This is a genomic window from Burkholderiales bacterium, assembly GCA_035518095.1.
GTDB lineage: Bacteria > Pseudomonadota > Gammaproteobacteria > Burkholderiales > JAHFRG01 > JAHFRG01.
Window position 1 is genome coordinate 1 of sequence record DATIXX010000056.1, and the last position, 57,671, is coordinate 57,671.

The 57,671-nt window shown below is 54.6% G+C and carries 55 protein-coding genes, 1 tRNA gene and 1 pseudogene (1 of these 57 running past the window's edge); 23 read left to right on the forward strand and 34 right to left on the reverse strand.

Features of this window, described 5'->3' with window-relative positions:
• From VLV32_09325 to VLV32_09375, 11 genes are all read left to right on the forward strand, one after another.
• Positions 1 to 271: pentapeptide repeat-containing protein (locus tag VLV32_09325; protein ID HUL42085.1), on the forward strand; the 271-nt coding region annotated here is incomplete at its 5' end.
• Between the two features lie 66 nt (positions 272 to 337).
• The gene (gene dsbG / locus VLV32_09330; protein HUL42086.1) at positions 338 to 955 is read left to right on the forward strand and encodes a thiol:disulfide interchange protein DsbG; all 618 of its coding nucleotides are present in this window, start codon (positions 338 to 340) and stop codon (positions 953 to 955) included.
• 467 nt (positions 956 to 1,422) lie between these two features.
• A complete protein-coding gene (locus tag VLV32_09335) occupies positions 1,423 to 2,307 on the forward strand; it encodes a ferritin-like domain-containing protein (protein HUL42087.1) in 885 nt (294 codons plus the stop codon).
• Positions 2,308 to 2,383: 76 nt separating this feature from the next.
• Positions 2,384 to 3,211, forward strand: a complete 828-nt coding sequence (locus tag VLV32_09340; GenBank protein HUL42088.1) for a ferritin-like domain-containing protein — start codon at positions 2,384 to 2,386, stop codon at positions 3,209 to 3,211.
• Positions 3,212 to 3,266: 55 nt separating this feature from the next.
• Complete coding sequence (locus VLV32_09345; protein HUL42089.1) at positions 3,267 to 4,229, forward strand: lysylphosphatidylglycerol synthase domain-containing protein; 963 nt, start codon at positions 3,267 to 3,269, stop codon at positions 4,227 to 4,229.
• A gap of 196 nt (positions 4,230 to 4,425) precedes the next feature.
• Complete coding sequence (locus VLV32_09350) at positions 4,426 to 5,448, forward strand: MoxR family ATPase (protein HUL42090.1); 1,023 nt, start codon at positions 4,426 to 4,428, stop codon at positions 5,446 to 5,448.
• Between the two features lie 111 nt (positions 5,449 to 5,559).
• Complete coding sequence (locus VLV32_09355) at positions 5,560 to 6,336, forward strand: MxaS protein (protein ID HUL42091.1); 777 nt, start codon at positions 5,560 to 5,562, stop codon at positions 6,334 to 6,336.
• 85 nt (positions 6,337 to 6,421) lie between these two features.
• Positions 6,422 to 7,231, forward strand: coding sequence for a hypothetical protein (locus tag VLV32_09360; GenBank protein HUL42092.1), 810 nt, complete (start codon positions 6,422 to 6,424; stop codon positions 7,229 to 7,231).
• Positions 7,228 to 8,211 carry a vWA domain-containing protein gene (locus tag VLV32_09365; GenBank protein ID HUL42093.1) on the forward strand — a complete coding sequence of 328 codons (984 nt, stop codon included), beginning with the start codon at positions 7,228 to 7,230 and terminating at the stop codon, positions 8,209 to 8,211. The genes VLV32_09360 and VLV32_09365 overlap by 4 nt, the downstream gene beginning before the upstream one ends.
• Positions 8,212 to 8,219: 8 nt before the next feature.
• Positions 8,220 to 8,741 carry an MxaK protein gene (locus VLV32_09370; GenBank protein HUL42094.1) on the forward strand — a complete coding sequence of 174 codons (522 nt, stop codon included), beginning with the start codon at positions 8,220 to 8,222 and terminating at the stop codon, positions 8,739 to 8,741.
• A gap of 71 nt (positions 8,742 to 8,812) precedes the next feature.
• Positions 8,813 to 9,736 carry a VWA domain-containing protein gene (locus tag VLV32_09375; protein HUL42095.1) on the forward strand — a complete coding sequence of 308 codons (924 nt, stop codon included), beginning with the start codon at positions 8,813 to 8,815 and terminating at the stop codon, positions 9,734 to 9,736.
• 109 nt (positions 9,737 to 9,845) lie between these two features.
• Here the strand turns inward: VLV32_09375 and VLV32_09380 are convergent, their stop codons facing one another.
• From VLV32_09380 to VLV32_09400, 5 genes and pseudogenes are all read right to left on the reverse strand, one after another.
• Complete coding sequence (locus VLV32_09380; protein HUL42096.1) at positions 9,846 to 10,340, reverse strand: DUF4124 domain-containing protein; 495 nt, start codon at positions 10,338 to 10,340, stop codon at positions 9,846 to 9,848.
• A 184-nt stretch (positions 10,341 to 10,524) separates the two neighbouring features.
• Positions 10,525 to 12,597 (reverse strand): annotated as a pseudogene (locus VLV32_09385) (bifunctional (p)ppGpp synthetase/guanosine-3',5'-bis(diphosphate) 3'-pyrophosphohydrolase).
• Between the two features lie 134 nt (positions 12,598 to 12,731).
• Positions 12,732 to 12,938 carry a DNA-directed RNA polymerase subunit omega gene (gene rpoZ / locus VLV32_09390; GenBank protein ID HUL42097.1) on the reverse strand — a complete coding sequence of 69 codons (207 nt, stop codon included), beginning with the start codon at positions 12,936 to 12,938 and terminating at the stop codon, positions 12,732 to 12,734.
• Between the two features lie 15 nt (positions 12,939 to 12,953).
• Positions 12,954 to 13,562 carry a guanylate kinase gene (gene gmk / locus VLV32_09395; GenBank protein ID HUL42098.1) on the reverse strand — a complete coding sequence of 203 codons (609 nt, stop codon included), beginning with the start codon at positions 13,560 to 13,562 and terminating at the stop codon, positions 12,954 to 12,956.
• 114 nt (positions 13,563 to 13,676) lie between these two features.
• Positions 13,677 to 14,543 carry a YicC/YloC family endoribonuclease gene (locus VLV32_09400; protein HUL42099.1) on the reverse strand — a complete coding sequence of 289 codons (867 nt, stop codon included), beginning with the start codon at positions 14,541 to 14,543 and terminating at the stop codon, positions 13,677 to 13,679.
• Positions 14,544 to 14,629: 86 nt separating this feature from the next.
• Between VLV32_09400 and VLV32_09405 the strand changes: the two genes are divergently transcribed.
• The 5 genes from VLV32_09405 to hemW all read left to right on the forward strand — a co-directional run bounded on the left by VLV32_09405 (position 14,630) and on the right by hemW (position 19,396).
• Entirely contained in the window at positions 14,630 to 15,586 is a 957-nt protein-coding gene (locus VLV32_09405) for a serine/threonine-protein kinase (protein HUL42100.1), read from the forward strand.
• 259 nt (positions 15,587 to 15,845) lie between these two features.
• A complete protein-coding gene (locus tag VLV32_09410) occupies positions 15,846 to 16,754 on the forward strand; it encodes a protein phosphatase 2C domain-containing protein (GenBank protein ID HUL42101.1) in 909 nt (302 codons plus the stop codon).
• Positions 16,751 to 17,476: a ribonuclease PH gene (rph, locus tag VLV32_09415; GenBank protein HUL42102.1), complete on the forward strand. Its 726-nt coding sequence runs from the start codon at positions 16,751 to 16,753 to the stop codon at positions 17,474 to 17,476. The genes VLV32_09410 and rph overlap by 4 nt, the downstream gene beginning before the upstream one ends.
• A 99-nt stretch (positions 17,477 to 17,575) precedes the next feature.
• Positions 17,576 to 18,172, forward strand: a complete 597-nt coding sequence (gene rdgB, locus VLV32_09420) for an RdgB/HAM1 family non-canonical purine NTP pyrophosphatase (GenBank protein ID HUL42103.1) — start codon at positions 17,576 to 17,578, stop codon at positions 18,170 to 18,172.
• Positions 18,173 to 18,178: 6 nt separating this feature from the next.
• Positions 18,179 to 19,396, forward strand: a complete 1,218-nt coding sequence (gene hemW / locus VLV32_09425; protein ID HUL42104.1) for a radical SAM family heme chaperone HemW — start codon at positions 18,179 to 18,181, stop codon at positions 19,394 to 19,396.
• 9 nt (positions 19,397 to 19,405) lie between these two features.
• Here the strand turns inward: hemW and trmB are convergent, their stop codons facing one another.
• The 3 genes from trmB to thiS form a co-directional block, all read right to left on the reverse strand.
• Positions 19,406 to 20,107, reverse strand: a complete 702-nt coding sequence (trmB, locus tag VLV32_09430) for a tRNA (guanosine(46)-N7)-methyltransferase TrmB (GenBank protein ID HUL42105.1) — start codon at positions 20,105 to 20,107, stop codon at positions 19,406 to 19,408.
• 3 nt (positions 20,108 to 20,110) lie between these two features.
• On the reverse strand, positions 20,111 to 20,914 hold the full coding sequence (locus VLV32_09435) for a thiazole synthase (GenBank protein HUL42106.1): 804 nt from the start codon (positions 20,912 to 20,914) through the stop codon (positions 20,111 to 20,113).
• A gap of 91 nt (positions 20,915 to 21,005) precedes the next feature.
• Positions 21,006 to 21,365 carry a sulfur carrier protein ThiS gene (thiS, locus tag VLV32_09440; GenBank protein HUL42107.1) on the reverse strand — a complete coding sequence of 120 codons (360 nt, stop codon included), beginning with the start codon at positions 21,363 to 21,365 and terminating at the stop codon, positions 21,006 to 21,008.
• A 175-nt stretch (positions 21,366 to 21,540) separates the two neighbouring features.
• On the opposite strand from thiS, the gene VLV32_09445 reads away from it, so the two are divergent.
• From VLV32_09445 to VLV32_09455, 3 genes are all read left to right on the forward strand, one after another.
• The gene (locus tag VLV32_09445) at positions 21,541 to 23,001 is read left to right on the forward strand and encodes a DegQ family serine endoprotease (GenBank protein HUL42108.1); all 1,461 of its coding nucleotides are present in this window, start codon (positions 21,541 to 21,543) and stop codon (positions 22,999 to 23,001) included.
• Between the two features lie 124 nt (positions 23,002 to 23,125).
• The gene (locus tag VLV32_09450; protein HUL42109.1) at positions 23,126 to 23,872 is read left to right on the forward strand and encodes an SDR family oxidoreductase; all 747 of its coding nucleotides are present in this window, start codon (positions 23,126 to 23,128) and stop codon (positions 23,870 to 23,872) included.
• Between the two features lie 399 nt (positions 23,873 to 24,271).
• Positions 24,272 to 24,345, forward strand: a tRNA-Gly gene (locus VLV32_09455).
• Between the two features lie 288 nt (positions 24,346 to 24,633).
• On the opposite strand, the gene VLV32_09460 is transcribed toward VLV32_09455, so the two are convergent.
• Positions 24,634 to 24,936 carry a hypothetical protein gene (locus VLV32_09460; GenBank protein ID HUL42110.1) on the reverse strand — a complete coding sequence of 101 codons (303 nt, stop codon included), beginning with the start codon at positions 24,934 to 24,936 and terminating at the stop codon, positions 24,634 to 24,636.
• 220 nt (positions 24,937 to 25,156) lie between these two features.
• Here VLV32_09460 and VLV32_09465 point away from each other — a divergent pair, with 220 nt between their 5' ends.
• Together VLV32_09465 and mutY are read left to right on the forward strand one after the other, a co-directional pair.
• Positions 25,157 to 27,406 carry an AsmA family protein gene (locus tag VLV32_09465; GenBank protein HUL42111.1) on the forward strand — a complete coding sequence of 750 codons (2,250 nt, stop codon included), beginning with the start codon at positions 25,157 to 25,159 and terminating at the stop codon, positions 27,404 to 27,406.
• 159 nt (positions 27,407 to 27,565) lie between these two features.
• Positions 27,566 to 28,609, forward strand: coding sequence for an A/G-specific adenine glycosylase (mutY, locus tag VLV32_09470; GenBank protein ID HUL42112.1), 1,044 nt, complete (start codon positions 27,566 to 27,568; stop codon positions 28,607 to 28,609).
• A gap of 42 nt (positions 28,610 to 28,651) precedes the next feature.
• On the opposite strand, the gene VLV32_09475 is transcribed toward mutY, so the two are convergent.
• The 11 genes from VLV32_09475 to VLV32_09525 all read right to left on the reverse strand — a co-directional run bounded on the left by VLV32_09475 (position 28,652) and on the right by VLV32_09525 (position 37,632).
• Entirely contained in the window at positions 28,652 to 29,245 is a 594-nt protein-coding gene (locus VLV32_09475; protein HUL42113.1) for an LON peptidase substrate-binding domain-containing protein, read from the reverse strand.
• Positions 29,246 to 29,258: 13 nt separating this feature from the next.
• Entirely contained in the window at positions 29,259 to 29,873 is a 615-nt protein-coding gene (locus VLV32_09480; protein HUL42114.1) for a flavin prenyltransferase UbiX, read from the reverse strand.
• 96 nt (positions 29,874 to 29,969) lie between these two features.
• Entirely contained in the window at positions 29,970 to 30,803 is an 834-nt protein-coding gene (gene rapZ, locus VLV32_09485; GenBank protein HUL42115.1) for an RNase adapter RapZ, read from the reverse strand.
• Positions 30,804 to 30,840: 37 nt separating this feature from the next.
• Positions 30,841 to 31,788 carry an HPr(Ser) kinase/phosphatase gene (hprK, locus tag VLV32_09490; GenBank protein HUL42116.1) on the reverse strand — a complete coding sequence of 316 codons (948 nt, stop codon included), beginning with the start codon at positions 31,786 to 31,788 and terminating at the stop codon, positions 30,841 to 30,843.
• The gene (locus tag VLV32_09495; protein ID HUL42117.1) at positions 31,751 to 32,242 is read right to left on the reverse strand and encodes a PTS sugar transporter subunit IIA; all 492 of its coding nucleotides are present in this window, start codon (positions 32,240 to 32,242) and stop codon (positions 31,751 to 31,753) included. Before VLV32_09495 ends, hprK begins: the two co-directional genes overlap by 38 nt.
• A 407-nt stretch (positions 32,243 to 32,649) precedes the next feature.
• Positions 32,650 to 34,095, reverse strand: a complete 1,446-nt coding sequence (locus VLV32_09500; GenBank protein HUL42118.1) for an RNA polymerase factor sigma-54 — start codon at positions 34,093 to 34,095, stop codon at positions 32,650 to 32,652.
• 72 nt (positions 34,096 to 34,167) lie between these two features.
• Positions 34,168 to 34,896, reverse strand: a complete 729-nt coding sequence (gene lptB, locus VLV32_09505; protein HUL42119.1) for an LPS export ABC transporter ATP-binding protein — start codon at positions 34,894 to 34,896, stop codon at positions 34,168 to 34,170.
• Positions 34,897 to 34,944: 48 nt separating this feature from the next.
• Complete coding sequence (lptA, locus tag VLV32_09510) at positions 34,945 to 35,535, reverse strand: lipopolysaccharide transport periplasmic protein LptA (protein ID HUL42120.1); 591 nt, start codon at positions 35,533 to 35,535, stop codon at positions 34,945 to 34,947.
• A complete protein-coding gene (gene lptC / locus VLV32_09515; protein ID HUL42121.1) occupies positions 35,519 to 36,091 on the reverse strand; it encodes an LPS export ABC transporter periplasmic protein LptC in 573 nt (190 codons plus the stop codon). Before lptC ends, lptA begins: the two co-directional genes overlap by 17 nt.
• Positions 36,088 to 36,612 (reverse strand): HAD-IIIA family hydrolase, encoded by a 525-nt coding sequence (locus tag VLV32_09520; protein HUL42122.1) that lies wholly within the window; start codon positions 36,610 to 36,612, stop codon positions 36,088 to 36,090. Before VLV32_09520 ends, lptC begins: the two co-directional genes overlap by 4 nt.
• 30 nt (positions 36,613 to 36,642) lie before the next feature.
• On the reverse strand, positions 36,643 to 37,632 hold the full coding sequence (locus VLV32_09525; GenBank protein ID HUL42123.1) for a KpsF/GutQ family sugar-phosphate isomerase: 990 nt from the start codon (positions 37,630 to 37,632) through the stop codon (positions 36,643 to 36,645).
• Positions 37,633 to 37,884: 252 nt separating this feature from the next.
• Between VLV32_09525 and VLV32_09530 the strand changes: the two genes are divergently transcribed.
• On the forward strand, positions 37,885 to 39,846 hold the full coding sequence (locus VLV32_09530; GenBank protein ID HUL42124.1) for a monovalent cation:proton antiporter-2 (CPA2) family protein: 1,962 nt from the start codon (positions 37,885 to 37,887) through the stop codon (positions 39,844 to 39,846).
• A 58-nt stretch (positions 39,847 to 39,904) separates the two neighbouring features.
• On the opposite strand, the gene VLV32_09535 is transcribed toward VLV32_09530, so the two are convergent.
• From VLV32_09535 to VLV32_09545, 3 genes are all read right to left on the reverse strand, one after another.
• The gene (locus VLV32_09535) at positions 39,905 to 40,600 is read right to left on the reverse strand and encodes a prepilin-type N-terminal cleavage/methylation domain-containing protein (protein ID HUL42125.1); all 696 of its coding nucleotides are present in this window, start codon (positions 40,598 to 40,600) and stop codon (positions 39,905 to 39,907) included.
• 200 nt (positions 40,601 to 40,800) lie between these two features.
• Positions 40,801 to 41,532: a hypothetical protein gene (locus tag VLV32_09540; GenBank protein HUL42126.1), complete on the reverse strand. Its 732-nt coding sequence runs from the start codon at positions 41,530 to 41,532 to the stop codon at positions 40,801 to 40,803.
• Entirely contained in the window at positions 41,529 to 42,281 is a 753-nt protein-coding gene (locus tag VLV32_09545; GenBank protein ID HUL42127.1) for an ABC transporter permease, read from the reverse strand. The genes VLV32_09540 and VLV32_09545 overlap by 4 nt, the downstream gene beginning before the upstream one ends.
• A 157-nt stretch (positions 42,282 to 42,438) precedes the next feature.
• On the opposite strand from VLV32_09545, the gene VLV32_09550 reads away from it, so the two are divergent.
• Positions 42,439 to 44,118 (forward strand): hypothetical protein, encoded by a 1,680-nt coding sequence (locus VLV32_09550; GenBank protein HUL42128.1) that lies wholly within the window; start codon positions 42,439 to 42,441, stop codon positions 44,116 to 44,118.
• Between the two features lie 9 nt (positions 44,119 to 44,127).
• On the opposite strand, the gene VLV32_09555 is transcribed toward VLV32_09550, so the two are convergent.
• From VLV32_09555 to VLV32_09605, 11 genes are all read right to left on the reverse strand, one after another.
• Positions 44,128 to 44,853, reverse strand: a complete 726-nt coding sequence (locus VLV32_09555) for a prepilin-type cleavage/methylation domain-containing protein (protein HUL42129.1) — start codon at positions 44,851 to 44,853, stop codon at positions 44,128 to 44,130.
• 37 nt (positions 44,854 to 44,890) lie between these two features.
• Entirely contained in the window at positions 44,891 to 46,003 is a 1,113-nt protein-coding gene (locus tag VLV32_09560) for a hypothetical protein (GenBank protein ID HUL42130.1), read from the reverse strand.
• The gene (locus tag VLV32_09565) at positions 45,951 to 46,553 is read right to left on the reverse strand and encodes a hypothetical protein (protein ID HUL42131.1); all 603 of its coding nucleotides are present in this window, start codon (positions 46,551 to 46,553) and stop codon (positions 45,951 to 45,953) included. Before VLV32_09565 ends, VLV32_09560 begins: the two co-directional genes overlap by 53 nt.
• Complete coding sequence (locus VLV32_09570) at positions 46,550 to 47,164, reverse strand: hypothetical protein (protein HUL42132.1); 615 nt, start codon at positions 47,162 to 47,164, stop codon at positions 46,550 to 46,552. The genes VLV32_09565 and VLV32_09570 overlap by 4 nt, the downstream gene beginning before the upstream one ends.
• A complete protein-coding gene (locus VLV32_09575) occupies positions 47,161 to 48,693 on the reverse strand; it encodes a hypothetical protein (GenBank protein ID HUL42133.1) in 1,533 nt (510 codons plus the stop codon). Before VLV32_09575 ends, VLV32_09570 begins: the two co-directional genes overlap by 4 nt.
• Before the next feature lie 9 nt (positions 48,694 to 48,702).
• On the reverse strand, positions 48,703 to 49,908 hold the full coding sequence (locus tag VLV32_09580) for a type II secretion system F family protein (protein ID HUL42134.1): 1,206 nt from the start codon (positions 49,906 to 49,908) through the stop codon (positions 48,703 to 48,705).
• Positions 49,909 to 49,940: 32 nt separating this feature from the next.
• Positions 49,941 to 51,644: a GspE/PulE family protein gene (locus tag VLV32_09585; GenBank protein HUL42135.1), complete on the reverse strand. Its 1,704-nt coding sequence runs from the start codon at positions 51,642 to 51,644 to the stop codon at positions 49,941 to 49,943.
• Positions 51,645 to 51,646: 2 nt separating this feature from the next.
• Positions 51,647 to 52,861 (reverse strand): tetratricopeptide repeat protein, encoded by a 1,215-nt coding sequence (locus VLV32_09590; GenBank protein ID HUL42136.1) that lies wholly within the window; start codon positions 52,859 to 52,861, stop codon positions 51,647 to 51,649.
• Positions 52,858 to 54,702, reverse strand: a complete 1,845-nt coding sequence (locus VLV32_09595) for a secretin N-terminal domain-containing protein (protein HUL42137.1) — start codon at positions 54,700 to 54,702, stop codon at positions 52,858 to 52,860. The genes VLV32_09590 and VLV32_09595 overlap by 4 nt, the downstream gene beginning before the upstream one ends.
• 151 nt (positions 54,703 to 54,853) lie before the next feature.
• On the reverse strand, positions 54,854 to 56,455 hold the full coding sequence (locus VLV32_09600; protein HUL42138.1) for an AAA family ATPase: 1,602 nt from the start codon (positions 56,453 to 56,455) through the stop codon (positions 54,854 to 54,856).
• 5 nt (positions 56,456 to 56,460) lie between these two features.
• A protein-coding gene (locus VLV32_09605) for a sigma-54 dependent transcriptional regulator (protein HUL42139.1) crosses the window boundary here: on the reverse strand, positions 56,461 to 57,671 show its 3' portion. The gene runs 226 nt beyond the window's last position; 1,211 of the gene's 1,437 nt are visible here — the last part of the coding sequence; the start codon falls outside the window, past its right edge — the gene reads right to left on this strand; the stop codon is at positions 56,461 to 56,463.

Genomic DNA, 57,671 nt, shown 5'->3' on the forward strand with positions numbered 1-57,671 from the left:
CTCCGGGGCGAATTTTTCAAAGGCCGATTTCAGCTTTTCGTCGCTCACCGGCGTCAACTTGTCGGGAGCAAACCTTTTCGATGCGAATCTCAGTGGTGCCGATTTCTCATCTGCCAACCTGAGCAATGCCAGTTTGCGCGAGGCAAAAATTTTCGACACTGACTTTACCGGCGCGAATTTAACCGGCGCGGATTTTACTGGCGCCGAATTTCGCAACGTCAGGGGACTGGATAAAGCCCAGACCGAAAACGCTAAAGGACTTCCGCACTAGTTCGAGCGTTCCTGAAACATGGATTGCTTAGCCTGACGAGCAATGTTCAAGAAAGCACTGGCTTAAATGAAGGCGCTTATTCAGGCGGTGCTCCTCACAACCATGCTTGCGCCGCTTGCGGCATATAGCGAGGGCCAGCCCGGGCCGCAATCGCGCCCGATGCCGGATAAGCGCGCGCTGTTTCTCCAGCTGGAAAAAGTGGACGTCGTTTCCGAGGGCGCTAAAGATGCTAGGAGCGAGTTGTATGTATTTTTTGATCCCAATTGCTACTACTGCCATCTAACGTGGAAAGCGCTGCAGCCGTATGAAAATGTCGGGCTGCAAGTACGTTGGGTGCCGGTCGCTTACCAGAAACCGAGCTCTGTAGGACGCGCGGCAGCCATCATGGAGGCGCGCGACAGAAAAGCCGCGATGCGCGAAAACGAAAGCAACTATGACAGTGCACACTACGACGGCGGCATCAAGCCAATGGATACGCCACCGGTTCGGCTGACCGCGCAACTACAGGCAAATATCCGGCTCATGCAAGAGTTCGGCGCTCCCGGGACTCCCTTGCTCGTCTGGAAAGATAAGAATGGAAAGGTGCAGACGAAGATTGGTGTCCCGCGCTTGTCGCAACTTCCGCAAATTACCGCGCTCCCGGAACAGAAAGTCACCGACCCGGAACTTGCGAATTTCCATTGACCGCGAATCGCGGCGCAAAAGAACACATCATCTCGTTCCCTTGCGCCAGGCTTGAGGCGGTCCTGTAGTATTAACATCGAATGTTTCGCCTAGCGTTTTACACGACAATGCGTTGGGAGAGCGAATACTGAGATTTATCCGCGGCATCCGGATTGTTCCGGGCGAGCAGCGCATGTGTGGTTGCAGCGGCAAGACGCATTTAGCCCGGTTACCCCGGCACTAGAAGGTGCTGCAATGCCAGATCACCGCGCAACGGGCCGCGCATTGGAGTGAGCTTCGGGCCTTGTTATGCGTGATGAATTATTTCGTTCGCGCCGGTTCGGTGGGTTAAAATTGCCTTCCCGCATCAGTCCCGCATAAAATTGCGCACACACCACCTGTGGCCGATTCAGGCTAAAGCGGAAAAATCGGGTTTCATGAATTTCGTCCAGATATAATTACATCTAACATTCATTCAAAACACGGCGATGAGCAGTGATATAACGGCACAGGCCGAACCGGGCGCGCAAACTGGACAGGAGAAGACTGACGGTCCAGTGACCCCCGGCAGCGAAGCGCACAAGCGGCTTTTCTGCCGCATGCTTCTCGATACTCATAACCCATACAAGCCGGCAATCATCGATTGGCCGAAATTGAACGAAGAGGCGCGCCTGCGCTTGGTTACCTTGCCGATTTGGGACATCGCAGTGCAAACAGAAGGCAAGGCCGAGATCCGCGTGCTCAGCTACGCCAAATTGATCAGCGACCCCCTGCTTAAGCAGGCGGTTGAACTTAACGGATTTGAGGAAGGCCGTCACAGAGTCGTGCTTTCAAATATGGTGGCCGCCTATGGCATTAAACTCGCCGATGAACCGCCATACAACCCGCCGGCCGATTCAGAGTGGGCCTTCATGGTTACGGGTTACAGCGAGTGCGTGGACAGCTTTTTCGCTTTCGGACTTTTCGAACTGGCCAAACGCTCGGGCTTTTTCCCGCCCGAACTGGTCGATACGTTCGAACCCGTCATGCAGGAGGAATGTCGTCACATTCTTTTTTACATCAACTGGGTCGCATGGCACCGGAAGAATTTACCGTGGTGGAAGAGGCCGATCTTCGACGCGCGCCGGGCGGCGGTATTCTTGTTTCTGATATGGGAGCGTCTTGATATGGGGCGCGCGGTGGGCGGCGACAACAACTTTACAATGACAGGACATGAATCGATGGGGATCGATGTGAATATTTCGGGCCTGATGGGCACCTGCCTGGATGAAAACGACCGCCGCATGAGTGGCTATGACGAACGACTGCTTCGCCCCACATTCGTGCCGCGCCTGGTGCGCTTTGCCCGCCGTTTCATGCGCAAGCCGCGCTAAGCCGTACGTAGTGCTAATATTTCATCGCGGCTCGCGAACGTCAGTTGTTAACGAAAATATTCGGGGAGGTGTTGAAGTGAAGGTTGGCTCTCAAGTTCACAAGGAATTGTTCTGTCGCGACTTCATAGATACTCACCAGCGTTTCGAACCAAACGAGCTGCCGTGGCCCAAACTTGACGATAAAGATATCGGACGGCTGCGCGCGGTGCCGTTTTGGCAGGAAGTTTTCCACACTGAGCGCCGTGCCGGAGCAATCGTCGCGGCATTCGCGGAAACGGTTCATGACCCGCTCTTGCGTGAAACAATTGATCTGCAGGGTTTCGAGGAAGCGCGCCACGCGCGCCTCATCCGTTTCATGATAGACCAGTACGGTCTCGATGCGACTGAGCGGCCTCTGGAGCCGCTGCCCGACGACATCGAAACCGCTTTCATCGACTTCGGTTATGGCGAATGCCTCGATGCGTTCCTCGGCTTCGGCGTATTCAAGATTGCGCGTGATTCCGGTTTTCTGCCGGATGCCATGTTTTCGGTTTTCGACATTTTAATGCTCGAAGAGACAAGGCATATCGTATTCTTCGTAAACTGGATGGCCTACCGGGAGGCGCTCCACGGCCGGGGATTTGCGCCTCTTAGGGCGGTCACGGCTGCCAAGTATTACGGCAGGGCCGTTCAGCGGCTTGTCGGGACCATACGTACCGGCGCCGAAGGTGACGGACAGGAATTTTCCGCGACCCAAGCGAATATTTTTTTGGAAGGTTTCAGTATCAAAAAGCTGCTTGCAAACTGCCTCACGGAGAACAAGAGGCGAATGAGCCAATTTGACCAAAGACTGCTCAGGCCGCAGTTGCTTCCGACGTTAGGGCGGCTTGTGTTTTCCGGAATGAAGCTGTGGCCAAGCCGCTGAGCACGGCCCGGTGAATAATGACCTGCCCGAGACCTAAAGAACAGGACCCGGGATCGTGAAAATTGGCAGCAGCCTAATCGCGCTGGCAGGTTTTGCCCTTGCTATATATCTGGTCGGCGCAGAGGGTTTTAATGCGGTATTCCAGTCTCTGAACGCCGCGGGCTGGACCGGACTTGCGAGCATCACCCTGTTTCACGCGCTACCCACCGTACTATGCGGAACCGCTTGGTGGCTTCTGCTGCGTCACCATTCCTCGGAGAGCTGGACGCTGCTCTCTTGGGTTCGCTGGCTGCGTGATGGCATCGACGGCGTTCTTCCCATCGTGCCCGTGAGCGGGGACATGGTCGGCGTGCGCGTCCTTGCGTTACGTGGTTTGCGGCTTGCCGGGGCGAGCGTCATCGTCGATATGACCGCGGAGTTGTTGAGCCAGACCCTATTTGCAGTAATCGGCTTTGGCGTGCTTATCGCAATCCACCCGGACTCGCCTTATCTGCTATGGATTGGCATCGGCATATTGGCGATGGCCGGGCAGTTTATCGGTTTTCTTGTTGCACAGAAGAAAGGATTATTTCGTTTTATCGAGCGTCTGTGGCGCAAGCGCAAAAAAGAGCCTCCGGAAATCGACGACCGCACGCTTCATGACCAGATCATTACTCTCTACAGCGATCGGTGGGATTTTATCGGATGCATATTCATTCATCTCATTGCCTGGATCGTCGGGGCGTTTGAGGCTTGGCTGGGACTCTGGTTCATGGGACAGCGATTGGATATCGGCAGGGTGCTTGCGATTGAAAGCCTGATCTATGCGCTGCGGAGCGTGACGTTTTTCGTTCCGCTCGGGGCGGGGGTGCAAGAGGGTGGGTACGTCCTGATCGGCGGTTTGCTGGGGTTAGGGCCGGAACTCGCGTTGGCGGTTTCGCTCCTCAAGCGCGCCCGGGATCTGATAATTGGAATACCTGCGTTGCTCGTCTGGCATCACATCGAACGGCGCAAGATGGCGCGGGATTCCATATCCTGACGTATATCGCGAGCAAATCCGGCCGAAGGTTGTCTAATCGGGTTTTATCCTTTGTAAACCGCCGTTGCGCGAGGTTGCGCCGTACGCGAGTATAGGGCATTTAAAACGCATTTTCTTTGAAACCAACGGCATAAATTTGCGTGCCTGAAGGGATTGTAATAATCTTGCAAAACCAGCTTTCCGAAATTTATTCCCCGTGAAGTTAGACGATACATTGTTGGAGGATTGGCGCGCCCGCGCGCTCGCCGCAGAGCAGGAAGTCGGCCGCGCCGTGATCGGGCTGGAGCGTGCGGTTCGTCTCATCACCATCGCAGTGTTTGCGCGCGGCCATGTGCTCCTTGAAGGCGACGTCGGCGTCGGCAAAACCACCTTGTTACGCGCTTTTACGCGCGTCATTGGCGGCGCCTACCAGCGCGTCGAAGGTACCATGGATCTTATGCCGAATGACCTGGTGTATTACACTTACATCGGCGAAGACGGAAAACCGCGCGTGGATCCCGGGCCGCTTTTGAAAAGCGGCGAGCAACTGTCAGTGTTCTTCTTTAATGAAATCAACCGTGCCCGCCCACAGGTGCACTCGCTGCTGCTCAGGGTGATGGCGGAACGCAGTGTCTACGCTTTCAACCGCGAGTACCGGTTTCCGTATCTTACGGTTTTTGCTGATCGCAACCGCGTGGAGCGGGAGGAAACTTTTGAGATTTCGGCCGCAGCGCGCGACCGCTTTATGATGGAAATTCTGATCGAGGTTCCCGCGGAAGCTGATAATCAGCGCCAGCTGGTTTTTGATCAGCGCTTTCACGACGTAGACGCGCTTATCGAAGGCGTACGGGCCGATATCCTCGACTACAGGCAGCTGGATGCAATAGCCACGCATATTCAGCGCCAAATTCAGGCCAGGGAGGCACTGCAGCAATACGCGCTGGATCTGTGGCGCGCCACGCGCAACCCGGCCGAATTTGGCATAAGCATCGAAGGCGCGGACATGCAGCAGCTGATATTGGCCGGGGCAAGCCCACGTGGCATGAGCATGTTGCTGCGCGCCGCGCGGGTAGCGGCATGGTTGAGCGGTCGCGGATACGTTGCGCCGGAAGACCTGCAGGCGGCTTATTTCGAAACTGTTGGCCATCGCGTGTTTTTCAAACCGGTCTACGAATTGCGCCGCTCGGAATTAGCGCACGAGCTGATGCGGCGGATTATCGAGAAGATCGCTGCGCCATAACTCGGTTCGGCGCTTACCACCAATCCCGTGGTGCAGGAATTTTATTATCGTATTTGGTGGCGCCCCCGCGGGCCGCGTCCCGGTCACCATCGCGGCACGCAACGTGGCGGAGTGTCCGATTTTCTAGGATATTTGCCGCTGCTGTCTTTTCCGGATCCGCGAAGGCTCGATATTCTTACGAGTTTGCGCGATCCGTTCGAAGAATGGAGGGTGCGCGTGTACAGCCAGAATACCGCGATCTCTGTTTACCTGATTGCCGATTTGTCCGCTTCGATGGGATTCAGCGGTGCGCTGAGGAAACTCGATGTGCTTTCCGATTTGACCGCTTCTCTGGGTTATACCGCTTTTCGCACCGGTGATTCGTTCAGTTTTATCGGGTGCGATGAAACGGTTCGCAAGGAATTTATATTGCCTCCCACGCATGCCAGGGATGCGGGGGTGGAATGGGGCGGAAGACTACGCACATTTCGGGCCACGGGCAAGAATGCTGCGGGACTGCTGCAAGCGCAAAATTTTCTTCGCAGCCAGCGTGGGTTGGTGTTTCTGGTTTCCGATTTCCATTTTCCGCTTAATTTTCTCCAGGAGGTGCTGGGAAGCCTCTCGCGCCACCAAATAGTACCTATCGTGCTTTGGGACAAGGCGGAATTTGAAACATTACCCGCGTCGGGCATCGCTTGGGTTCGGGACAGTGAAACCGGCAGACGCCGGGTGCTGTGGTTGCGGCCGGATTTTTGGGAAAAGACGGCAAAGCGGTTCGCGCAGCGCCGCCGGGATCTTGAGCATGTATTTGCGGCCAATCAAATCCAACCGTTTTTCCTCTCCGGCGCGTTCAAAGCGGAGCGACTTACCGAGTATTTTTTGAGTCGAGGCGCCAGTGCGGCCCGATAATAGAGTCTGGACGGCGGCATTGTGCGCGATTTTGTTTTTGTCAATGCGCCCTGCGTCCGCGAACTCGCCAATACTTAACTTTCAGGTGGCAAACCCGCGACCGTTTGGCTATGTCATCGGCGACACAATAAAGCAGACAATCGAGCTTGAAGCAGCCAAGCCGTTTCAACTCGATACCGGTAAACTTCCGAAGACGGGCCGCTTGGGTACCTGGATCGCCCTGCAAGAGATCAAACTTGCCACCATGCCTGGCCTGAACTCGAATCGTTACCGCCTGAATCTGACCTACCAGCTGATCAACTCGCCCGAGGCGGTAAAGACTCTGTCTCTGCCGAAATTGAGCCTGCAACTGGTGAGCGGGGAAAAGGTAGTAGCGCAGGAGGTTCCGGAGTTTACTTTCAGCGCAGGTCCGCTCACGCCGCCACACACGCCGGCTGCCGAGGGCGTGTATCTGATGCGCCCTGACCATCTTCCACCGCTCATCTCTCCGACAATGCATCGCGTTTGGTTTTTCTTCTTTTTATCAATATTGCTTTTGGCGCTGCTCTATATGGGATATTTGCGCTTTGGGCTGCCTTGGGGAGGACCGCGGCCATTCGCTTGGGCTTACCTGGATTTGAGGCGCTTGGCGAAGCGGGCTGATAGCGACGAAGCATTTCGCCAGGCGCTGCGCAGGATGCACCGGGCTTTCGACCAGACAGCTGGGCGGCCGCTATTTCGCGGAGAGCTCGATGCTTTCTTTGCGCAACGCCCGCGCTTTGCGCAAATGCGGGCCAACACTGAAAAGTTTTTCAAACTATCGCAAAACGAATTTTTCGGTATCGGCGCAGGTGAACGGCCGATGCAGTGGCTGCTTAGATTCTGTCGCGACTGGCGTGGCGCGGAGGCCGAATGAGCTTTGACGTAATTCATTCCTGGGTACTGATGTTGCTTCCGCTCGCGCTTTTGCCATTGCTGCGAACAGGCAGGAAAAGTCTGGCCTATTCCTGGCTGCCGCAGCTTCCGCCCGATCCCATGTCCGATGTGCTGGAATGGCTGCTGCGCTCCTTAGGCGTTCTTGCCTTGGCCGCTTTGATCCTTGGTCTGGCCGGCTTATACCGCTCGGAAGAGTCGATACAACGCATTGGGCGCGGGGCGCAAATTGTTTTGCTGCTGGACCGCAGCTCCAGCATGGACCAGCCTTTCAACTTGCAGCAAATTTTCGATACTAGTCATCCATCCAAGGAGAATGTGGCGCGCGGCCTGCTTGCCAAATTCGTAGCAGGCCATCCCGAAGACATGTTCGGGCTGGTGGAATTCAGCACCAATCCAATACGCGTCCTGGATTTTACCCAGAAACAGGACGTGATTCAGGCCGCGATTGCCGCCGCCGGTATTGGGCGCGGACTCTGGGAAACCGATATGGGACGCGGCCTCGAAGCCGCGCTGGATTACTTCGCCGGCCTTCCCTATACGGGCTCGCGCGTCATCGTTTTGGTTTCCGATGGGGGCGCAAACCTCGACCCGGAAACTGGCGAACGCATTGCAAATCTGATGAGGCGCTACCGTGTTGGACTGTATTGGCTTTACATCCGCTCCTTCAGAAGTCCGGGCCTGTTCGTTCCCGTTCCACCGCGGGAACTCGACACGATGCCTGAGCTGGCTCTGAACGCGTTTTTCAAGAACTTGGGTACGCCTTACCACCCATTCGAGGCCGATAATCCGCATGCCCTGCAGCAGGCAATTGCTGACATAGGCCAACTTGAAAATCATCCGCTGCGCTACGAGGACATATTGCCTAGGCGCAACTTATCCGAATATTGTTTCGGCGCATCGCTTCTCTGCTGTGTGATCCTGCTGCTTGCCAAAAGCATGGAGGTGATGGCTTGGCGTTAAAACACAAAATGCGTTTTGCAATCTACGTCGTGCTCGCGTCGCTCCTTGCCGCGGCCGTGGAAGGATATCAGCTTCATCGCGTTGACGTTTTTAATCGGGCGATACGCGATGGCTCTGCCGCCACATTAAACGGGGGTCTGCCCTACGAAGTTTTGTTCGCCAAGGCTTATTATCTCGATCGCGCGGGCAAGCACCAGCAAGCACTTTCGCTTTATCAAGAAGTGATAAACCAAGGCAATGCGCGGCTTGCGGCCGCCGCGAAATACAACAGCGGCAATATCAATTTGCGCGAAGCGCTGGCAAAGCGCGGCCCGGCGGCCAATGCTGAAGCTCTGCCGCTTATTGAACTTGCCAAGCAAAGCTACCGCGAAGTGCTGCGCGTAGACAGTGACGACTGGGATGCCCGCTACAATCTGGAGCGCGCGTTGCGCCTCGTGCCGGAAAAGGAGGAGAAAGCGGCTACCGCGCAATCGTCCCAAGGAGAAAGGCAGTTTACCACCATGAAATCGTATACCCTTGGGCTGCCGTGATGAATTTTCGCGCTCATAAAAGTCTACTGCGCCGGGATTTGCACTTTGCCTTATTGCTCATAGTTTGCATCATGCTGATTTTCGCGCTGCTCAATCCTCACGCCCGGCTACAACACGACATTTTCGATTACTTGGTGGTAGTGGATATCACGCAGAGCATGAATACCCTTGATTACCATGAGCGGAACAAACCCGTGAGCCGGTTAGCGTTTGCCAAGCAGGCGCTGCGTGAGGCGCTGCTGCGTTTACCCTGCGGCTCCAAAATCGGGCTGGGAATATTTACCGCGGACCGTTCCTATGTTTTGTTTGAACCGGTGGAAATTTGTGCCAATTACCAGGCGATTTCCAGCACGCTTGCGAACATCGACAACCGCATGGATTGGCTGAACAGAAGTGAAATCGCCAAGGGATTGTATTCCGGGCTGAGAACGGTTGTCGGCCTTCCCGGACGCCCCGCGCTGGTGTTCATTACCGACGGCCAGGAAGCCCCGCCGATTAATCCGCGCCTCCCGCCGGTGTTCAATGGGAAACCCGGCGAGGCCAAAGGCGTGATCATCGGCGCGGGCGGTTTGACTCCCATGCCTATTCCCAAAACGGATCCGGACGGCAGACCGCTGGGTTATTGGCGTGCCGATGAAGTGCTTCAAAACTACAACGTTGATCGACCGGGGACGGTCAAAGGCGAGCAAATGCTCGAACCGACGGGACCGGTACCCAACGTTGGCGCCACGCCTGGGAGAGAACAACTGTCGGAACTGCGTGAGCCTTACCTCATTTCGCTTGCCGAGAAAACCGGTCTGTACTACCGCAGGCTTAAAAATTCTGCCGATATGAGTGCCGCCCTCGAGAATCATGACCTGGCGCAGCAAACGGAATCGCGGGTCTCGATCGCCTGGATTCCCGCGCTGCTGGCGTTTATCTGCCTTGCGGTTATTTACGCCATTCCAGCCGATTATCGCCGTGCCTCAACGCCCGGTTCGAAGGTTCCAAACTGACGCCCACTGAAATCATGGCATTCACCACGACGAAGATTTTTGCGACGGTTATAAACGGGCCCGGCAAATATCGCTAGCTGCCGTTGAACCGAATAAATTGCTCATCAGCCTACATCAGCTGATTTCTTGCCTGATAAGCGTTATCGAGACGGGTTTTGGCTTCCTTCACGGCATTCTCCATCGCATCAAGTCGCTGGAAATAGCTTTGAGTGAGACGAGCAAAGCCGCTTGCCGTGCCTTTGGTTTCGCCGGGTCTGGGAGTGCGGCCGTTTTCCAGGTCTTCTTCCGCCTTCTTGAGTGCGGCTTGTGCGCGAAGAATCTCCTGGTCGGCCTGGCGCCACTCCTCTTGTTTGGCGCGTATTCTCTCGAGGGCAGCCTGATCTATTTCTTTTTGCTTGGCTTCCATCATCAGGACTGCTCGCCTTTGTTCGGGCGAGAGAGTTGCGACTTCAATCGTCTCAAACTTAACTGAACCTGGCGGTTTCATGTTTGAATACGTGACAACACCGTCTTTTCCGGCGTACTTATAAATTACGTCCGCGAATGCAACGCCGGATTGGCCTACTAAGGCCAGAAATAAGCAGACTGCAAAAACTTTAGACATTTAAGCCCTCCTTTGAGCGTTGGGCTCGATGAGTTAGTAAAATATAAAAGTTGGACTGCAAACGCCTGGAAAGCGTTCGATTCGCCGTCAGTTTTGTTGGCGGGCACGGGTGGAACCAATTACTTCGGCCGCTAAGATATTAGGAGGGTTATTTGGTGCCGCGTTTGAATTGCAGCTGTCAGCCCTTGACTCGAACAATTCTCACAACTTCTGGAATTCTGCGCAGGTTTCTCATTAATTGCGCGAGATGAAGGCGGTTGGTAACCTGCAACGTAAAGTGAATGCTGGTGTAAGCGCTGCCCTCGCCTTCTTCCATGCCGACGTTATCAATGTTTGAGCCGGCCTCTGCGATTTCAGCGGCGACCTTGGCCAGAACCCCGCGCTGGTTCGCTACCGTTAATTCTATGCTGACATCAAACGACTTGCTGGTTCCCGGACCCCATTCGACATCCAAGATTTTTTCCGGTGGCGCATGAATTTTGGCCATCACCGGGCAATCATGAGTATGTATCACCATACCCTGGCCCTTCTTGATATAGCCGATTATAGGGTCGCCTGGAATCGGCCGACAGCATTTGGCGAATTGGATCGCCATACCCTCGGTGCCAAGTACGGTCACGGTGCCCGGGATCTTCTTGCCTTCCCTGGTCAACGGCCCGCTTAGCGAAAGCAGGCGCCTCGCGACTACAACTGCGAGACGTTTTCCCAAGCCGATATCGGCGAGTATTTCTTCGCGGGACTTGGTGCCGCTGTCACGCAGGAGCTTGTTCCATTGGTTATCGTCGATCTTGATTCGGCCCGGTTTAAGTGCCCTGAGCGCCTGGTTCAAAAAGCGCTCACCCAGCCGCACCGATTCTTCGTAGTGCATCGTTTTTAGAAAATGCCGGATATGTGAGCGCGCCTTCCCGGTGGCCACAAAGCTCAGCCAGGATGGATTGGGTTTGGCATGTGAGGCAGTGATGATTTCAACGCTGTCGCCGCTTTTAAGCTCGGTCCTTAGCGCCATTAACTCGTGGTTGATTTTCACGGCAACGCAGCGGTTGCCGATGTCGGTATGCACGGCGTAGGCGAAATCGACTGCAGTGGCGCCGCGCGGCAATGCCATGATTTGGCCTTTGGGCGTGAACACGTAAACCTCATCAGGAAAAAGGTCGACTTTGAGGTGTTCCAGGAATTCGACCGAATCGCCGCTCTCCGATTGGATTTCCAGGAGGTCTTGCAGCCATTGATGCGTGTTTTGCTGCAGCTCGTTGAGCGATGCTTCAGAACTTTTATAAAGCCAGTGGGAAGCCACTCCGGCTTCAGCGATGCGGTGCATGTCGAGCGTTCTGATCTGGACTTCGATGGGCGTGCCAAACGGCCCGAATAATGTGGTGTGCAGAGATTGATAGCCGTTGGCCTTTGGTATTGCAACGTAATCCTTGAATTTTCCCGGAATCGGCTTGTATAACGCGTGTAAATGGCCCAACGCCAGATAGCAGGCTGCCATGTCTTTCACTATGATGCGGAACCCATAGACATCCAGCACTTCCGAGAAGGATAGCGATTTTTCAATCATTTTCTTGTAAATGCTGTACAGGTGCTTTTCGCGCCCGGTGACCTGAGCTTCTATTCCCGCGTCCTGCAGACATTGCTTGATGGAGTCCAGAATCTTGCCGACCACTTCGCGGCGGTTTCCGCGCGCCGCCTTGATCGCCTTGCTCAGCACCTGGTAGCGGGCGGGATAGAGATTGCGGAAGGCGAGTTCCTGCAATTCCTGATAAATGGTGTTCAAGCCCAGACGATTTGCAATCGGCGCATAGATTTCCATGGTTTCGCGCGCGATGCGGCGCCGCTTTTCGGCCTGCATTACATCAAGCGTGCGCATATTGTGCAAGCGATCGGCAAGCTTGATCAAAATCACGCGCACGTCACGCGCCATCGCCAGCAGCATTTTACGGAAATTCTCGGCCTGCGCCTGTTGCTGGCTGCGAAACTCAATTTTGTCGAGTTTGCTTAAGCCATCCACCAGCTCCGCCACCGGCTTGCCGAACCGTTTGCTTATCTCATCCTTGCTGACATGCGTATCCTCAATCACGTCGTGCAGCAGCGCCGCCGTCAGAGCCTGCGGATCAAGATGCCATTGGGCGAGAATATTGGCTACGGCGATTGGATGCGAGATGAACGGATCGCCGGTCTTTCGATACTGTCCTTGGTGAGCGGTTTCACTGAAATGGTAGGCTGATTCAAGCTGTGCGATATCCTCCGACTTCATATAGCCGGATAATTCCTTAAACAGGAGCTCCGCATCGGACATTTCTGCTGTCAACCATCAGTGATCGGCGCAGCCTTCAGCAATCAGCGGTACGTTGCCGCCATGCCTGACCTGCTTTTATGATTGCTGGCTACTGGCTATGTTTGGGACTTGTGCAGGATATCGACCCCGACCAAACCTTGCGCAATCTCGCGCAGGGCAATAACCGTGGATTTGTCTTTATTGGCCTCCAGCATCGGGCTCGCCCCGGTGGCGAGTTGCCTGGCTCGGTAGGTTGCGGCCAACGTCAGCTCAAATCGGTTGGGAATCTTTTTCAAACAATCATCAACAGTAATGCGCGCCATTGCCCCTCTCGCAAATCATTTCAGGCGGCTAATCAAGTCCCGGTAACGCTCGAGTTGTGGCTTCAGCTTCAGCCGACAGCTGCGAACGATGCATTGGAGATCCTGCACAGCCTGCTCGAACTTATCGTTAATGATAACATATTCAAACTCATTTACATGGCCCATTTCGGCGCGCGCAGCCTTAACACGGTTCGCGATGACCTCGGCATTATCCTGGCCGCGTACGGTGAGGCGCTCTTCCAGTGAGGCAAGCGACGGCGGCAGGATGAAGATGCCGACCGCCTCTGGAAAGATACGGCGCACCTGTTGCGCCCCTTGCCAGTCGATCTCCAGGAGCATGTCATATCCACCCAGGATGGCGTGCTCAATCCAGCTTTTCGAAGTACCATAGCTATGGTCATGTACTTCGGCATGCTCAATGAACTCACCCCGATGGATCATATCTGCGAATTTTGCCTGAGTCACAAAATTGTAATGTTTTCCGTCTTCCTCGCCGGGACGCGCTGGCCGCGTGGTGTAGGAAACGGATTTAATCAGCTGGTGGTCGTTTTTTAAAAGTGCGCGCACTAGGCTTGTCTTGCCTGCGCCGGATGCTGCAGTAACGACAAAAAGGATGCCGGTCATGATACGGTAAAGTGCGCAGGGTAAGGTGTAAGCGGTAAAACAGTGAAGGCAAAATTTTTATTGACATTAATTAAACCTACACTGGAACACTCCTCCATCCTCATGCCGCAAGCCTCACTCGATATTTTGGATTTGCTCGCGCATTTGTTCGATCAGCACCTTAAGTTCTATCGCCACGCGCGAAACCTCGGTGTCCACCGACTTTGAACCTAACGTATTGGCTTCGCGGTTCAGTTCCTGCATTAAGAAATCCATGCGCTTGCCCACTGCGCCGCCGCGGTCCAAGATTCTTTTGCTTTCGACAAGATGAGAGCACAGGCGCGTCAATTCCTCGTCCACGTCGACCTTTGTGGCAAACACCGCAAATTCCTGCCGAATTCGTTCATCCTCGAGATTAATCAGCGCTTCCTGCAGGCGGCCGCCGAGCTTTTCCCGGTAAGCGGCCATGATTTCAGGAAGGCGCTGAGTTATCCCGAACACCAGTTGCTCCATTTTTTCGATTCGACCAAGCAGCAAAGCCTTGAGTTTTTCGCCTTCGCGGCGGCGAGTCTGGTTGAGCTCACTAAGCGCGTTTTTGAGTAGCGCGACGCAAGTGTCGCGCAAAGTTTCCGGCGATAGAACGTCGCCGCTCAGCATGCCGGGCCACTGCAAGATGTCAGCTGCACTTAAACTCCCGGCATCGGGCAGAGCGGCCTTTACCTCGAGATTTAATTCGGAAAGTTGTTTTAGGAGATTCGCGTTGAGTCGCGGCGCGTGCGGCGTGGTGGTCAATGGCTCGAAACCTAACCGGCAATCTACCTTGCCGCGGCCCACTTCGCTGACGATGAGGTCGCGCAGTACAGGCTCGAGCAATCTTAGCTCCTCCGGTAGCCGCATTTGGATGTCGAGGTAACGGTGATTAACCGAGCGTAATTCCAAATTCAGGGTCCCTTGTTCAAGGTCTTTAGTTGTTACGGCAAAACCGGTCATGCTGTGGATCATATGTTTTCTTTAACAGCGCTTTACTTTAACCGCGCAAATACCGACAATAATGGGCATTTCAAAACATTAGCATATCCTTATTCGGCATGAATTCACAGGCCAATGTGGCGCTTCCAGACGGTTTCCAGTTGCTGAATTACCGCATCGACAAGCAACTTAGCCGCGGAGGTTTCAGCTTGGTTTACCGCGCCTTCGATGAACACGATAAACTTGTAGCGATCAAAGAATATCTGCCAAGCGCTTTGGCTTTGCGCAGAGATGGTTTTGCGGTACATGCTATTTCCGATGAGAACCAAGCAGTCTTTCGTTTCGGCATGCGCTGTTTCTTCGAGGAAGGCAGGGCGTTGGCGCGGATCGTCCATCCCAACGTGGTGCGAGTACTGAACTTTTTCCGCGCGAATGAAACTGTTTACATGGTGATGCGGTACGAGCGCGGCAGAACCATGCAGAAGCAAATCCAGTCGCACAAGCACACCATCGGCGAGAGCTTTATCCGCCGCATATTCGGACACTTGCTAAACGGCCTGCGGGAAGTGCATACGCACAAGCTACTGCACCTGGATATCAAGCCCGCGAACATCTATTTGCGCGCGGTAGACGGATCCCCGGTGCTCCTGGACTTCGGCGCGGCGCGCCAGACTTTGACTCGCGACAGCCCTAAATTGAACCCCATGTATACGCCGGGTTTCGCCCCTCCCGAGCAGTACCAGGGCCTGGAACTGCTGGGGCCATGGAGCGACATCTATAGTGTGGGGGCCAGCATTTACTCATGCCTTGCGGGCGTCGCTCCGCAACCCGCTGATGCCCGGTTGTTTGAGGACAAGCAGCAACCTGCCAAGGAAAAATGGCATGGCGAATACTCTGACGAGTTGTTGGAGATTATAGATTGGTGCTTGCGCCTCGATCCACAGCAGCGACCGCCGAGCGTGTACGCTCTGCAAAAGATCTTGATAGAAGAACCCAAGAAAGCCCCAAAGAAAAATTTTCTGATGAACTTGCGCAGCAAGTTCGGCCTTGGCAGCAATAATGAGCCTCTAACATAATGAAACGGATTTGCGTTGCTGGCCAAAAAGCGATGAATGCGCGACGCGAGGCGCAACTCGATGCCGGGACATCGAGTAAGGCGAGCAACAAAGCAAGCGCGCTTTTTGGCCGCAACCCGCAGGGACGGCGCGGATTTCGGCGCATGCCTTTGTCACTCGCCGCTTATTGGAGAATAACCCAACTGCGCGGCTTGCTTCGCGGCCTGCATCCGAAATCGCGGCCGTCGCAGTGTTCGATTCATTATGTTAGAGGCTCTGAGTGAAATTCACCATCTATCAGAGCAGCCGGATCGGTGGCAGGCGATACAACCAAGACCGCATCGCCTATTCCTACAGTCGCGACGCGTTGCTGATGGTGCTCGCCGACGGCATGGGCGGGCACCTGAACGGAGAAGTGGCGGCGCAATTTGCGGTGCAGCTCATCTCCGAGAGCTTCGAAAGACACGCTAAACCGAAGCTTAAAAAACCGCAATTGTTCCTTGAATATGCATTTGAAAATGCGCACCGTGCGATTTTGAGCTATGCCAGCAATCATCGTTTACAGGACACGCCGCGTACAACGTGTGTCGCATGCATCGTGCAGGACGACGTCGCTTACTGGGCGCACGCCGGGGATTCGCGCTTGTATCTGTTCCGCGGCGCAAAACTGGTGACGCGAACTCGCGACCACTCCAAGTTACAGGATATGCTGGACAATGGCAGCATTAGCCAAAAACAGGCGGCGGTGCACCCTGAGCGCAACAAGGTTTATAACTGCCTTGGAGGGTCCGCACCGCCGGAGGTGGAGCTCTCCGGCAAAACACGCATGCGGCACGGTGATACTTTTTTATTATGCAGCGACGGCTTATGGAGCCCGCTTAGCGACAATGAAATCCTTGCCGTCGTTTCCGGTTATCCGGTCATCCAGGCCGTACAGCGCCTGATTGAAAAAGCTGAATCGCGTGCGGGGGACAAGAGCGACAATATCAGTGCTATCGGCATGATGTGGAGCGTGGATTCCACTGCAGCGCCCGATTTTGAGGTTTCTACTCAAACCATGCCCGCCACTGCGTTCACGACACGAATTAGCGGTTTCGATAGCACGCATGAGACTCCCGCGGTCACCGACGAGGAAATCGAGCAGGCGATTGCCGAAATCCGGGATACCATTGGGAAATATTCTAAATGACCACGCGTTCTGGCGGACGCAAACCCAACGAGTTGCGCGAAGTCCGGATTTTACGCAATTACACCAAGCACGCGGAAGGTTCCGTTTTGATTGAATGCGGCGATACCCGGGTGATATGTACGGCGAGCGTGGACGAAAAGGTGCCGCCATTCCTTAAAGGAAAAAACCAGGGCTGGGTGACCGCCGAATATGGCATGCTGCCCCGTTCCACAGGCATCCGCATCCAACGCGAAGCTGCGAGCGGCAAGCAATCCGGCCGCACGCAGGAGATACAGCGGCTCATCGGGCGGGCGTTGCGCGCAGTGGTCGATTTGCAAAAACTGGGCGACCGTACCATCCAGATAGATTGCGACGTGATCCAGGCGGACGGCGGCACCCGCACCGCGAGCATCACAGGCGCTTTTGTGGCATTGCACGATGCGGTAAGCAAACTGCGAAAACAGAAATTAATTAACTCGTCGCCGCTGACCGATTTTGTCGCTGCCATTTCAGTCGGCATGTACGAAGGAAGGCCGGTACTGGATCTCGATTACCGGGAAGACTCGGCGTGCGATACCGATATGAACGTGGTGATGACCGGGAACGGAGGCGTGGTCGAAATCCAGGGCACCGCTGAAGGCGACCCGTTCAACCGCGAACAGATGGATGCCATGCTCGATCTAGCGCGATACGGTATCCGGCAGCTCATTGCCAGGCAAAAAGCGGCGTTGAAAGTTAAGTAAGGCATTTGCTGCGGAGGATGCAAAGACAAATCATTTTAATGTCATGTTGCCCGGTTTTTGGTTTCCTTTGCGTCCACTGCGGTTAACAGGTTTTAATCCGTGCAAAAACTGGTCATAGCCAGCAACAACCCCGGAAAGCTGCGCGAGATTAAGGTGCTGCTTGCGGGGCTCAATATTGAGGCGGTGCCACAGTCGGCTTTTAATGTTCCCGAAGCGGAGGAGCCGCATGAAAATTTCATGGACAATGCGCTCAGCAAGGCGCGCCAGGCCAGCAGGTGCAGTGGCCTGCCGGCGATCGCCGACGATTCCGGGATTTGCGTGGAAGTGCTGAACGGCGGTCCGGGCGCGCTTTCCGCGCGCTATGCAGGCGAACCGAAGTCTGACGAGCGCAATAATCTAAAGCTACTTCAAGTGCTGCACGCCGCAACTAACCGGCGCGCGTATTACCACTGCGTAATGGCCTTGGTGCGTCATCCCGACGACCCGCAGCCGCTGGTTGCCGAAGGCTCATGGCACGGCGAGATCCTGCATGAACCGCGCGGGGAAAACGGCTTCGGCTACGATCCACTTTTTTACGTGCCGGAGCTTGGCAAGACCGCTGCCGAGCTGCCATTGGAAGTGAAAAACGAAATCAGTCACCGTGGCACGGCACTCAAGAAACTTGTGGCCATGCTGCAGACTGCGCATAACGAGTAATGAGTGATGCGTAACGCGCAAAAAGAAAGGAATTCCGAAACCGGAGCCTATGCTGCAACGGTTACGAGTCACCCGTCACGATTTTTGGAAGCGTTGCCGCCGCTGGCCCTGTATATTCATATTCCCTGGTGCGTAAAGAAATGCCCTTATTGTGACTTCAATTCACATGAAGCACGCATGACGGTTCCTGAGACGGAGTATGTCGAGGCGCTGGTCTCCGATCTGGAAACCGCACTGCCGCAGGTCCAGGGGCGCAGGATTCAAAGCGTGTTTTTCGGAGGGGGCACGCCCAGTATCTTTCAGGCGCAGACAATTGAAGCAATTCTTACAGCGGTGCGCGCGCTGTTGCCCGTCGAGCCGTGCGCCGAGATTACCCTTGAAGCCAATCCGGGCACGTTTGAAGTGCAGAAATTTGCCGCGCTGCGTTGTGCCGGCATAAATCGCCTGTCTATCGGGGTGCAAAGCTTCAACCCACGACATCTAAAGGCGTTGGGACGAATTCACAATGAACAAGACGCATTCCGAGCTGTTGAAACCGCACAAAAACTTTTCGACAATTTAAATCTCGATTTGATATATGCGCTGCCCGGTCAAACGGCGGACGAAGCTCGACAGGACATCAAAAATGCGATTTCTTTTTCACCCCAGCATATATCCGCCTACCATTTGACCATCGAGCCGAATACGCTTTTTCACCGCAATCCGCCGCAGCTGCCTGACGATGAATCAAGCGCTGAAATGCAAGAGATGATAGAAGAAGAGCTCGGGGCGCACGGCTACCAGCATTATGAGACTTCTGCGTTCGCGAAAACCGATTTCCAGTCCCGGCACAATATGAACTATTGGCTATTTGGCGACTATCTCGGCATCGGCGCAGGCGCTTACAGCAAGATTAGCTTCAAGCGGAGCATCGTTCGCCAGGCTCGCTACAAGCAGCCGAAGGACTACATGAGCCACGCACTCCAGGGAAAGCCGGTGCAGGACGCGCACGACGTTACAAATCGCGATCTGGAATTTGAGTTCATGTTGAATGCACTGCGTCTAATTGGCGGTTTTCCCATTGCCTTATTTGAAGAGCGTACCGGCCTTCCAATTACTCAGCTGCAAAAGCAACTCGCCACTGCCGAACAACTTGGCCTGATCGAAAGGAATTTTCAGCGCATAGCGCCGACCCCGCTCGGACAGCGCTTTTTGAACGATACCCTGCAATTATTTTTACCCTAACGTTCCGGGTTACAGCTTTGTGAATACGATATCCCAGACCGGGTGTCCGAGCCTCAATCCCCGCTGCTCAAATTTGGTGAGTGGACGGTATTTCGGGAGTTGCGCGTAATCCCGTGCGGTGTTGGCTAACTGTGGTTCACTGCCCAACACCGATAAAATGTGCTCAGCGTAATCTTTCCAGTCGGTCGCGAGGTGCAGATAACCGCCGGTTTTGAGCCGCTCGCACAGCAACGCTACTAAATCAGGCTGGATTAGACGCCGCTTGTGATGGCGTCTTTTGGGCCAGGGGTCGGGAAAAAAAATGTGAATGCCGTACAGCGAGGCCGGAGGAATCATGTTTCGTACGACCTCCGTTGCATCGTGCTGGATCACGCGGAAATTGGTTATGCGTGCGGCTTCGATCTTGTTTAGCAGACTTCCCACACCCGGCGTATGCACTTCGATACCCAAATAATCATGTTGCGGATTAGCCTGTGCGATAACCGCGCTTGATTCGCCCATGCCGAAGCCAATTTCCAAAATTTTAGGCGCATTGCGACCAAACAGCCGGTCCAGATTCAAAGCGCCTTCGGAATAGGGAACACCGTATTTTGGAAGAAGTTCGCGGTAAGCGCGACTCTGGGCTTTGGAAATTCTTCCCTGACGAAGGACAAAGCTGCGAATAGTGCGCATAGCAGTGTATTCGCTTGAGGCAGCGGGTTCGCAAAGCATGATTTACGCAGCTTGATTCTTGCCGCTGGCGGCGATTATGCCCTTGGTTGGGGAGCTGGGCACTGCGCTATAAAGTCGCTTCGGCATGCGCCCCGCGAGATACGCTTCGCGTCCAGCTTCGACGGCTTTTTTCATTGCACACGCCATCAGAACGGGATCCCGCGCAGCGGCGATTGCGGTATTCATCAGCACGCCGTCGCAGCCCAGCTCCATGGCAACCGTGGCATCCGAAGCGGTGCCGACCCCCGCGTCCACAAGCACGGGCACCTTGGCGTTTTCAATGATAATTTGCAGATTATACGGATTGAGGATTCCCATTCCCGAGCCGATCAACGAGGCCAATGGCATAATTCCGATGCAACCCGTCTCCTCGAGCTGCTTGGCAACAATTGGATCATCCGAAGTGTAAACCATTACCTTGAAGCCTTCTTTCACCAGCTTTTCCGCGGCACTCAGCGTTTCAACCACGTTCGGGTAGAGCGTGTGCGGGTCGCCCAGCACTTCGAGCTTCACGAGACTGTGGCCGTCAAGCAACTCGCGCGCAAGGCGCAGCGTGCGCACCGCGTCTTCCGCGCTGTAGCAGCCCGCGGTGTTCGGAAGAAGCGTGTAGCGGGAAGGCGGAATGAAATCAAGTAGGCTGGGCTCCTTGGCGTTCTGGCCGATGTTGGTACGGCGTATTGCCACCGTCACAATTTGCGTACCGCTTGCCTCAATTGCGGCGCGCGTCTCAGCAAAATTTTTATACTTCCCGGTGCCGACGAGCAGGCGGGACGTATAGGACTTGCCAGCGATTATTAAATTGTCCATATCGAATTCGTAGGAAGTAAAACCTAAAGGGTGAGGTGTTAAATCACGGGCATTTACTGCTTACTCCCAACACCTGACTCGTCACCGCAGTTTAGCCCCCACCGACTGCAATAACAATTTCGAGCTTGTCGCCATCACAAAGCATTTCCTGCTTGAAACGGCTGCGCGGTACGATTTCGCCGTTTCTTTCCAGCGCGAGGCGTTTTCCTTTGAGCTCCAGCCGCTCCAGCACTTGAGCAATGCTTATGCGGTCGTCAAACTGCTGCCGCTTGCCGTTGATGGAAAGTGCAATCACCTTGTGACTATGCAAAATGGAATACCAAAAACTCATTTTATCACGCGGCAATACCCCATAGGTAAACAGAAAACAGGCGAGCTCGCGCACGCCGGGGTCATTTTGCAAGGATTTTAGGTCTTGAAAATGGGGCGTTTGAGGGAACAATTCTGGCATTTCAAGCTCTAGAGTATAGATTGACGGCGATGAGTGTCTGTTGCGCCAATGGGCCTTGAGTTGAAACCGGACTAAAAAATTTGACTGCGGGTCGTGGCGCGGCGGAGGAGCTTGATGGCATTGCCGCACATCAAGAGACGGTCATGTTTAAATTCAATAATTTGAGGAGAAAGGCATGCTTGGGCGCGTAAACAAAACCAAGTTTCTTGTAATTTTTCTATTATCGCTTGCAGCGTGCACACAGCCGAATCAGGGGCAGACGCGGCAGGTGCCGCCGCAGGTTTCATCGTCTAGCGCGCCGGCCAGCGCCGCATCGCTCCCGGATTTCACTTCATTGGTGCAAAGAGAGGGTCCGGCGGTGGTCAATATCAGCACCACCCAAACCATACACGAGCAAATGGGATACGGCCCGATGTTCAATCTTCCAAAGGACGATCCGTTCTACCAGTTTTTCCACCGCTTTTTCCCGCCTACGGTTCCTGGCCCGCAGGAATACCAAGGCCATTCGCTGGGTTCGGGATTCATCATTAGCGGCGATGGCTATATTTTGACCAATGCGCACGTGGTGAACGATGCCGAGGATATAACAGTTAAATTAACCGACAAACGCGAGTTCAAGGCGAAGGTAATTGGACTTGACCAGCGCAGCGATGTTGCCCTGCTCAAAATTAACGCCACCGATTTACCGAAAGTTGAGATCGGCGATTCGTCCAAGCTCAAGGTCGGTCAGTGGGTTGTCGCAATCGGTTCGCCGTTCGGTTTTGAGAACAGCGTGACTGCCGGCATCGTAAGCGCCAAGGGCAGAGAGCTGCCCGATGAGAACTACGTGCCATTCATTCAAACCGATGTACCGATCAATCCGGGCAACTCCGGCGGACCCTTGTTTAATCTTCAAGGTCAAGTGGTCGGTATTAATTCGCAAATCTGGAGCCGTACGGGCGGCTATATGGGATTGTCATTTGCGATTCCCATCGATGTCGCTATGGAGGTGGGCACGCAGTTGCGCGAGCACGGCAAGGTGACCCGCGGCAGGCTGGGAGTGGGCATTCAGCCGCTCACTGCGGAGCTGGCTCAGTCATTCGGTTTGTCGAGTCCTTCCGGAGTGTTGATCGCTTCCGTGGAGAAGGGCAGTGCTGCGGAGCGGGCTGGGCTTCAGCCGGGTGACGTGATACAGAAGTACAATGGCAAGACGCTGGGGGATCCGGTTGACCTATCACGGGTGGTTGCCGCAACACACCCGGGAACGCGGGTGCAACTGCAGATTTGGCGTAAAGGAACTTCAAGGACATTGAGCGCAGTAATCGGCGAGATGCCTTCCGAAACGGTTGCCGCGAACGGCGAGCAAGAGAATCCGAGTGCGAACCGTCTTGGACTGGTGCTGAATAATCTTAATGCCGAGCAAAAACAGGAACTGGACGTAGACCACGGCTTATTGGTGAAGGATGTCTCCGGTCTCGCAGCCAAGGCCGGTATTCAGCCGGGGGATGTGATACTCGCGCTTAACAACAACGAAGTCAAAGATACCGCGCAATTCAAAAAGCTGCTCGGTGAAGCGGGTACAGACAAGACAATCGCGCTGTTGGTAAAACGCAACGACGCGACAATTTATATACCTATCAAAATCAAGGAAGGTTAATTCGCTGTTGACTACGGAACGTCTGATCAAGTCCCGCAGGGTTGCGAAATTTTTGGTTAGACGGCCCTGAGCGCACATCGAGAACTTCCACACAGTGAGCAACCATCAAGATTAGGAGTACAACATGAAAATCGTCGTCATCGGTGGCACTGGACGTATCGGAACTAAAGTCGTGAAAAAGCTTCGCGACAAGGGCCATGAGGCCGTGGCCGCTTCACCTTCGAAGGGAATCAACTCAGTCACCGGCGAGGGGCTTGCTAAGGCGCTCGTCGGCGCGCAGGTCGTCGTCGATGTCGCGAATGCGCCTTCGTGGGAGGACAAGGCCGTCCTGGAGTTCTTCGAAACGTCGGGATGCAACCTCCGGGCCGCGGAAGCAGCCGCCGGGGTCGGACATCATGTGGCGTTGTCCGTTGTCGGCACCGACCGCTTGCTCGCGAACGGTTACTTCCGGGCGAAGATGGCTCAGGAAAACCTGATCAAAGCGTCCTCGATCCCTTACACGATCGTTCGTTCCACTCAGTTCTTCGAGTTCGTGAACGGCATTGCCCAGTCGGCCACCGAAGGGCAGACCGTCCGGCTTCCAGCGGCCATGATGCAGCCCATCGTGTCGGACGATGTCGCCGACGTCTTGGTCGATGTGGCTCTTGCGAAGCCGTTGAACAGCACCATCGATCTGGCGGGTCCTGAACCGATCCGTATGGATGAGCTGGTCCGGCAATTCCTCAGCGCAAACGGGGACGCCCGAAAAGTGATCACCGACGCCCGCGCGCTCTACTACGGCATAAACGTGAACGATCAAAGCCTCACTCCGGGTAAAAACCCTCGACTTGGAACAACGCGCTTCGGCGACTGGCTCAGCCACAGCGTCTAACTAAAAATGGACACCAAAAGTGGTGCCTAATCTGTCGAATTCTGCCTTTTGCGTTGTCATCCTGCAAGTAATTCAAGTCAAGCTCGAGAAGCGGGGGTGGGAAGTATCGAATTGTCGTCTCAGTGCCTTACAATGGCTACAGTGGTGAGATATACGATTCAATGTGAGAGAGTCTTCGACCAGCTAACCGGGAATAACCAAATTTGGTAGCGGCCGTTTAAACAGCAGTTCAGAGACAGGCGTATTCAATATCAAGGCAGTCACAACAGTTACCACCCCTACCGTCTGTAATTGTTCGACAGTTAACACCCGCTGACTGTAACACTCTAGTAATTGCCCCACCGTTTGTAACTGTGAATTGCCCTGTGGGGTGGTCTCCCCGTAGAATTAATAGGGTAGGCGGGTGTAGTTCAATGGCAGAACGACAGCTTCCCAAGCTTTAGACGTGGGTTCGATTCCCATCACCCGCTCCATCGCTCGCGTCCGATGCGAGTCAGATCGGCAAGCGCGCGCTGTTCGGCACCCGTCTCAACCGCAAAAGGGGGTTCCCGTCATCATCGGGCTCGGCTCCGGGCCACGGCGCTGCGCGCAAAATCAAAAAATGAGCGTCGTCGCCTACGGCGTTCCGGCAGACAGTCCCGTATTCACCGGCGTTAATATCGGATTGCAGTCGACTTCAGATGAAGCCGGGCGGAAGTTAGACGCCCCGGCTTAGCGCGAGCTTTGTCAGGTCAAACGGCGACCACAAGCCGGAGTTTCGCTTATTCGCGTTCTTTCTTTTCAAAATGCGAGCGCGCCTTGGAGAATGCTTCGCTTAACCTCGTCCAAGCCTCGTCTGCACCGTGCATCACGTCCATCCATGCCTCGCCCGATGCTGCCTGAACTTTTCGTAGCTGTTGCATCGCTTCGTCGCGACGCGAGCGAAAAGCCTTGAGCTGCTTATCATAATCAGCCTTTAACTTGGTTTGAGCGGCTCGGGACTTTTCTTCCCACTTGGCGATTTCACCGTTCCATTGGTCGAGCTGAGCCTTCAATTTTTGCACATATTCATCGCGCGTCATCATAGCGTTCTCCTCGTCGCTGAAAGGAAGGGAACAATTAACTGACTACTGAATTATATACCACGCTCCGACAAGCGTAGAAGATAAACGCGGAGCCGCAGCATTTTTTCAATTTCTGTTGTGGAACAGCCGCTAAAGTCCGGGTTATTTTAGGCTGTTATAATGTTAATTTAAGAAACATACACCAAGCTTTGCTATCCATTTAACCCTGTCCGCGTAGACCATGAACAAAGTTCTCAAAGAAATATTGCTCTCCATCGCCGCCCTCGTCGTTGTGCTGATAGGTGTTGCCGCCTATATCGCCCTAACTTTTGACCCCAATCAATACAAGCCGCAAATCGTGCAGCTGGTAAAAGACAAGACACAACGTACGCTGCAATTAGGCGACATCAAATTAAGTTTCTTCCCTAGCATTGGGGTCAAGCTGGGTGCCCTGTCTTTAAGCGAGTACAAGAGCGATAAGGAATCCATCGCAGTAGACACCGCACGCGTCTCGCTCAAGCTTCTTCCTCTTCTCAGCAGGCAGGTGGTGGTGGACGAAATCGCACTTCGAGGCGTGCGTGTGAACCTGATTCGCTTTAAGGATGGCGCGACAAATATGAGTGATCTACTGGGCGTGCCGGCGACCGGCGGTTCCCCAGGCGGACAAGCAGAACCCGGGAAACCCGAGCAGCTCAAGTTCGATATCGATCATGTCAGCGTGGAGAACACCACTGTTAACTACTTGGACGAAAAGACCGGGGCAAAATACGCTTTACACGGTCTCACTCTAACGACCGGAAGAATCGCCAACGGTGTACCGTTTAATGTTGAACTGGGTTTCAACGTGCAGGGTAATCGGCCGGCATTTGACTTGTCCACCCAGATCAAGACGCGGCTGACATTTAATCTCGATAATCAGCAGTATTTGCTGCAGAGTCTGAATTTGGCGGTCAGGGGTAAGGCCGCGGGGATCAGTGATGTCGCAATTAATGCTTCCGGGAACGTCAACGCCAAGCTACAAAGCAAGGAATTTGCCGCCGACAATTTCAAACTAGAGGCGACCGGCGTGCAACAAGCGAAGAATCTGAATGTCCGACTCGAGGCGCCCCGCCTGCGCCTGCTGAATGAGAAATTTTCCGGCGATAAGGTTACGCTCGTCGCAAAAATGACCGGCACCGATTCCAATGTGGTCGCGAGCTTGGCTATTCCCGGACCGGAAGGCACGCCGCGGGCGTTCAAGACGGGTACAGTTAATTTGCAATTGGATGCCAAACAGGGCGAGCGGACGATGAAGGCCAAGCTCACCACCCCTGTATCCGGCAATGTTCAGGCGCAGCAGTTCAACCTTCCCAACATTGCGGGCAGCTTCGTTCTTGTTGCGCCCGATCTGCCGGTCAAAAATTTAAGCGGTGGACTCAAAGGTTCTGCCGTAGCGGATCTGGAAAAACAAAATGTCCAAGTCAATCTTTCCGGAAAAGTAGCGGACAGCGCCCTCAAGGCCAAGCTCGGTGTCGTGGGATTTTCCAAACCGGCGATCAGCTTTGACCTGGATATCGATAAGCTGGATGTGGATCGCTATATGCCGCCGAAACAGGCTACACAGCAGGCGGAAGCCAAGCCGGCCGAAACGAAACAGCAGGAAAAACCGCTCGATTTCTCCGCGCTGAGAAAATTTAACGCCAATGGCAGCCTGCGAATAGGCGACTTAAAGGTAGCCAACGTCAAGGCAGAAAAAGTCCGGGCAGATCTCAAAGCCGTTGACGGCAAGCTTGAAATTAATCCGCTCTCCGCCAATCTCTACCAGGGATCGGCTGACGGCAACGTTGGAATTAACGCGCGGACTACGCCCGCGGTATTAGTCCGGCAAAATCTCAAAGGCATTAACGTGGGCCGGTTACTCAAGGATGCAACCGGTTATGACATGCTCGAAGGCAAGGGAAGCGCGTCGCTTGATGTCAGCACCCGGGGCGACACGGTGGAGGCCATGAAAAGGGCACTGGACGGCAAGGCGGCGCTCAATCTCACTGACGGTGCTGTGAAAGGCATCAACATCGGCGAGACGATACGCGTCTTCAAGGCCAAACTGGGCGTGCTCAAGGGTCAGCAAACGCAGGTTGCGGACAAAACACAAAAGACTGATTTCACCGAGCTGAAAGCAAGCTTTATTATCAAGCGGGGCGTGGCGCATAATGACGACTTGTTAATGAAATCCCCACTATTGCGTCTGACGGGAGCCGGCGATATCAATATCGGCACAGACAGCCTAAACTACTTGGCCAAGGTGTCCGTGGTGGCGAGCGGCAAAGGTCAGGGCGGGGCGGAACTCGCTTCACTCAAGGGGGTGACCATTCCGGTGCGTATTTCAGGGCCGTTGAAATCCCCGCAATACAGTCTTGATTTTGCCGGAGCGGTTACTGCAGTTGTGAAACGGAAAGCCGAGCAGGCGGTTAAGAAAAATCTTGAGAACGAACTTAAGGGTCTTTTTAAATAACAAGCGCCTGGAAGCCAAGATGACGCCGCCCCATAGAGCCGCATCTCATTAACTGGATCCCAGGATCTGATGGTTTCAAATCGCTACAAGCGCGGAAATCGTGTTCATTTGATGTTATCGTGTTCCTTATCATCAGTTCTGCTGCAATTGATTTAATCGGTGTCTAACTTCGCGCTTCGCATAATTACCTGGCAAAAACGCCACGGCCGCCATAATTTGCCCTGGCAAGACACCCGCGATCCCTATCGCATATGGCTTTCCGAAATCATGTTGCAACAGACCCAGGTCGCAACCGTCAGTTCATACTACTTGCGATTTGTTGCCCGTTTCCCCGACATAAAATGCTTGGCGCGCGCTCGTCTCGACGACGTTCTCGCTGTGTGGAGCGGTTTGGGCTATTACGCCCGCGCCGTAAACTTGCACCGCGCCGCGCGCATCATCATGGAAAAACACCACGGCCGCTTCCCGCGCAATTACGACAGTATTTTGGAGCTGCCCGGTGTCGGCCGCTCTACCGCTGCAGCGATCGGCGTTTTCGCCTATAAGCAAAGGCGTGCCATACTTGATGGCAACGTGAAAAGAGTCCTGGCACGTTGCTTCGGCGTCGTCGGTTACCCGGGCGAAAATAGCGTGCAAGAGAGACTGTGGCGCAAGACTGAAGCGCTACTCCCGACCAAAGCTATCCGGACTTACACACAGGGGTTGATGGATTTGGGCGCCGGCGTTTGCTTGAGACGCAATCCGCGGTGTCACGCGTGCCCGTTGAACTGCGACTGCGTCGCATTTAAAGCCAACAAGACAAACGCATTGCCAACGCCCAAACCCGCGACGGCGCTGCCGCGCAGGCAAACGGTGATGCTGATCATGTTGCATAACGGCGAGGTGTTGCTGCAAAAACGGCCGCCCGCGGGAGTCTGGGCAAGCATGTGGAGCTTTCCGGAAATTGCGGCCGAAGAGGAAGTTCGCGCCGCCTGCGTGGCGCGATTCGCGGCGCGTGTGAAACGCCAGAAGTGGTTGCCGGTGCTTAAGCACGGCTTCAGCCATTTTGAGCTTGATATCCGGCCGGTGCTGCTGCAGGTCGACGGCGTGAGAGTGCAAGCGGCGGAACCGGGACAGCTGTGGCTCAGTCTCGAAGACGCCCAGCGCGCAGCGGTTCCGGCGCCGGTGCGGAAACTTTTGTTGCAAGCCGCCGCGCATGCTTAAGGAGCAACAAAGCGTCAAGAGAATGAAACGCCCAGGAAGACGCTAATCCAGCAATCCTTGCTGCGCCAGGAACCCGCGGATGAACCGCATGCGGGTAATCGGGTCATCGATTTCGAGAATTTCTTGTTTTTCGCTGAGTTTAAGCGGCAGCAGTTCGGCGAGCCGGTAGCCCACCCAGGACGGTTCATCCAGTTTAAGTGGCAATCGGAAATGCCCGGTACCCATTTTTTCGATAACACGCTTTAGCACGTTTGCGCACTCGCGCAGTTCGGGGAAAAGGGGTATTTGTTTATCCCTGGGAAGCATCTGTACGTCGGCACTGATAAGGCAGCTTTTTACGACCTGCCAGTTGATGATGCGGAAACGCTGCACGCCTTCCGTCCTGACGCGCAGCACGCCGAGCTGCTCCATATCCCATTCGATAATAGACGCAGTGCAGCCGGTGGCCTCAGGTACAGCCGGCGCGCCGACTTCGTTTCCTTCCTTGATCAAGCATACTCCGAAAGGCCGATTGTCCCGCAAACAGATGGCCGTCATGTCGAGATAGCGCTGCTCGAATATTTTGAGCGGGAGTACTCCGCCCGGGAATAGCACCGTACCTAGCGGAAAAATCGACAAGGTTTCCCGCGTCACCATACAAACGGTGCTGTCAGTCGCCGGCGCCCCACCGCGGCACTAAATTCTGGGCGATGCCGAGGTGATCCAGTATTCTCGCAACCACGAAGTCAACAAGGTCTTGAACGCCTGCCGGACGGTGGTAAAAGCCGGGATTCGCGGGCAGAATTACGGCCCCGCTGCGCGCGAGCTTCAACATGTTCTCGAGATGCACGCCGGAAAGAGGGGTCTCGCGCGGCACCAATATCAGCGTATGGCGTTCTTTAAGCATGACGTCCGCCGCACGTTGTATCAGGTTTTCGCTCAGACCCGCGGCGACCGCTGCGAGCGTCCCCATGCTGCACGGGCAGATTACCATGGCGGTACCGGGATTGGAGCCGGATGCGATCGGCGCAAACCACTCCTCGCGCCCCAACACCTGCAGCTGTCCGGGGCTGGCGCGATACTTATCGCGCAAGAAAGTCTCGGCCTCTTTGGATTTGGAGGGCAATGCCAGGCTCATCTCCTGCTGTGCCACGATTTGTGCCGCCTGAGAGTACAGCAGGTAAATATTCGCGCCGCTTTGTAGCAGGCACTCCAGAAGGCGCAATCCATACGGCATGCCGGAAGCGCCGGTGAACGCCAGAGTAACGGTTTTAGCAGGATTCATTACAGCCATGGCGGAGCGTTCACTCCCGTATTGTAGAACAGCGTGGGGCACCGTTAAAAACTGCCACGCGAATCAGGAAGGTATATTCCCTAATTGTCAGAGCTCCCGGTGCCTGACCAGCACTTGATTTTTCGGGCGGAAATGCTCGGCAAGCGTTTCCGCGAAATACACTGAACGATGGCGCCCACCGGTACAACCGAAGGCAATGGTTAGGTGATCGCGGTTGTCGCGCGCGTAGCACGGCAGCCAGTTTTCTATGAACAGCCTGATGTCGGCGAGCAGGCCGCGCACATCTTTGTTGTTCTGCAAATACTCGATTACCGCCGCGTCATTGCCTGTCAGCTCGCGCAACGCGGGGTCGTAATGCGGATTGGGCAGACAGCGCACATCAAACACCATATCCGCATCCAGCGGGATCCCGTTTTTGAAGCCGAACGACTGGAACAGCAATGTCAAGCTCGAACGATTTATATTGATCAAATCCTTGATCCAACCGCGCAACGCGTTGGGGTTGAGATCGCTGGTGTCAATGTGTTGTGCCAAATCCCCGATGTCGGCGAGCTTTTCGCGCTCCAGTTGGATTGATTCCGAAAGCGTGTGCGTATCGTCGTTTAACGGATGGCGCCGGCGAGTTTCGGAAAATCGCTTCATCAAAGTTTCGTTTTTCGCTTCGAGAAATAACAAGCGCACGTCAATGCCTTGACGTTTCAGCTCCGCGACATGCCGGGGTAGCTGATTAAGGGTTGCGCCGCTACGGACGTCGATGCTTGCAGCAACCCTCGAGTAGCCTGCTTCCTGCAGGAAATGCGTGACATCGGGTAACAGCTTCGCCGGGAGATTGTCGACGCAGTAAAATCCGCTATCTTCGAGAACGTTGAGGGCGATGCTTTTTCCTGAACCGGAGAGGCCGCTGATCAGAATAAGCTGCATATTGTCTGGCGACCGGGCGTCGAGATCAAAACCCCAATCATTGCTTGCCGTCCGGCGGCTTGTCCATCATTTGTTCGTGGCGCTGGATGAATTCCTTGGTGCTGTCTATACCCCGCAGCTGCAAGATATAGTTACGTACCGCGGCTTCTACCAGCACCGCCAGGTTACGGCCTTCCGCCACAGGAATGGTCACCTTGCGAATTTTTACGCCCAGCACGTTCTCGGAACTGGCACCGAGCGGCAACCGTTCCAGTCCAGGAATATGGGATCCCTTTGGTCGTTCTAGATGTGTGATAAGTTTCAGGTTCATTTTCGGACGCACCGCGGTTTCACCGAAAATGGTCCGGATGTTCAACACGCCAAGCCCGCGCACTTCAAGATAATCTTTAAGGAGTGGCGGGCAACGGCCTTCAAGCGTTTCCGGTGCTATGTGGTAAAGCTCCACGCTGTCATCCGCAACCAAGCCGTGCCCGCGGCTGATGAGTTCCAGCGCGAGCTCGCTTTTTCCAACGCCGCTTTCTCCGGTCAGCAACACGCCCATACCCAACACGTCGAGAAACACGCCGTGGAGATTGGTAGATTCCGCCAGTTCTTTGGAGAGATATACCCGCAGAACGTTCATCAATTGCAGGCTGGACTGGGCGGAACGAATGAGTGGTATTCGTTTCTCTTCAGCAAGCGCTTGCACGGTGGGCGGCACTGCGGCATTGCCGGCGATAATGAAGCAAAACGGCGGGTTGGCGGACAGGCTTTCTAAAGCTCGGTCCAAGGAAGGCGGATCAAGCTTGCTCAGATATTGGAGTTCAGCACTGTCCAGTACCTGCACCCAGTTGGGATGGATGAAATTGAGATGGCCGACCACTCCTTTGGACGAGCGGCTAATGTCGTCGCTGCTCAGGCTCCGGTTTTTATCCCCGGCGATCCAGGAAAGCAGCAACCTGTCGCAGTTATCCTGAAACAGCTGAGCCGCGCTCACTTGGGGCATGGGTTTGCCATTCGCTCAAAAGCTGATAGGCCTGCGAGGCATCTTGGCATGCGAGCAAGGCTTCGCGCAGATTCCTGTCACAGAAAATTTGAGACAACTCGCTCAAGATTTGTAGGTGCAGTTCCGAGGCGCGTTCCGGCACCAGCAGTACAAAAATCAGGTTAACCGGAATGGCGTCCGGGGCATCGAATGGTATTGAGGTTTTCATTCTAATCAGCGCGCCGACCGCTTCTTTGAGCGATTTGATTCTGCCGTGGGGAATGGCAACGCCTTGTCCCAAACCGGTCGAACCTAGTTTCTCGCGCGCAAACAAGCTGTCGAACACTTGTCCTCGCGCAATTCCCTGATTGTTTTCGAACAGCAGTCCCGCTTGTTCGAATACGCGCTTTTTACTTCCCGCGTCCAGGTCGAGAATGACATTCGAGGGTGGGAGCACTTTCCCTATCAAATTCATGCTTTGCGCTTTCGCAGTTTCGTAAATTGGCCGGCCATGCGGCGCAGAAACAGTGCGTGCGTCAAGTTCCAAACAACCACGGGTGCTCGTCAGCACCATCGCAGCAGTTGACGGAACCTTCTTTGTCGTGTTTAAGTATTTGCCGGTGGAATTCGCCCGCCGGCGTTTTAATCGCCAAGTACACGTCGCACTCGTAACACTACGTGATCCTTGCTGCCCGGGTACACGTTGCGCTCCCCGTTCCGCTTCCATATTTGCACATACAGAATTCCGCCCAAGTCAATCACGTGTTCAAAAAAGGAAGGGAGCCGGCTAACGTGCACCCGATGCCGTCGCAGATTGCTGGGGCGACCTGTAAGCTATCGCCACCGAGATGCAGATTCATCGTATCTTATTATAGGAATTAATCAAAGAGATTTACGCATGCTGACGGGGGGTATTTGCAAAGCCTCGCGATACTTGGCGATAGTACGGCGTGCGACAACGATTCCCTGCTGCCCGAGTATTTCGGAAATCTGGCTGTCGGAAAGCGGTTTTTTCGGATTTTCTGCAGCTACCAGCTGCTTGATTAGCGCACGGATCGCGGTTGCGGAACACGCGCCCCCTGTTTCAGTTGTGACGTGACTTCCAAAGAAATATTTCAGCTCGTAAGTGCCGCGTGGCGTGAGCATATATTTTTGCGTGGTGACCCGGGATACGGTTGACTCATGCAAATCCAATGCTTCGGCGATCTCGCGTAGTACTAGAGGGCGCATCGCAACTTCGCCGTGCTCGAAGAAATGGCGCTGGCGGTCAACGATTGCCTGCGATACTCGCAATATAGTGTCGAAGCGCTGTTGCACGTTTTTGATCAACCACTTCGCTTCCTGGAGTTGACTGGTGAGCTTCTGGTAACTTGCGTCGCGATTGCGGTGCAGGATATCCGCGTACATTCGGTTTACCCGCAACTTTGGCATGGCCTCAACGTTCAGACTCGCCACCCATACGTTTTTGGTTTTCTTGACCAGGACATCCGGTACGATATAACGGGTCTCTAACGCGGCGAAATCGGCGCCCGGGCGGGGATTGAGACTGGTGATAAGGTGTTGCGCCTGCCGCAAAGCGATATCGTCGCAATGCAGTATTTTTTTCAGTTTGCCGAAATCGCGCGCAGCAAGCACATCCAGATGTTGGGTAACGATTATGAGGGCTTCTGTCCGGAACGGAGTATCTGCAGGCAGAGCTTCCAGTTGCAGCGCGAGGCATTCACCGAGGTTACGCGCACCCACACCCGTGGGTTCGAGTTTTTGCAGCTGCTGCAACGCGGTCTGAAGTTCTTCCGGGCTTACGCTCAGTTCTTCGGGCAGCATCGAAACGAGTTCTTCAAGCGGTTGCGTCAGGAAGCCGTCCTCGTCGAGCGCATCGATCAAAAGCGACACTAATTTCTTCTCGCGGTTGGCAAGTTTGGTGAGATTGAGTTGCCAATTGAGATGTTCGCGCAAGGTGGGCGCAACTGCCGCGATCTGCGGGTATTCACTTTCCTCCGTCTCGTCACGCGAGCTGTAGGAACCGGCATCTTCAAGCCAAGGTCCGTCCGCCATGTCGACGTCGGGTTCCCTTTCGGAAGCGGCGTCTCCGGGCGGCTCGCCTGCAGTCGCTCCGTCATGCGAAACGGCATTGGCACCGCCTGGCAACGACGGTGCTGTTTCGTCATTGACCTCGTCATCGCGCTCGAGCAGGGGATTTTCCTGGAGAAAACGTTCCAGCTCCTGGTTGAGTTCCAACGTCGAGAGTTGCAGAAGACGTATGGACTGTTGCAGTTGCGGCGTGAGCGTCAGATGCTGCGACAGCTTGAGCTGTAGGGTATGCTTCATTCTCTCGGGGTTTCGGGATTTTTATTGCGGATAACAGCTCTTTAAAGCCGCCACCATAGCGCAATCGTTTGTTTACAGCCTGAAATGTTCGCCCAAGTACACTTTTCTCACGCTCTCATTATAAACGATTTCATCAGGTTTGCCGTAAGCGAGTACTGAGCCTTCGTTGATAATGTAGGCGCGGTCGCAGATTCCTAGCGTCTCTCGAACATTATGGTCCGTGATCAGCACGCCGATTCCTTTTTCTTTGAGAAAGCTAATAATTATCTGAATATCGAGCACTGCGATGGGATCGATTCCCGCAAAAGGCTCGTCGAGTAGGATAAAACGCGGTTGCGAGGCTAACGCGCGGGCAATTTCCACACGCCGTCGCTCGCCGCCCGAAAGGGAGAGCGCCGGATTATTGCGAAGATGGCCGATGTGCAGGTCGTGCAGCAGATCGTCTAGGCGGTTCTCGATTTCGTCAGGCTGGAAATTCTGCAGTTCCAGGACCGCCTGTACATTTTCGGCGACGGTCATCCTGCGGAAGATCGAAGCTTCTTGCGGCAAATAGCTTAAACCCAATCGAGCGCGACGATGGATCGGCATGTGACTTAAATTGAGTTCGTCCAGCGTGATGCGGCCACCGTCGAGCGGAACGAGACCGACCATCATGTAAAAGCACGTAGTCTTCCCCGCGCCGTTGGGACCTAGCAAACCGATGACCTCGCCGTTGCGAACCTCGAGTGAAACGTCGCGTACCACGGCGCGGGATCTATAGCTTTTTTTAAGCCCTTGTGCCTTAAGTTCACTCATATCCATTCGCTAATAGCCCTTGGAACGCCGGTTCGCGTTCGCTTCTTTTAACTTTTACTCCTTGGGCGGATAGGAAAGATTGGAAGACGGTTTCAGCGTCTGCGGGAAGGCCGGGGCGGCCGGATTAGGCTCTTTTTCCCTGGGCTGTATTACGGCGTGCACCCGGCCGGCGTCGGCAGGCTGCGTGCCGCTCAATGCCTGGTAAAATTCCGTGACCGCATTGTATGAAATATAATTACCGCGTAGTTCATCCTGACCGCGTTTAATGTAGGCGTGGTCGAATAGTTCCAGATTCTCCGTTTTGCCGTCGTACTCGATGCGTTGCGCCTCGCCTTCGATATACTCGTCACGGCCCTCCATTTTTTGACGGAACGTCGCCGGATTGCCATAGGCAGTGCCCGAATTGAAGCCGTTGGCGTCCTGGCGCAAGATCATTTTGTTCGCGTGCACGACAATCGTGCCTTGTGTCACGACCACGTTGCCTTCAAACACGCTTACCTTTTTAATGTCGTCCACATTGACTTTATCCGCTTCCACATTAACCGGTTTATCACGGTCCGCCCGCTCGGCCAGCGCGGGCGAGCAAATAAATAACGCGCAAAGACCCGCGAGCATGAGAATGCCCGCATTACCTGGGGTTGTCATAATGACCTTTGACATTGGATAGCAATTTTAGCACCCGCGTGTCGGTATTCAATTCTAAGCCAACGGCGGTGACGATGCTATGCGGCTCAATTAGCGTTACAGGCTTGTCGGTCTTCGCCAGGTCCTGGTCCGGTATGACATGGAGAAAACTGGTGAAGGCCTTGAGTTCAGGATCGCTTTTCCATGCCTTTCGCACCACCTCCACGTCCCCCGTGAAGTAAGCATCCTCGCCGCCACTTGTAAGCAGAGCTTGATTGGCGCTGATGTCAATTTCGGGTTTGCCTCCTTCGACATGCCGGAACACGGGGTCTTCGAGATGGGTGGTGTCGTCGTCCGGGTAGTGCACCATTTTTTTTGCAGTGAGGATGTAGCGTGGTGTTCCATCCTTGCTCATGCGGGTGGCGGTAAAGTTTTCCACGATGTAATCCGGGTCGTGGCGGCTGCTGCCGTCGCGCTTGGGCGCCAGGGGTTGTACTTTGCTGTCAAGCCACCAGGTCAATGCCGCGAGTAGCAGCAACATCAGCAGCGGCACCCAAGTAAGCAGGCGGCTGTTCATTTCAGATATCGAGATAATTGCGCCTGAAAGGTTCCCTGTGCCTGCATGATGAGTTCGCAGATTTCGCGTACCGCTCCGCAACCGCCCGGCTGTTGCGTGATGTAATGTGCCTGCTGTTTTACCAGCGCCGGTGCCGCCGGCACGCATATGGCGAGCCCGCAGCGACGCATCACCGGCAGGTCCATCACATCGTCACCGACGTACGCCGTTGCGTCCGCATGAAGTCTCAATTTTTTGAGTAGTGAGGAATAGATCTCAAGCTTGTCTTCCACACCCTGGTAGAGCAAACCAATGCCGAGATTCTGCGCACGCATTTCCACGCTGCGGGAGGTTCTGCCAGAGAGCAAAACCAGCTCCACGCCACTTTGCTTTAGCATGCGCATGCCGTGACCATCGAGCGTATTGAAAGATTTGTACTCATCACCGCGATCCGAGATAAAAAGTTTGCCGTCGGTCAGCACGCCGTCAACGTCAAAAATCGCGAGCCGGATACGCTTGGCTTTTTCAAACGCGTCCTCCATATCAGGAAACCGCTGATTGCGAACAGCTCGTCAAATGACTTTGGCCCGGAAAAGGTCATGCATATTGAGCGCGCCGGTCAACTGCTGTTTGGCGTCCACCACCAAAAGCTGATTAATCTTGTGCTCCTCCATCATTTGCACGGCTTCCACAGCGAGACTGTCCGCATCGACTGTACGCGGTTCGCGTGTCATGACTTGCGCCACTTTGGCTTCACGCATATCCACAATTTTTTCCAGAGCTCGGCGCAAATCCCCGTCGGTAAAAATACCCACTACTTCTTGCCGCGAATTGACAATAACAGTCATGCCCATTCCTTTTTTTGAGATTTCCAGAATTGCTTCCGAAAGCGATGCGCTTTCAGGCACGACCGGTAGCGCCGGTCCGGTGCGCATTACATCGCGAACGTGGGTGAGCAGTTTTCTGCCAAGAGATCCCCCGGGATGCGAGCGCGCAAAATCCTCAGCGCCGAATCCCCGTGCATCGAGCAGCGCCACGGCTAACGCGTCGCCCAGAGCCAATGCCGCAGTGGTGCTCGCGGTCGGCGCGAGCCCCAGCGGGCAGGCTTCCTCGGCGACGGCGGCATCAAGGTGTACATCTGCTTCGAGTGCCAGCGTCGACTTGGAGTTGCCTGTAACCGAAATGAGTTTTGCACCCCGGCGCTTGATGAGTGGCACAATGGTGAGCAGCTCGCCGCTTTCTCCGGAGTTGGAAAACGCGAGCATCACATCGTCTTGTGTAATCATCCCTAGGTCGCCGTGACTCGCGTCCGCGGGATGCACAAAAAAAGCGGGCGTTCCTGTGCTTGCCAGGGTAGACGCAATTTTGCTCGCGACGTGCCCTGATTTGCCAATCCCGCTGACGACGATACGTCCACGACAATGCAGCATAAGCTCAACCGCGCGAGCAAAGTTGTGATCCAGCCTTTCGATTAAAGCAGTAATGCCACGCGCCTCGATTTCCAGCACTTGCCGCCCCAGGTTGAGCGCGTGCGGCAGTATTGAAGCGGTGGGATTTTTCATGGTGCCCATCGTAACCAGTATAGCAGAACGCGCTGCGGACTCGGGCTCGCGCAGCTCGGAGCAGCAAGGGCGCAAACTGTCGTTAGAAACATTGTTAAGCGGCGCGCTCATACTGCCGCCTCCAGATGCCATGTTTTTTTCGTGCCGAATAGCAGCAACCATACTCGAATAAAAGCGGCCCGACATGTTACCGCCACTTGCATTTCGTGCCCATTGCGGCATCATTGGTTCGATCAAAATTAAAAGTTTTCGATGCACACAACGCTGCAACTTGTCCTGATATTGCTGGCCGCGGCGGTCCTGGTGGTGGTGCTGTTCCGTCATCTTAAGCTGCCCGCCTTGCTGGGTTATCTACTGGTGGGCATTGTCATCGGACCACACGCGTTGTCCTGGATACCTGAAGCGCGAGAGACGCGTTACCTTGCAGAATTCGGCGTGGTGTTCCTGATGTTCAGCGTCGGCCTGGAATTCAGCCTGCCAAAGCTCCTTACTGTGCGCCGCACTGTGTTTGGTCTGGGCGCGGCGCAAGTTGGATGCAGTATGTTGATAGTTATGCTCGGTAGCCTCGCTGTCGGTCTGAACTGGCAAGCCGGTCTGGCGCTTGGCGGGGCGCTTGCGATGTCGTCTACGGCGATTGTCAGCAAAATGCTGGCAGACCGTCTCGAACTCGCGACGCAACACGGTAGGCAAATCGTCGGCGTGCTGCTGTTTCAGGATTTGGCAGTTGTTCCGCTTCTTATCATCGTGCCGGCGTTGGCGGAAGGAAGCCGCGTGACCGTTGCACTGGGTTTTGCCGCAGTGAAGGCCCTGGTCGTACTGATAGTGATTCTCTTTGTTGGGCAGCGGTTGATGCGTGCGTGGTTTCACCTGGTGGCACGGCAAAAATCATCCGAGCTGTTTGTTCTCAACGTGCTGCTGATTACCCTGGGCTTGGCTTTTTTTACCGAAAAAGCGGGTCTGTCGCTGGCATTGGGTGCCTTTCTAGCGGGCATGCTGATTTCCGAAACCGAGTACCGTTATCAAGTTGATGCGGACATTAGGCCGTTTCGCGATGTGCTGTTGGGTCTGTTTTTCGTCACTATCGGCATGCTGCTGGATGTAAGGATCGTGCTGCAGAACTGGGTTGCTGTGAGCAGCGTACTGGTCCTGGTCCTGTTACTAAAAGCCCTTCTAGTCGCAGGCCTGAGCCGCGCATTTGGCAGCCCCCCCGGGGTTGCCCTACGCACCGCATTGTGCCTGGCGCAAGCGGGTGAGTTCGGTTTCGTGTTGCTCTGGCAGGCGGCAGGCGTGCAGCTGCTCTCGCCTGCGGTTCTGCAGGTGGTTCTTGCCGCTATGCTGCTTTCCATGCTTGCAGCACCGTTCATCATCGAGAAAAGCGAACACTTGGTGTTGCATTTCAGCGGCGCGGAATGGATGAATCGCGCCATGCAACTGCACAACATTGCGGTGCAGACCATGGCGCAGGAGCAGCACGTCATCATCTGCGGCTACGGGCGTAGCGGACAAAATTTGGCGCGCTTCCTGGAGCAGGAAAATATCCGGTTTGTCGCCCTGGATCTAGACCCGCAAAGGGTAAAGGAAGCTTCGGCGGCGGGCGAGCAGGTAGTCTATGGCGACGCCGGCCGGCATGAGGTGCTGGTTGCTGCCGGATTAATGCGCGCCAAAGCGCTGGTCGTGGCGGAATCCAACGTGCAGTTGGCCTTAAAAATCCTAAGCCACGTTCAGAAGGTGCGACCGTATTTGCCGGTGCTGGTGCGCACTGTGGATGATTCCGATTTGGACCGGCTCAAACAGGCGGGCGCCACCGAAGTTGTGGCTGAAATCATGGAAGGAAGCCTAATGCTCGCATCGCACGCACTGATGTTGCTGGGCGTACCGCTAAACCGCGTACTGAAGCGCATAAGAGAAACCCGCGAGCGGCGTTACGAACTGTTTCACGGATTTTACCATGGCATCACTGACGCGACTGAGCCTGGTAAGCAGCAGCCGCGATTGCAATCGTTGGTAATCAGTTCCGGTGCGGCGGCAGTGGGCAAAACCCTCGGGGAAATCAATCTAGCAAGGCATTCCGTTGAAGTCACGGCTGTTAGAAAGGGAAATATCCGCGGTCTAGCGCCCTCATCGGAGACGCGCATCGAAGCCGGTGACGTGATGGTATTGCTGGGGACCGAAGATAACCTTGCTGCCGCCGAGATGACCTTGCTGCAGGGCTGAATTTTGCGCAAATAAAAAGCCCGCTGGCCGCGGGCTTTTTTTGGTTTTTCAGTTCGTGCTAGAACAGGCTCGCGGCGCCGCAGTTGGTCTGCCCGCTGGTGGTGAGCCAGACGCCGTTCGTCAGATCGGCACAGGTTGCAGCAGTCGGTGCGGTTCCGGCTCCAAGGTAGGTGGTGAAGCGGAATGTGCCGCGCCCCGGATTGGCGTCGTCAATCTTACGGTCTACTTCGGTCAAGATTTCCACCGGCACCTGATTGCCTGTCTTCAGATTATGACGGGCGGACGCTGCCGGGTCGCCGACTTCAATGCTGTAATTATTGTCGTAGATGATTTGCAGGTACGCGTTGTAGGGGTTGTTCGGCGTATTGGCCTGGGCGACGGCATCGGTCGCGGTCGCCATATTGAAACTTCCGGTCAGGAAACCCGCGTGCGACATATGCACCCAGGCTATGGTCTGTTCGTTGGCGCCGGCGGTATTGAGTATTTGTCCGTCGCCGTTGCCGCCCAAGGTCGCCGCGACGTTGGGGATATTGGCAGCCGCCAGCGCGCCAGGGTAATCGCCTGGGAGGGCGCGGTAGCGGTCCTGGAAACCGAAGAAAGCGGCCTTGATTCCATCTTGCTGGGAAATGAGGTTTCTCACCCGGGCGCTGGTGATAAGCTCCTGGCCTTTTAGCACACCGCCCAAAAGCAGGCCGATAATGACCAGCACAATGGCCATCTCAATCAGGGTAAAACCGGCTTCTCTACGTAACATGGTTAGATCCTTTTAATCGAACTAATAATCTCTTAACCGCAAAATTTATGCCTGCGCGATTAATTGCGCCAAGCTTGTGTGAAGTCTAGCCGCAAAGCCAATGTTGGCGCGGTTTTTCGCACTATATATCAAATCTGATGCAATTTTTTCAATATCGCAGAAATACATCGCGACTCCAAAACATAATCCAGATGAAATCGTCAATTCTTCGGCACCGCTGACGATTTTTCCTCATTTTCAAGCTGTTGCAACCGTTCCGTTAACAAATGTATTTCGTGGGGATCGGTGACTATGCCGCTCACCAGCAGCCCGCCTAAAAGAATCTTTGCGCTTTGCAATTCGCCCATGTCCTCGAGGATGAAGATCGGCATCTGGGTCGCCCAGTGCGGAACATCCGGACCTGTGGCGTATTTCCTGATAGCTTGCGCATAGCGCAGCGCAAGCGGCAGATCTTTCAAACGGTGCTTCGCCATGATCGCCGCATGCGCGAGCCATGGCCAGCGTCGGTCAGGGTCCTTGAAAAACTCTTGGTAAACGAATTCAAACATTTTGCGTTGTTTCGCGGTATCCGACACTTGGCCGTAAATATGGGAGGCCATCAACAGCGGATACTGCCCAACGGGGTCAAGCTCGAGTATTCTGGAAAGCCAAGCTTGGACGCGATCATAATCGAGATCCCGAAACGGAATGCTGATGCCGGGTTGATTATCGAAAGCCTGCAGGTACAGCGTCATTAGCTGCGAAAAAGCGATAGGTTCGCCCAGACTAAGCGCCAAAAGTGTTTTGCCTTCTGGAGGAAAAGCCAGCGCCTCCGCGTTCGCAGTCGGACGCGGCTGGTGATATTGCCAAGCGAGCTGCAAAGCTAAACCCGCGATTAAAACCAGCGTAATGGATCTAGGCACCGCCTTTAACGTACGTTGTTGCAGGCTCATAATTCCTTGCGGTAAAAATCGAATAATGCGGCGCCAATCAACAAGCCGATATAAATCACGCTCTGTATCCCGATGGTTAGAAACATCCGCCACTCAGCGTGATTAACAAGCCAAGCAGTCTGGGTAAATACGTTCAAGCTTGGCAGAAAGAGCCACAAACTGTTGACCAAGAACACCATCACCTGCTGCGACAGGCTGCCTTGATCAAGCAGCGCAGAACCGCTTATTAATCGAATCGCTGCGATGGAGCGCGCGAGAACGTAGAACGCGAGTACAAAGCTTGTGGCAGGCATAATCTGGGTAAAGGTAATGGTGCAAAATAAACTCAAAGCGGAAACGATGCACAATTCTAGGGCCAGCGATGCGCCCCACAGTGATACGGCTGGCAGCGGCGCGAGAAAAGAAATTGGCAGACAAATGAGCGCGGCCATCAGGAACGCGATCAGAGCGAAACCCAAAAGCTTACCCCCCGCGTATGCGGCGCGCGGCAAATCCAGGGAAAGCAGAAGCTCAAGTCCTTTGTCGTTAAATTCGCGTACCATGCTGCTGCTGATGTAGAGCGCGAGGATAAAAACCGCGGCAAGCCTCATGCTGGCGGCGAGAAAGGCGGTTTGTTGCCGGGCGGTTTCGGTAATAGCAACTTGCTTGACAAACAAGCTTCCCAGAACGGCCAGCAGTATGGTTGCCAGCACCAGCCACGGCAGGCGCGTCCGCAGCGCCTCAAGCAGCGTGAAGCGAGAAATCGTCAAAACTTGGTTGCGCCTAGATCTCATTTGGTGGCATAAAACCGGGCAGTGAAGTATAAACCCGAATCGAGAAGAGGAATTTGTAAATTGTCCAAGTGCAAGCTACCCTAACAATTTTCATGCCGGCCCATGTGCTATGCCGCCTAGTGCAATAGTAAGCTTGAACCAGAACTTTATTGCTTCTCGTCAGCAATGGTTTCTTGGCCTGATGCTGTTGGCGCTGCACGCGGTTCTGTTCTTGGGGATTGACAGCTGGCTTGCACGTTGCTTCGTATTGACGCATTTCGGATTTTTTCTGCTGTGGCAGCCGGTATGGGGAGGAGAACGCAATCTGGATGTCCGGCACGCCGTGCTGGTAATAGGCATTGGGCTCTTGTTTACAGTTTGGAACAGTTGGTGGTTGATCGCGGTATGGATCTCGGTCCTGTTTGCGTTGATTGGTGGAAATGTGCCCAGCAAGCGTCAGCGCGGACAGCGCGCGATATTACTACTGGCGGCGACCTATCTGCTCGCCGTGCTTCTAATGTGGGTTGTGCCTCATCTTTTTGCGGATTTTCGCCTTCCCGACATCATGGCGCTGGTGGCTCGCTACGCACTGCTGCTACCGATCGTTGCAATATTTTTTATCAAGGCAGAAAGCGAACCCGAGACGGGCCAGCGCGTGGTAGATCTGTTTTACAGCCTCTTGCTTTTCCTGCTTACCGCCGCGCTGGTGCTCGGCGCGTTTGTGGTTCGGCAAATGAACCAAGGCGGCTATGTTCTAGCTCTAGCAAAAACACTGGCATTAATAGCGATTCTGTTGTTCGCGCTAAGCTGGCTATGGGACCCGCGTTCCGGCTTTGACGGGGTCGGTCAGCTGGTGTCGCGCTATCTGCTCTCGGTCGGCCTGCCGTTCGAACGCTGGATGCACAGCCTTGCCAACCTGGCCGACCGCGAGGCCAACCCTGAAAAATTCCTGATCATGGCGGTACACGAGGTAGCGGCGCTTCCCTGGGTCGCGGGAGTGAGTTGGCGGGTAGCCGGCGGCGAACGGAAACAAGGCGGTGTCTCGAAGTTTCCCGCAGAATTTTCATTCGACGATCTCAGCATAATTTTGTACAGCAAATGGGAGTTGACCCCGGCATTGCTGCTCCATGTTAAGTTACTCATACGTTTGCTGGCGGATTTTTACAGCGCCAAGCAACGCGAAAAGCAGGAACGGCACAACGCTTATACCCAGGCGGTGTATGAAACAGGCGCCCGATTGACCCATGATGTGAAAAATCTCCTGCAGTCGCTAAAATCGCTTTGCGTCGCCGCAGAAACCAGTAATGAAAATGACGCCGAAGCGCTACGCGCCATGATTCAGCGCCAATTGCCGCAAATCGCGCAGCGTTTGCAATGGACAATGGACAAATTGCAAGCGCCGCAACAGACGGAGACGCGGGAAGTTCCGGCGCACGTTTGGTGGGGCAACCTCAAGCAGCGTTACATCAGCGAAGCGGTTGAGTTTAGGCAACCGGACATTACCGTTGGCACGCTACTCCCAGCGGAGCTGTTCGACAGCATCGCGGATAATTTGCTGCAAAATGCTTTGCAGAAAAGAAAGCTCGAGCCCGGCTTGCGCATCAGCGTAGGTTTCTCATGCGCGTTGAAGCCCAGGCTCAGTATTTGCGATGACGGCGTACCGCTTAACGAAACGGTTGCTAAGCAGCTATTCAGTGGGCCTGTTCCGTCGCAGACAGGATTGGGGATTGGGCTGTACCAAGCTTGGCGCCAGGCCGAGGAACAGGGTTACCGATTGCGACTTGCAAGCAATCAGATCGGAAAAGTCTGCTTTGAGCTGGCACCCGCCAAATGAGCATTTGGATCATGGCAACTTGCCTGCGGCCACCATGCGGTTGAACATCACGCTGCTGGAAAGCCAAACGACGATATCGTCGAATTCGCCGGCGGGCGAATCCTTAGCGGTTTGCGCACGGCTCACAAAGGTGGAATCCCCGTTGGTATTTTCAAGTTCGTCCAAACTGGCTGGCGCAGGATTCTGTGCGTTGGTCGAGCTGTTGATCGCACCCCAGCCGTTTTTACCGTAGGAAAGAATCACCGCCGGGACGTTGACTGCGATGGCCGTGGCCGGGGTGCAGGCCGCCGCCGCACAGATAGTCAATGTTCCCACCGACGCCAAACTCATGGTCGCTGCCGGCGAACGATTTGAAAAAGCCGCACTCACAGCATAGTGAATGCGATTGCCCCAGCTGTCGGTGGGGGCTACAGCCAACGTGACCCATGGAATATTGCCCTCTTGCGCGTTGCACGCTCCCGTCCCAGCATTGAAATCTTCTAGTCCGTCATTGGCGCCCGCACCACTGGTTACGTCAGGACAGGGCAGGTGTGGAGGCGTCTGGCTTGCCGCATAGCCGATGAGCGCCTCTTTAATTTCATCCAACTTCTTTTGCGTGTCGCTGATATTGCGTTGATCAACCTGCGTCGCCAGGGGTACCAACAGACTGCTCAAAATGAGCGCAAGAATAAACAATACAATCCCGAGTTCAATTAGGGTAAAACCACCCGCATGCCCCGCTAAGACCTGTTGCATGATTGTCGGCGTTCCGGAAGCGCCCAGCCCGCGCATTTTATGGAGTAACAGCAAAACTTCTCCCGAAAATGGTCAGAGTAGCTGACGCGGGATTGTTAAGGGTGTAGGTGACGTAGCTTTCCCAATTGGGAAACCAGGCAGGCAGGCCGGCGAGCGCACCGCCACAGTCCGGAATGGTGTCTTGCGAGGGAATGTACCCAGTAACCGATCCGCTGACGCATTCACCATCCGGATTTGGTGCGGCAAAAGGGTAGGACAGTGTTGATGAATAATATTGGTTAAGCGCCTTCTTAAGCTCGCCCGCAACGCGCGTGGCAATTGCAATCCGGTATTGGTCGCGGGTGACGAATAGCAGCTGGTCGTCAAACTGATTGGATCCGGCCGGAACTTTTGCGGTGTCTGCGGCGCTTACAAACCCGAGCGTGACATCCCAATTGCTGTATGTTGTCCCGCCGATCGTGAAATTATCCAGAAAATTGCTTGCAGCCGGCGCCGGCCCCGAGCGATCCTGCCCGGGTTCGATTGCGCCCGGCGACAGCACAACGAAAGCAACCAGGTTACTCAATACGGCGCCATTTGCATCGCGAACGGTGAGCCAACCCGTGGTCGTAGCATCGCTTAAGTTCGCTGCAATATTCGGCAACGGATCTGTAAAGCCCCGGACAAGATTTCCGGATACTGCATACCACAAATTTTCTCCGGTACCATCGACGTTGTCCAAATTAATTGTCGCCTGAGGATTCTGACAGGGGCTCTTTTCCCCTATATATGGAAGCTCGCCGAGCAACAACGCCGGGTTACCTGAGGTAGGCGGGCAGTCACTATAGCCATTGTAATCACCATCCGCATTGCGATCGGGATAAGGTAGCAAACCGGGATCGTCGGGATGGCTGATTGCCCAACCGATCAACGCATCCTTTGCCTGTGCCAACGCGCGCGCGGTTTTGTTATCGTTTTGAATCGCGAGAGCGGTCGGACTTGAAAAATCAACAATGAGCCCGACGACCACCGCGACGATCAATACCAAAAGGACAAACAAGGCCTGACCGCTCTCCCGCCGGATGCGAATCGAACCGGGCGCTTGCGAGAGTGAGTCATCAGTACTGATTTTGGAGGGGTTTCTGTGTCGATGGATTTGTGGATTGCTCATCGGGCTGTGGAGATGGTTCCGAGCCGTTCGCTTCCTGAGAGGAAATACCGGGGTCTGGTTTTTCAGGGGAGCGCGGCGGGTTCGCTAAGACTTTCTGCTGTTCATTCTGCGCCGATGGCGCTGTTTTTTTACGGACTACAGGGGGTGGAGGAGGTATTTGATAGCTTTCTTGAATATGCCCGTTCGTCGCATCGAGATTTTGACCGACTTTCACATCTACGTTACGCGTAGATTGCGGTAACCGCAACGTGACGCTGGCATTATCCGCACTGCGGCCGATGATTTTTATTCCATTAGCTGTATGTTTTTGGCTGACCGGTTGATTATTGATCCAGATTGTCGATTCGCCGTCGCTGCGCTTGATCACGCCGTTGACACTGATGTTCTCTGGAGTCGCTGGTGCCTCGGGCTCGACGTTGATTTGGATTTTCTGTCGTCTGGCATTATCAAGTGTGGCGCGTTGCTCAGGCGTATAGAACAAACGCCCCAAAGGCTCTGCCGCGGAGCCGCAAAGCGGCAGCATCAATAAAATAAGCGCCGCCCATCTCATTGTTTACTCCCCGTTGAATCAGCAGGCCGCAGGGTAATCCAGGTAAGATCGCATTCGGCCTGCAAATTGGGCTGCAATCGGATTGCGGTCATATTGTTGTCCAGTCGCTCAATCTTACATTGGTCGAGATGGAACAGACCGACGTTTTTTGTCGCGAGGATATTGAAAAAGCGCATCAAATCTCCCTCATGCAACAAGCGAAAATTAAGCTTCATCAGCGACTGCTGTAATGTAAGATTGCCGGGATTGTACGCGGCGGCGAGAGTGTATGGGTGCTGCGCACCGATCTGATACGCGACCCCGTACAGTTCCGCTTGCTGGTTGGCAATGCGCAATCCGTCGAGCCAGTTGATGCGCGCCTCAGTGCCGATGAAGCCTTGTTTCTCCAACCGCAGATAGTCGGGCAAATAATGATTGATCAGTTCCTTCTCATCTCCTGATTTCTGGTAACGGACGCGCGCTTCGCCCAGCTGATATTGCTGTTGTTGCAGTTGCTGGAGCGCGAGCTCGGCCATATGCTTGGTGTAATAGACCAGTGCAGCGCCCGCGACCAACACAACAAGCAGTACCGTAAGCGGGATGCGCAGCGCGCGCAGGTCCGACGATTTCATGATTCCTGCCTCAAGGATAACTCGACTTTGAAAGGCGCCGTCGAAGATTGCTCCCGGCTGTCGGTGGTGTTGCCGCTCAAGCTGGTTCCCGGATTAATGTTGAGTGGTAGTTGTATCACGTTTACTTGCGCGACATTCTTGTCTTGTCTAAGTTTTTCTGCGAAGCGGTTGATTCTGGCCATCGCAGCGCGGTAATCGCCGTTGAAGGGCCTGATTTCCGCCTCAATAAGGCCGCTTTGCGTATTTGCGGCGATCCCTTGCGCCGGCGCCGAATCTTCCACCTTCCCCTCTTTGCCGTATTTCCAGACAATGCTTTTCAGCATCACATCGGGACTTGAGTCAAGCGCGTGGCTGATCACTCCAAACATGAGTTCGGGTGTGCGACCTTCTTTCTTGATTTTTTCAGCGGTCTCGACGGCGTTTCTTAGGTTTTCTGCTGAAGTCGGAGCAGCCGGAAATTGCTTTGTCACTTCCAGATATTGCGCTTGCTGCTGCTCGGTTTGCTGCGCCGTTATCATGGCTTGCTTCCGGGAATCGTATTGCTGATAGAGATTATTCCCGCACCACAAGACCGCCACAAAAGCCGCTAAGGCACTGGCCGCGTATATATTGCGGCGCGCTTGGTAGAGCCAGAAAAGATGAGTTTTTTCGGCGGGCGCAAGGTTTATAGGTTTCAGCTCGCCGACCATCTGCAAGTACACCACGTCGGGAGAGACTTGCAGCAGCTCCGGCGCTAAGCCCATTTTGACTACAATCTCGTCGCGTCCAAAATGCTGGTAAATAATATTCGATTGCAATTTAGCCAGCTCTTTTCCGAGACCGACGAGCGTTGCACGCTGATCCAGGATGACGACCAGGAGGGGCTCATCCAGGGGCAGTATTTTGACTGCAGCAAGGTACAGGCGCGTGTTGCTGATTTCCTCGGCGTAATCGGCCACGCCTGATTCATCCGGAATATTTTCCAGCTGTGTAAGGCGGCTGATGCGCAATTTCTGGTCCTGGAAAAAAGTCTGCCGGAGCCCGGCGCCGTTTTGCGTCACCAGAAGCAAGCTGTTGATGTTGCCGAGCCCGAATTTCTTGAGGAGACTCTTACTGGCCATCGGCAGCAGGTACACGCCTGCCAACGGTGCACGCTGCGCTTCAATGACATTGAGCCAGCCGGCAATCAGATCCGGATTAGTCAAAGCCGCGAACAGATAGCGATCGTCGCGCCGCTTGTCAGTCTCGCGACCTTGCGGCCAGGCTCTGCAATAAGGGTTGTTGCGGTACAGTTGTCTGAGCTTGCGGGAAACCAATTCCCTGCGGTCGCGGCCCATGCTGTGAGGCAGGCTTTCGAAGCGGTAATCCTCTTCGACAACGTCTACCAAGATGTGCACCAATATTCCCGAACTACCCTGCAGGAAGGCGCTAAACGCAGACCAGCCGCTCTGATCGTTGGGGAATACTCGGACTACCGTTAGCTTGCCGGCGTGCCAGCGGCCGACAGTGGCCGAGGTAGCGGAAACACACAATAAGAGTTTGTCGGCCATAAGGCTTGATTAATATTTAAGCTTACCGAGAATATCGTACACCGGAAGCAAGGTTGCGACCATGATGGAAAGCAAAACCCCTGCCAGGATGACTGTGGTCAACGGTCCCAGCAGCTTTAAACCCTTGTCTACCGCTTCCCTGACGTCGCGATTGTAAAAATAACTAATATTGAGCAGGGCTGTATCCAGGGCGCCCGTGGTTTCGCCGACGCGCAGCATGCGCAGCACCAGCGGCGGAAACACGCCCAGATTGCGAAACGCTTCAGTGAGGCTTTCGCCTGACCCGATTTGTTGCCCGGCGCGCTGCAGGCTGCTTACCATCACTCGGTTAGCGACGATTTCCTCGCTGGTCTTGATAGCATCCAGAATGGTAATCCCGGACTCATACATCAATGCGAAAAAATTGGCAAAACGCGCCAAGATAATTTTTTGCAGGATCTCACCGGTAATCGGAATGTGCAGTTTCAAGTAATCCCAGGAATAGCGGGCTTTCTCGCTTTGCCGCACCGCAACGAAAAAGATCACGGCAATCACGATCGGCACTACCACCAGCAACGGCCAATAATGAACTATCGAGTCGGACAGGAAGATCAACACGCGTGTTTGCAGCGGTAACGGCAGGCCCATGCTTTTCAACAACGATACCACTTGCGGCACCAGGCTCACCAACAACACGATCACCACCCCGATGATGATCACTAGGACTAAGATGGGATACAGCATCAAGCGCTGCGCCTGGCCCGTCAGTTCATCTTGCCATTTCAGAGTCGTTGCAAGGTTTTCGAACACTTCTGTGAGCTTGCCGGCCTGCTCGCCCGCTTTCACCAAGCTCACGAACACATGATTGAACACCGCGGAATGCGTCGCCAGCGCCTGTGAAAGCAGTTTGCCGCCTTCCATATCCTCAAGCAATGAAGTGAGCACTTCCTTGAAGCGCGGATTTTCGATGCTGTCGCGCAGGTCGCGCAAGCCCTCCATCAGCGGAATTCCGGCGCGCGAGATTTGCTCCATGTCGAGGCAGAATGTGATGAGGTCACGGCGGGTGATGCTGCCGCGCGCCAGCGCAGACGAACTCTTGTTGATTTGGCGGAAGGTGATGAGGTCGAGCCCCATGTGCTTTAGCCGCAGCTCGAGGTCGACCTCGTTTATCGCATTGAGGTCACCGCGTGCGGGCTTGCCGTCCTTGTCTACCGCTTTGTACTGAAAAGTGGACATGTGGTTTGCGCTCCGAAGTTGCCCGTCGGCCGTTAAATCAATCTTCCGGTGAGATCCACCGTGCGCGATACTTCGGCAAGGCTGGTCATGCCGTCCAGCACGCGCTGAATGCCGTCCTCAGCTAGCGTGCGGAAATTTTTTTGCAGAGCCGCAGTCTTAAGTTCCCGGGCGGTGGCGCGTCGCGCCACAAGCTCGTTCAAATCGCCGTCCATTTGCAGAATTTCCAGGAGCGCCATGCGACCCTTGTAGCCTTTGGATTGACAATGCTTGCAACCCACCGCCTTATAGATTTTAATTTTTGAATCCAGCGGCAATCGCAGCAAGTGAATTTCCTCCTGATTCGGAAAGTAAGCCTGTTTGCAGCGCGAACAAAGCAGCCGCACCAGGCGTTGCGCCAATACACCGATGACGTTGCCCGAAATGATGTCGGGCGGGATGCCGATGTCCATGAGGCGAGGAAATGCGCCCAGCGCCGAGTTGGTGTGCAAGGTGGTGAACACCTGGTGGCCGGTCATTGCTGCGCGGAACGCCATTTCCGCAGTTTCCCGGTCTCGCACTTCGCCGACCAGGATGATGTCCGGATCCTGGCGCATGATTGAACGGATACCGTTGGCGAAATCCATTTTGGCCACCTCATTAACCGAAGTCTGGCGCATCATGGTCACTGGATATTCGACGGGGTCTTCCAACGTCATGATGTTCACGGTTTCATCATTGAGTTTGGAGAGCAGTGAATACAACATGGTGGTCTTGCCGCTTCCGGTAGGACCGGTGAGAATCAGTATACCTTCAGGCCGTGCCAGCATTGTTTCCAGCGTCGCTATCGTTTCGGACTGCAGATTCATGCGGTCCAGGTTAATGATGGATTTTTCACGGTCGAGTACGCGCAGCACGATATTCTCGCCGTAGATAGTAGGCTGCGTAGAGACGCGAAAGTCGATCGGCCGCCCGTTGAGATTGAGAGACAATCTTCCGTCCTGCGGCGCGCGGGTTTCGGCAATGTTCATTCCAGAGATCACTTTGAGCCGCACTGCAATTCCAGGCCAGTAGGTCTTGTGCAGGCTGCGCACTTGCTCCAGCACGCCGTCGACGCGGTAACGGATGCGCAAAAAAGCGTATTCCGGCTCAAAGTGAACATCCGATGCACCCCGTTTTACTGCGTCCACGAGCAAGGCACCAACCAGCCGAACGATGGGTTGAGTGTACTCGTCGCCGGCCATTTGCAGGCTTTGATAATCGATTTCCCCGGTTTCGATTTCCTCCAATATGCCGTCCACCGATAGCTCGAATCCATAGAAACGGTCTATGCTTTCCTCGAGCTGTGCCTCGCCGGCGAGCAGCGTCTTGATTTCAATCTGCGTACCCAAAAAGGCGCGCAACTGGTCCAGCGCGACCACATTGAAAATTTCGCTAACCCCAACCGTGAGAATTTTAGTATCCGCGTTGTAGGCAATTGGCAGCATGCGATAGCGCCGGGCAAAATCCTGGGGTATCAGCTTGAGCGCTTCGGCATCCGCAACAACTTGTGAAAGGTCGATGCTCTCCTGGCCGATTGTGCGCGCCATCAGGTCGCGGATTACCGCTTCGCTGACAAAGCCCAACTTCACCAGCTGCCGGCCTATCGGGATTTTTTCGTGCTTTTGCTGGGTTAAGGCAATGCGCAGCTGGTCAAGACTTATCAGGCCTTGCTGAATGAGCAGCTCGCCGAGGCGCAGTTTTTTACGCTGCTCTGCCACGCTTACTCCAAGGAAGACAGTTTGCTGATGCGATTTTGCGCCAGGCTTAAATCAAAATTGGCGTGACCCTGGTCTTTGGCCAGCTGTAATGCTTGCTGATAATACTTAAGGGCCACTTTGGGTTGGCTAATGTGCTCCAGACTGACGGCCAGATTGAAGGCGTAATCGGCGTTGTCCGGCTGCAAATGAAATGCCTGCATATACGCGGACTGCGCCCCCGGCCACTGCGACTGCTCGGCGTACAAATTGCCTAAGGTAAAAAATACGAATCCCGAAGGTTCTCGCGCAAGCAGCTGCTTTAGGCGCATCTCGCTCGCTTGCGGATCATTGTGCCCAACGATTCCAAGTAGCCCGGCCTGGGCGGTCGCGTTTCTCGGGTCGACGCGGAGTACCTGCAGATAATACTGAACCGCTTTGTCAGTTTGTTTTTGTTGTTCCGCGACCGCGGCAAGCCCGAGCAATGCCTCGGTATTATTGGGATCGATCGCGAGCATTTTCTGGTACGAGTCCTGAGCGGCGTCAAGACGGTTTTGCTGAAACGCTTGGTAGGCGCTCACCAGCTGTGGTGCAACTTGCGGCGTTGCTTTGGCGGGAGTGACGGTGATGTTTTGTTGAGAAGATGCGCCTGATGGTGCCAACGGCGCCTGTTTCGTTTGCTGAGGTGCTCGGGTAGCAGAGCGCGCGCGTTGTTCGACCACCTGTTCTAGTTTTTTTTCGGGAACGTCTGCCGCCACCGGTTGTGGCCCCATTGCCGTCAGCTGCTCCGTTTTTTGTTCTTGCGCTTGAGGGGCGGCCGTTGGCTGCGGTTGCGGCTCCGGTCTTACCTGCGTTGCTGGGACGGCCGCGACTGCAGGCGGAGCCGGGGGCCGAGCGGAAGTGACGAAGACGCTCGGTTTGCTAATCGCCAAATAGACATAGATTGCGCCGCCGATTAACAGCAATGCGGCAGCGACCCCGAGCAATACCACCGGATGACCTTTAACGAAGTCACCCACGCCGCCAGGTACTTCGGAAGCCCGCATCACGGTTGCGGCCAATTCTGGACTCGGCGGCGGTTCGGGCTCAACTTTCCATGCGGGCGTTTCCGGCTCGGTTTGCAGCGGTTGAAGGGCAAGCTCTGAAGTCATTGGTGACGCGTCCTGCGCAGGCGGAGTTTTCTCGCCAGAACTTTCGCGGTTCTGTGCGGCCTTTTGCAAGGCTTTCATCAACAGGCTCATTGATTGGCGCCGGTCGTTTCAGGAGTCGGAAGAAAACGCTTGAAGAATTTCAACTGGTCGCTGTCCAGAGATGGATTGGTGATTACTGTTGGACGCAAGAAAACCAGCAGCTCTTCCTTGCTCACTAGATTATTGCGGAAATTGAACAATTCACCAATAAACGGAATTTTTGATAGACCAGGCACCGCATTGCTGTTGCGCTGCACATTATCCTGCATCAGACCCCCCAACACTACGATCTGGCCGCTGCCCACCTGCAGCACCGATTCCATCTCTTGGGTCCTGACCTGAGGCACCAGGTTCGGGATTTGCGATCTGGTGATTGTTCCTGTAACAGAATTGATTTGCGTGGTAACGAGGGCTGGATTGGGGTCTTGGACCGACGTGGGAGCGGTGGTAATGGTCGGGCGCACAATCAGGGTAACCATTCCGTTTTCATCGATTTGCGGCGTCACGGTCATTACCAGGCCTATCGGTACTGTCTGTGCCGTAGTGTTGAATGTCTGCTGCGTCACGGTCGTCGAGGAGGTGGAAAGTACCGCTGGCACCGCGGTAACCGAGAAATAAACCACGTTTTCCACCACCTTGAGCAGCGCAGTTTGGTTATTAAGCGCCATCAGTTTCGGGCTCGATAACACCCGCGTTTTGCCAAACTGCTCCAGCAACGAAATGGTGGCATTTATATTGGTGCTGCCGGCGACGTTGTAAGCTACTGTAGTGAACGGGGGGGCCGCAGTACTCAGGGTACTCAGGGATTGATTAATGACCCAGTTGCCCATTTTCGAGAAATCTACGCCCCCTTGGTACTGATCACTGAGGGTGACATCAACGACGCTGGCCTCGATCAGCACTTGGCGCCGAGACGCCTCAGTTACGCCGTCGAGGTATTGTTGCACCAGCACGTGCTGTTTCTCAGTCGCAAACACGCTTACCGTGCCTGCGACAGGGTTTACCACAATATCGTCTTTCACATCCCCAGGAAGCGCAGGTGCGGTACCGCCAAAAGCGGTGGCATAAAGCTTGTCCGCACCGGTACCGGCGTGCGCGACCGCGCCCGCTTCCTGCACGCGCTCTTCATGCTCGGTACGCAGTGCCTCGGCTCGCGCGGCTTTTTCTTCCGCCGTTGAAGTCTGCGCGCTGGTGGAACTCAATAGACTACGCAGGTTCTCTTTCAGGAGCTCCCAAAAATTATTGTTGGAAGTACTGGTAACGTTGGTGCTGGAATAGTTGCCCGAACCTGATGTCCCGCTCGACTGGGCTCCAGCGCCAGTGCTGCTGCCGGGACTGGTTCCTGCTGAGGAGATTTGTCCGGTAACGCTGTTGCTGGAAGTCGTATTGCGCGCGAGGTTGACGTAGTTCACGAAATAAGTCTTGAAATAAGGCGTATCCGGGGTGACTACCAGAGTATCGCCTTCCATTTTGTAGCGTATGTCCACCTGCCGGGATATGCGCTCGAGAATCGCTGGCAGGGTTTCGTTCACTGCGTTTAATGTCACCAGCCCCTGGATATCTGGACTTATATCTATGTTTTGCTTGGTGTCCCGAGCCAAAGCAAAAAGCAATTCCTTCGCAGGAACCTCGTTTACTACCACACTATACGTCTGCGGCTTCTCGGCCGGCTTGGGTGGGGGCACATAACCGATCGCCTTCACTGGGGCGGGAATTTCGCCCGCCTTAGGCCCTAGCGTGCCGGTAATATGGCCTTCCGACTGCGGGATCTGCGGATAATTCGACAAATTACCCGTGGCGCAACTGCCCGAAACCACGGCTAATGCCAGACAAGAAAGGAGCGCCCTTGTATTGGAGCGTTGCATCTTTACCCTACCCTGAAAAGGCGACATGTTATTCGCAACAATTTCTAATCATAGCACTATCTTATTACAAGTTCTGTAAGGTATTTGGCAATTATTGCTTGCAATATGACAGAGTTGCAAGCTTTGTTGCTGGATTTAGTCGCTTACCGGAACTCGCGCAACTTGGATACGACCCACATTAATTTTGAAACTGGCCTACTTTCAACAGCTTCAAATGAAACGCTTGGCCGTATTTGGGCGGGAGTTGATCCATTGCCGCGCGCGCGCTCTGTTGCGAAGAATAGATGCCGTAAAATACCCTGAATCGGGGCTTCCCCCCTATTTTCACCGGATGCACGTAAATTTCGTTTAGATTCACCAGCTTTGGGGCGCGATTAAGGAAGTCTTCGATACGTTTCGGGCGCATTTCTTCGGTGAGAAACAATTGGATGCTTAAATCATCCGGCGCGGCTTGGCGAAACGCTTCGCGCGTTGCTTCGATACGCATCTGCAAAATCGGATATTGTTCGAAAGCACCGTAGCCTGATGCGGGTTGCGGCGCGATCGATGATTTGGTTTCCGTGCTTATCGGGGCGGAGCTAACGGCAGCAGACATGCGCAACGGAAGACTGAGCTCTCCTGTGTCGGTATTTTGCGGATTTGCGTTCTCAGATGCCCGAGAAACGGCCTGCGGAGATGTTGATAACGCTTCCTTATTTGATTCCGATGCCAGTCCGTCGGCAGCTGAAGGTTGCGTGATCGGGGAATCGTTTCGAATTGGTTGGGGCGCAGTTGTCCGGGGCTTTTCGGACTCTGCACGTTTTGCTCGCGCGCTTGCGACCGCTGCATCGCGGGCGGCGGACTGATGCGTCGTCGGCATTTCGAGCATAGGCAAAAGCAGGAGATAGGCACTGTACGATAATGTCCCAACCGCGATGCCGAATATTAGCCATCCCAAGCGCGAAAAAGCCTTGCGGCGTTGGCCAAGATCATTGCTGAATTCGCTGTCATGAATTGCCGCCTTGACATGCTTCGATTTGATGGTGTGAGTATTGTCAGCAAATGCCGCGAGCAGCGTCTTGTCCGCCAGCAAGTTCACGCGCCGGGTCAGCCCCTCTGAGGCCTTGGCAATCATGTGGACCACGCTTTGGGTAAAGAGGTCGGGGCCACGATAGCCTGCGGCGCGCATGCGAAACATCAGGTACTCCTTGATCTGTTCCGAATTCAGAGGGGTCAGCGAAAAGCTGTAGGTAATGCGCTCGCGCAGCTGGCGGATTTTCGGCTGGCGCAAAATTTCGTCAATCTCGGGTTGGCCAAAAAGCACGATCTGCAACAACTTGTGGCTCCCGGTCTCCAGGTTGGAGAGTAGACGTATTTCCTCAAGTGTGGCGAGCGGCATGCTCTGCGATTCTTCGACAAAAATCACCACTTGCCGATTTTGCGTGTGCCGCTCGAGCAAATAGCTATGCAGCTCTTGCATTACTTTGATGCGCGGCTCGTTGTCCCCTATTCGCAACTGTAATTCAAACGCGATGGCATGCAGAATTTCGTCAGGCGATACACTGGGATTGGCGAGATAGACAGACTCAATCTGTTGCGGCAGGCACGTTTGAAGCATACGGCACAACATGGTCTTGCCGCTGCCTACTTCGCCGCTAACCTTGATTATTCCTTCGCCATGCGAGATAGCATAGAGCAGCGCGTCTAGAATTGCGCCGCGGTTCCCCCCCGGGAAGAAAAATTCGGTGTTCGGGGTGATCTTAAACGGGGGTTGGGTCAGGCCGAAATACTCTTGATACATGTCGATTAATTGTCCTCATTCTCCACATCCCCATATTGTTGCATACGGCTGTACAACGTGGTGCGGCGCACCCCCAATAGTTTTGCGGCCTGAGAAAGATTGCCGTGGGTGATGGAAAGCGCGGCCTCAACGTAACTTTTTTCCCATTGTTGCAGCATTTCGTCCAAACTGAAATTTTTCTGCGACTGCAAATGTTTCCTTGCTGCGTCGAGCAAGGCTTTAGAGTCCTGGGCCATCACCGGCTCGGGCATTTTGCCGTCCACATTGTCCATATCCAGTTCGCCTTGCAATTGCGAGGTCCCGACAGTTTGTCCGGGATATTTGGTCGTCAGGCGGATTACGATATTTCGCAATTCACGCACATTGCCTGGAAAGCTGTAGTCGCGCCACAGGGCCAAAGATTTATCGTCCAAATTGAATGCCGCAACGTGGCCTTGGCGTGAATAAAAATCGCGGAAATGGTTGAGCAGGATTAGTTTGTCCTCGTCGAGCTCCCGCAGCGCTGGCACGCTGATACTGAATACGCTCAGACGATGGTACAGGTCGGCACGAAATCGGCTGGCTTTTATTTCTTGGCGCAGATCACGATTGGTTGCGGCAACTACACGTGCGTTACTGGTGCGGCTTGCGGTTTCGCCGACGCGCTGATATTCGCCATTTTCCAGGACCCGCAAAAGCTTGGCCTGCAATTCCAGCGGCAGTTCGCCGATTTCATCGAGAAACAGCGTTCCGTCTTTTGCGTCTTCAAAGTAGCCCGAATGCGGTGCCGTGGCGCCAGTGAAAGAACCCTTGCTGTATCCAAACAGCGTAGGCTCTACTAGATTCGGGGAAATTGCGGCGCAGTTGAGCGCCAAATATGGTTTTTGCCTGCGGCCGCTCAAGTTGTGCAAGGAAATTGCAACGAGTTCCTTGCCACTGCCCGACTCGCCTTCGATGAGGACCGGAAACGGTGCATTTGCGTACTGGCCGATTTGATTGCGGAGTTTTTCAATCACCAAGCTTTTGCCAATAATTCCCCCCTCCACGGGCGCTACCACCAGTTCTGCGTCGCGGATTTGCAGGGCCTTGGCAAGCAGGGTTTTGAGCGTTTCCGGTTCGCACGGCTTGGCGATAAATTCGATGGCGCCCAGCGTGCGCGCGTGCCGCGCGTTGGCCTCGTCATTCTGGCCCGAGAGCACCACGATCTTGATATCCGGCGAGTACGCCAGCAATTCGC

Bases quoted from the DNA above. Each gene is read 5' to 3' on its own strand.
- thiS (HUL42107.1), bottom strand. From the start codon at position 21,365: ATGCCAGAATTGTTCCCTCAAACGCCCCATTTTCAAGACCTAAAATCC.
- VLV32_09475 (HUL42113.1), bottom strand. From the start codon at position 29,245: ATGGTGACGCGGGAAACCTTGTCGATTTTTCCGCTAGGTACGGTGCTA.
- VLV32_09380 (HUL42096.1), bottom strand. From the start codon at position 10,340: ATGTCTAAAGTTTTTGCAGTCTGCTTATTTCTGGCCTTAGTAGGCCAA.
- VLV32_09460 (HUL42110.1), bottom strand. From the start codon at position 24,936: ATGATGACGCGCGATGAATATGTGCAAAAATTGAAGGCTCAGCTCGAC.
- rph (HUL42102.1), top strand. From the start codon at position 16,751: ATGACCACGCGTTCTGGCGGACGCAAACCCAACGAGTTGCGCGAAGTC.
- VLV32_09400 (HUL42099.1), bottom strand. From the start codon at position 14,543: ATGATCCACAGCATGACCGGTTTTGCCGTAACAACTAAAGACCTTGAA.
- lptA (HUL42120.1), bottom strand. From the start codon at position 35,535: ATGACAACCCCAGGTAATGCGGGCATTCTCATGCTCGCGGGTCTTTGC.
- VLV32_09565 (HUL42131.1), bottom strand. From the start codon at position 46,553: ATGAGATGGGCGGCGCTTATTTTATTGATGCTGCCGCTTTGCGGCTCC.
- VLV32_09555 (HUL42129.1), bottom strand. From the start codon at position 44,853: ATGCAACAGGTCTTAGCGGGGCATGCGGGTGGTTTTACCCTAATTGAA.
- VLV32_09530 (HUL42124.1), top strand. From the start codon at position 37,885: ATGCACACAACGCTGCAACTTGTCCTGATATTGCTGGCCGCGGCGGTC.
- VLV32_09570 (HUL42132.1), bottom strand. From the start codon at position 47,164: ATGAAATCGTCGGACCTGCGCGCGCTGCGCATCCCGCTTACGGTACTG.
- VLV32_09580 (HUL42134.1), bottom strand. From the start codon at position 49,908: ATGTCCACTTTTCAGTACAAAGCGGTAGACAAGGACGGCAAGCCCGCA.
- lptC (HUL42121.1), bottom strand. From the start codon at position 36,091: ATGAACAGCCGCCTGCTTACTTGGGTGCCGCTGCTGATGTTGCTGCTA.
- VLV32_09600 (HUL42138.1), bottom strand. From the start codon at position 56,455: ATGTATCAAGAGTATTTCGGCCTGACCCAACCCCCGTTTAAGATCACC.
- rapZ (HUL42115.1), bottom strand. From the start codon at position 30,803: ATGCAGCTTATTCTGATCAGCGGCCTCTCCGGTTCAGGAAAAAGCATC.
- VLV32_09465 (HUL42111.1), top strand. From the start codon at position 25,157: ATGAACAAAGTTCTCAAAGAAATATTGCTCTCCATCGCCGCCCTCGTC.
- VLV32_09575 (HUL42133.1), bottom strand. From the start codon at position 48,693: ATGGCCGACAAACTCTTATTGTGTGTTTCCGCTACCTCGGCCACTGTC.
- VLV32_09500 (HUL42118.1), bottom strand. From the start codon at position 34,095: ATGAAGCATACCCTACAGCTCAAGCTGTCGCAGCATCTGACGCTCACG.
- VLV32_09595 (HUL42137.1), bottom strand. From the start codon at position 54,702: ATGTCGCCTTTTCAGGGTAGGGTAAAGATGCAACGCTCCAATACAAGG.
- VLV32_09495 (HUL42117.1), bottom strand. From the start codon at position 32,242: ATGAATTTGATAGGGAAAGTGCTCCCACCCTCGAATGTCATTCTCGAC.
- dsbG (HUL42086.1), top strand. From the start codon at position 338: ATGAAGGCGCTTATTCAGGCGGTGCTCCTCACAACCATGCTTGCGCCG.
- VLV32_09560 (HUL42130.1), bottom strand. From the start codon at position 46,003: ATGAGCAATCCACAAATCCATCGACACAGAAACCCCTCCAAAATCAGT.
- VLV32_09370 (HUL42094.1), top strand. From the start codon at position 8,220: ATGCGTTTTGCAATCTACGTCGTGCTCGCGTCGCTCCTTGCCGCGGCC.
- trmB (HUL42105.1), bottom strand. From the start codon at position 20,107: ATGCTTTGCGAACCCGCTGCCTCAAGCGAATACACTGCTATGCGCACT.
- VLV32_09450 (HUL42109.1), top strand. From the start codon at position 23,126: ATGAAAATCGTCGTCATCGGTGGCACTGGACGTATCGGAACTAAAGTC.
- rpoZ (HUL42097.1), bottom strand. From the start codon at position 12,938: ATGGCGCGCATTACTGTTGATGATTGTTTGAAAAAGATTCCCAACCGA.
- VLV32_09480 (HUL42114.1), bottom strand. From the start codon at position 29,873: ATGAATCCTGCTAAAACCGTTACTCTGGCGTTCACCGGCGCTTCCGGC.
- VLV32_09405 (HUL42100.1), top strand. From the start codon at position 14,630: ATGAATTCACAGGCCAATGTGGCGCTTCCAGACGGTTTCCAGTTGCTG.
- VLV32_09540 (HUL42126.1), bottom strand. From the start codon at position 41,532: ATGAGCCTGCAACAACGTACGTTAAAGGCGGTGCCTAGATCCATTACG.
- VLV32_09445 (HUL42108.1), top strand. From the start codon at position 21,541: ATGCTTGGGCGCGTAAACAAAACCAAGTTTCTTGTAATTTTTCTATTA.
- hprK (HUL42116.1), bottom strand. From the start codon at position 31,788: ATGCCCCAAGTGAGCGCGGCTCAGCTGTTTCAGGATAACTGCGACAGG.
- VLV32_09335 (HUL42087.1), top strand. From the start codon at position 1,423: ATGAGCAGTGATATAACGGCACAGGCCGAACCGGGCGCGCAAACTGGA.
- VLV32_09520 (HUL42122.1), bottom strand. From the start codon at position 36,612: ATGGAGGACGCGTTTGAAAAAGCCAAGCGTATCCGGCTCGCGATTTTT.
- VLV32_09535 (HUL42125.1), bottom strand. From the start codon at position 40,600: ATGTTACGTAGAGAAGCCGGTTTTACCCTGATTGAGATGGCCATTGTG.
- VLV32_09365 (HUL42093.1), top strand. From the start codon at position 7,228: ATGAGCTTTGACGTAATTCATTCCTGGGTACTGATGTTGCTTCCGCTC.
- gmk (HUL42098.1), bottom strand. From the start codon at position 13,562: ATGACCGGCATCCTTTTTGTCGTTACTGCAGCATCCGGCGCAGGCAAG.
- hemW (HUL42104.1), top strand. From the start codon at position 18,179: ATGCGTAACGCGCAAAAAGAAAGGAATTCCGAAACCGGAGCCTATGCT.
- VLV32_09375 (HUL42095.1), top strand. From the start codon at position 8,813: ATGCTGATTTTCGCGCTGCTCAATCCTCACGCCCGGCTACAACACGAC.
- VLV32_09590 (HUL42136.1), bottom strand. From the start codon at position 52,861: ATGAGCCTGTTGATGAAAGCCTTGCAAAAGGCCGCACAGAACCGCGAA.
- VLV32_09435 (HUL42106.1), bottom strand. From the start codon at position 20,914: ATGGACAATTTAATAATCGCTGGCAAGTCCTATACGTCCCGCCTGCTC.
- lptB (HUL42119.1), bottom strand. From the start codon at position 34,896: ATGGATATGAGTGAACTTAAGGCACAAGGGCTTAAAAAAAGCTATAGA.
- VLV32_09525 (HUL42123.1), bottom strand. From the start codon at position 37,632: ATGAAAAATCCCACCGCTTCAATACTGCCGCACGCGCTCAACCTGGGG.